Here is a 57,671-nt window from a genome sequence, read left to right on the forward strand (position 1 = left end):
GATGGTGCGGCGCATCTCCGATTACCTGGACGCGGACGGCTTCACCGCGCTGAACACCATTTCGACGATCAGCTCCTTCCTGCTGGGCCTGTCGATCCTGCCGTTCATGTACAACGTCTGGAAGACCGCCAAGTACGGCAAGAAGGTCGGGGTCGACGACCCGTGGGGCTACGGCCGCTCGCTGGAGTGGGCGACCTCCTGCCCGCCGCCGCGGCACAACTTCCTCACGCTGCCGCGCATCCGCTCCGAATCCCCGGCGTTCGACCTCCACCACCCCGGCGTGGACGCGCAGCCGGCCGTGGAGACCGGGGCGCGGAAGGAGGCGCTCGCATGAGGACGACCGCCGAAGCCGTCAACGAGATCGAGGGGTACCTGCTGTGGGAGGAGGAGAAACGAAAGGCCGGGGAAAGGGCCAGGGAATTCACCGCCGGAATCCCGTGGCTGACCGACTCGCAGCGCGCCGACCTCGAACACCGCTACACCGTGGACCGGCTCGCGGCGTCCCGCACGTACCTCCGGCGCATCGCCGCGAGAAGCACTGAACTGCGGGCCGAGTACGAGACGGTGTACCAGGCGCTCAAACGCCGGGCGGCCACGTGGTTCGTCGTGTGCGGGGTGGTCTGGGCGGCCGCTGTGCTGGCGTTGCGCTGAGCCGGCCGGAGTCCGGGTGCCCATCGGACAGCAGCGAACCCCAGGCGGCCTGGGGTTCGCTGCTCTTCATGGCGGTGCGGGGCAGGTCACCAGCCGGACGTGCCGATTTCGACGCGGGGCTTGAAGCCGCTGTTGGAGCCGTCGTTGGGGTAGAGGTAGAGCTTGCCCGTGCGGTGCGGGTCGGAGTCCACGGCCACGAGGTCGATCTGGCCGTCGTGGGTGAATTCGCCGGCCGCGTAGTCGGAGATCCCGTTCCAGCCGCCGGCGCCGAGCTCGATGGAGGAGCCGGCGTCGAAGGTGTGGTTCTTCGCGTCCGGCTGGAAGAGGAGCAGCTTGCCCGTCCTCGTGTCGGTGGCGATGAGCTCGGGCGCTCCGAGCTGGTCGAAGACGCCCGCGGAGATGACCTTGTTCATGCGGTTCCAGTCACCGGTGCCCCACGGGACGCGCTTGCCGAGGGTGTCCAGGCCGGACTTGCCCGTACCGGGGTACAGGTACATCTGCCCGGTGTCGGCCTTCACCGCGATCAGGTCGTCCTTGCCGTCGCCGTTGAAGTCGGCGGCGGCGAGGTGCTTCATGCCGTTCCAGGCGCCGGAGCCGATTTCCACGCGGTCGTCGAAGGCGTCGAGGCCCTTGGCCTTGGTGCCCGGGTAGAGGAAGAGCTCTCCGGTCTCCTTCTTCACGGCGAGGAGGTCGTCCTTGCCGTCGCCGTTCAAGTCTCCGACGGTGAGGTTCCGCATTCCGTTCCAGCCGCCCGAGCCGATCTCGACGCGGCTGCCGAAGGTGTCGAGCCCGCTCTTTCCGGTGCCGGGGTAGAGGAACAGCTTTCCGGTGGAGACCTGGACGGCCAGGAGGTCCTTCTTTGCGTCGCGGTTGAAGTCGCCCGTGACCAGTTCCGTCATGCCGGGGTCGGCCGGCAGGGGCTTGGACGGGAACGGGTCCGCGTGGTCCTTTCCGAGTCCGTTCTTCGGGCCGCAGTTCGGCCAGGCGCGCTCGCCCTGCTTGTCGAGCACCTTCTCGGCTATGCGTATCTGCTCCTCCTTGGTGGCCAGATCGGCGCGCTCGGCGTACTTCTTGCCGCCGAATTCCGTCCAGGTTCCCTGGCTGAACTGCAGGCCGCCGTAGAAGCCGTTGCCGGTGTTGATGCGCCAGTTGCCGCTGCTCTCGCACTGGGCCACCTTGTCCCAGGTGGCGACGGAGGCCGCCTGCGCGGCCGGGCCGGAGGCGAGGAGGGACAGTGCGGTGATCCCGGCGACGCCGGTGGCGGCCAGCAACGCGCGCATACGGGACGAGGATGACGATGACGTGGACATAGGACCTTTTCTTGGAGTGGGAGAAGAGGAAGTGGTGAGAGAGGCGCGCGTCACCAGCCGCCCGTGCCGATTTCCGTGCGCTGGTCCAGGCCCTTGCCGTTGCCCCGGTAGAGATAGAGCTTTCCGGTCTCGCCCGGGTCGGAGTCGACGGCGGCGAGGTCACCGATGCCGTCGCCGGTGAAGTCGGCGGCCGCGTAGTCGGAGATGCCGTTCCAGCCGCCGGAGCCGATCTCGACGCGGCTTCCCAGGGTGTTGAGGCCCGTCTTTCCGGTGCCGGGGTAGAGGAAGAGCTCGCCGGTGCCGGTCTTGGTGGCGACGATGTCGGCCTTTCCGTCGCCGTTGAAGTCTCCGGGGGAGACGACCTTGTTCATGCCGTTCCAGGCGCCGGTGCCGATTTCGACGCGGTCGTCGAGGGCGTCGAGGCCCTTCTTTCCGGTGCCCGGGTAGAGGAAGAGCTGACCGGTCTCGGTCCTGGCGGCGACGAGGTCCGTCCTGCCGTCGCCGTTGAAGTCGCCCGCAGCGAGGTGCTTCATGCCGTTCCAGGCGCCCGAGCCGATCTCGATCCGGTCGTCCAGGGTGCTCAGGCCCTTGGCGTCGGTTCCGGGGTAGAGGAACAGCTGCCCCGTCTCGTTCTTCACGGCGACGATGTCGTCCTTGCCGTCGCCGGTGAAATCGCCGACGGTCAGGTTCTTCATGCCGGTCCAGCCGCCGGAACCGATTTCGACACGGCTGCCGAAGGTGCGGAGGCCCGTCCTTCCGGTGTTCGGGTAGACGAAGAGCTTGCCGGTGGAGACCTGGACGGCGACGAGGTCCTTCTTGCCGTCGTGGGTGAAGTCACCGGCGGTCAGTTCCGTCATTCCGGGGTCCATGACGGCCGGGGCCACGTCCACGTAGTCGCGGTCGATCAGCAGCTTGGTGCCGCCGTACGACTCGTGGACGTTTCCCGTGTACTGGTTGATCCGCCGGCCGTTGCTCCAGTGCCCGGACGGAATGCCGGGGATCTCGGTGTTCGCCCTGCCGTTCCAGGTGGCCGCCCAGATCACGTCCGGGCGTTCGTAGGAACCGGAGTCGTAGACGGCGTCGAGCTGCTCGATGGCGGCGCTGGTCGAGCTGTAGACACCCGAGCGGAAGCCGAGTTCGCGGATGCGCTCCGACCAGCCGGAGAGGTACTGCACGACGCGGGCGTTGTACTCCGCCTTGTAGCCGCCCTCCATGTCCTCGTAGATCACCGTTCCCGGTACGAAGCCCAGCCGCTTCGCGAGGGCCACGGCCTTGTCCGCCGCGGCACGGCCGTCCTTGGCGGCGGTGCGGGGCGAGATGCGGGTCGCCTGCGTCCCCGCGTAGACGGGCAGCATGTGCCACCCGGCCTTCGTCTGCGCCTGCACCCAGGCCGGGGTGAGGTTGGGCTGGCTGGGACAGCCCATCGACGGGCCGCCGATGTAGATCCCGATGCCGCGATAGGGCGACGCGGCCCAGTCGGCCATCGCCGCGCCGGAGGGTGCGGTGCACGTGTCGAACGCCTTGCCGGTGAAGCCCGTGGTGGGCTTGACGGGGGCCGCCGCCTCCGGGGCGGCGAGGGCGGCCGGGGGTTCGAGGACGGTGCCCGGTCGCGCGGACGCATCGGTCCGCGCCGAGGCCAGGATCCTCTGCACGGCGGCGGGGGAGTCCTCGTAGCCGGCGGTCGCGTACAGGCCCGCGGCTTCGAACGCCACCCGCACCTCGTGCTGCTCGTCGGCGGGCAGCGCGTCGGGGACGCGGTCGCCCGCCCGGACGGTCACTCCTGGTACCTCGGGGCGCGGGGCGGCGTCGGCGAAGGGTTCGAGGACCAGGGCGTCGGTCTTGTCGGCGACCAGGTGCGCCGGGCAGTCCTGGTTCGCGCCGGGGTGGCCGAGGTAGAGGGTGTGCCGGTCGAGCCGGACGCAGGTGTCCGGGTGCTCGTCCAGGTTCACCACGTTCCAGCCGGCGGGGATGTCGAGGGTGAGACCACGGTACGTGACCGGGGTGGTGCCGCCCGGCCCGTCGGCGGAGGCGGAGGCGAGGGCGGAAGCCGGGGCCGGGGCGGCAGGGGTGCCTGTGGCGGCGAAGGCCGTGGCGGTGGCGGACTGCAGCGGTACGGACAGCACCGCGGCGGCGGCGACGAACGCGGCCAGGCCGCGCATGCGCTTGGGACTCATGGGATTCTCCGGGGTTCTCCGGGGTTCTCCGGGAGGCGAGGGACGGGGCGGGTCCGCGAGAGGGGTGTCGGACCCGCCCCGGAGGCACGCGTCAGACGGGGCGGACGGGCTCCGTGCGACGGTTTGCCGCGGTGCGGCGGTCGGGCGCGGTGCGGTGGTGGATCACCAGCCGCCGGTGCCGATCTCCACGCGGGTCGCGAAGCCCTTGCCGTTGCCCCGGTAGAGGTAGAGCTTTCCGGTCTTGCGCGGGTCGGAGTCGACGGCGGCGAGGTCGTCGATGCCGTCCTTGTCGAAGTCGGCGGCCGCGTAGTCGGAGATGTCGTTCCAGCCGCCCGTGCCCACCTCGACGCGCTGGCCGAGCGTGTCCAGGCCGGACTTCCCGGTGCCGGGGTAGAGGTACAGCTCGCCGGTCTCGGTCTTGGTGGCGACGATGTCGGCCTTGCCGTCGCCGTTGAAGTCGCCCGAGACGACCTTGTTCATGCCGTTCCAGGCGCCGGTGCCGATCTCGACGCGGTCGTCGAGGGCGTCGAGCCCGGACTTGCGGGTGCCGGGGTAGAGGAAGAGCTGGCCCGTGTCGGTCTTGGCGGCGACGAGGTCCGTCTTTCCGTCGCCGTTGAAGTCGCCGGCGGTGAGGTGCTTCATGCCGTTCCAGGCGCCGCTGCCTATTTCGATCCGGTCGCCCAGGGCCTTGAGGCCCTTGCCGTTGGTGCCGGGGTAGAGGTAGAGCTTGCCGCCCGCCCGCTTGGTGGCGAGGAGGTCGGCCTTGCCGTCGCCGTTGAAGTCTCCGACGGTGAGGTTCCGCATGCCGTTCCAGCCGCCGGTGCCGATCTCGACGCGGTCGTCGAGGGCGTTGAGGCCGTTCTTTCCGGTGCCGGGGTAGAGGAACAGCTTTCCGGTGGAGACCTGGACGGCCACGATGTCCTTCTTGCCGTCGTGGTTGAGGTCGCCGGCCGTCAGCTCCGTCATGCCGGGGTCGATCGGGGGCCGCTCGTCGTCGACGACGGACTTGTTGTGGACCGGGTAGTAGCTGTCGGTGTCGTGGCCGGGGAAGTAGGGGTACGGAATCTCGCGGTGGTGCACGCCGGAGCTGCTGAACTCGTAACCCACGTACTTGGTGTGGTCCGCGTTCGCCCACTTGTCGAAGAGGACGACGTGCCCGTACCGGCCCGGCTTGGGGTTGAGCAGGGCGTCCCCGGACTTGAGGTCGCTCTTCTTGATCTTCTCGGTCACGCCCTGGGGGCCGAAGTTGGGCGTGGCCATGTCCCAGGCGAGGCGCCAGGCCATGGACACGTAGCCGGAACAGTCGGTCCGGTGACCGCGGTACGAGCCGCCCATGTTGTACGGGATGCCCTTGCCGACCCACTCCGCGGCGCGCTTGAGCGTCTCGCTGCGCTTGATTCTCGGGGCGTCCTTGCTGGCCCCCGCGACGTTGAAGAACTCTTCGCCGTCGGGCTCCACGGGGAGCATCGGGCCCTGGCCGTTGCTCCCGAAGTCGCCCGGCTCCTCGTCCGCGGCGACCGCCGCCGGGACCGGTGCCGCCGTGGCCGGTGCCGCCGTGGCCGGTGCCGCCAGGGTGAATCCACCGCCCGTGACGGCGCAGACGAGGGCGATGCCGATGGCGGATTTGCGCAGGTAGGCGTGCTTGGACACAAGGAACTCCCGTGAAGAGGTGGGGTGAAGGGTGGAGAAGCGGCTCAGAAGGCGATGGCTGCGCACAGGCACAGGGGCAGGGGCAGCTGACGATCGCGAGCCGGGGGCCGGGGGCCGGGTGGAGAGGGGGAGGGCCGGTGGCGGCCCGTCCGGGTTACTGCCAGCCCATGGAGTCGGGGACCACCGGGACGGGGCTCTCGTCGGCCGTCGTCAGCGGGGCGTCGGCAGTGGCGGCCTGCGTACCAGCGGTGGTCTGCGCACCAGTGGTGATCTGCGTACCAGCGGTGGTCTGCGCACCAGTGGTGATCTGTGCACCAGCGGTGATCTGTGCACCAGCGGTGGCGTGCGCACCAGTGGCGGCCGGTGTGGCCTGCGCGGCGGCGACGGTCCGGACGGCAGCCGTGTCCTGAGCGACGGCGACGGCGGCCGGAGCGAGGGCGGCGGCTCCGAGGGCGAGGGCGACGACCGCGGTGGCCTCGGCGATGCGGGTACGGAACATCTCAGGTGGTCCTTCCGGGAACGAAGCGTCGAGAGGAGCGGCGGACCGGTGGGCATCCCGCGGTGATGCCCGGCCGGTTCCGGCCGGTTCTGCCTGTCAGCCGTTCGTACCGGCTGACAGGAGAAAGCTTCGTCCTGGGGCGGAAGAGCCGGAAGGGTTTCCCGATGGACCGAAAGGGCCTGGGACGGATCAGTCCAGGGAGCCGGCGGGCGACGTCACGCGCGCGTCGAGCAGGGGCACTTGGGCATCCACCAGCTCCCACCGCGCGAGCTGCGGACTGTGGGCGAGGGCGCGCCGGCAGGCCTGCTCGGCGTGCTCCTCGGCCTCCTCCAGCCGGTCGGCGAGCAGGTACACCCCGAGGACGGGGTGGGGCCTTGCGTACGGGTGGACCGAGATGTGCTCGATGCGCTCCCGCGGCAGGGCGCGCGAGAGCACCAGTTCCCTGATCTCGGCGGGGAGTTCCGTCGTCCGGCGGGGTCGGCGCAGGCCGACGTGCACGAGATACATGGCGGCAACTCTCGCAAGCGCGGGGGCGCACCCACCAGGGATGAAGCGGAACTGTTCCGTCCATGGCCGCAAACGGCCAGGGACTCGCCCCGGGAAGAGCTACACATGATTGTGTGCACCATGTAATGATCATGGGTGATTTCGGTAATTGTCCTTGATCGCCGGGGGGCGCAGATGCTGGACACACTGGGGTTGGACACCGGATCCGAGCAGGTTTACCGGGGGTTGCTGGCCATGCCCGGCGCCGGGGTCGCCGCGCTGGCCGCGTACCTGGGCCTGACCGCCGCCGAAGTGCGCGCCGGGCTCGACGTGTTGAGCGAGCTGTCGCTGGTGCGCCCGTCGGCCGAGCACGAGGGCGGGCTGCGTGCCGTCTCCCCCGACATCGGCCTGGACATCCTGATGTCCCGCCAGCAGGCCCGGCTGGCCGCGCAGCAGCAGCGGTTGGAGGAGTCGCGCGTCGCCGCCGCCCAGCTCATCGCGGAGTACGCCGACCAGCGCTCCGTCGCCGCCAGCCTGGGCGGGGAGCAGCTGGTCGGGCTGGACGAGATCAGGGACCGGCTGGCGCACCTCACCCGCGAGGTGCGCGAGGAGGTCATGGCCTTCAGCCCCGACGGCGCGCAGACCGAGGCCAGCATGGCAGCCTCCCGCCCGCTGGACCGCGAGCTGCTCGGCCGCAGGGTCCGGCTGCGCACCGTCTACCTCGACAGCGTGCGCAACAGCCCCTCGACCACCGCCTACGCCGAGTGGCTCACGCGGCTGGGCGGGCGGATCCGGACGGCGCCCGCGCTTCCCACCCGGATGATCATCATCGACCGGGCCACCGCCGTGATGCCGGTGAACGGCGACGACACGGCGGCCCGCGCCGTCGTCCTGACCGGGCAGGGAATCCTCGCGGCCCTCTGCGCCCTCTTCGAGACCGTCTGGGCGGACGCCCGGCCGCTCGGCGCGAGCCCGGCCCGCGACGACCGCGGCCTCACCGGCCAGGAGGAGGCCACGGTCCGGCTCCTGGCGGAAGGCCGCACCGACGAGTCCATCGCCAAGCGGCTCGGCGTCTCCCAGCGCACCGCCCGCCGCATCGCCACCGGCCTCATGGAACGCCTGGGCGCCCGCAGCCGCTTCGAGGCCGGCGTCCTCGCCGTGCAGGCCGGCTGGCTCCCCGCCCGGGCGGCCCACTGACGGCATCGGCCGTCACTTCTGCCGGATCCGTCGAACTGGTTGCCGGGAAACGGATCCATCCGTGGTGGAATCACCTCCTATGGAGTGGACGATCCACGGCCCGGGGTGCAGTGCCGCGCGGCCGGGCACGCGGCCGCTGCCGAAACCGCTGAGTACTCACACGGGGGGATGACGTGTCACCCGAGCGCACGAACCGATCATCCGGGCCGTCAGGGCCCGACGAGGACACGGGACTTCGGGACGGATTCTCGAAGGTCTTCGCCAGACGCCCGTCCGTGCCCCGGCGCGGCCTGCTGCCCGGCAAGCGGGTGTGGACCGTCCTCGCCTCCGCGGCGGCGGTGACGGGGCTGGCCGTGGGCGCCGTTCCGCTGGTAGGCCAGCTCGAGTTCACCTCCGGCTCCTCGGACGCCTCGAAGAAGGTCACTGCGGCCAAGGAGCCGGGGAAGTCCGGCGCCGGCGGTTCCGCGGCGTCCGGCCGGTCCAAGGACGCGGGGAAGGGGCCCGGGGCCGTGAAGCCCGGCGGCGCCGGGACCGTCGGCGGCGGCGGTGCGTCCGGTGGGAAGGGCGGACCGGGGCAGCCTTCCGCTTCGGCGTCGGGTTCGGGATCGGGGTCGGGATCAGGGGGATCCGGCTCGGGGTCCGGCTCCTCCGGTTCCGGTTCTTCCGGTTCTTCCGACTCTTCCGGGTCCGGCTCGGGGTCGGGTTCCGGTGGTTCCTCCGGTTCCTCCGGTTCCTCCGGCTCGTCGGGATCCGGCAGCTCCGGCGGTTCGAGCTCCGGTTCCGGCGGTGCCGGCGGCTCCGGGCAGGGGTCCTCCGGGTCCTCGTCCTCCGGAGGCGGCGGGAGCAGCAGCGGGGGCGGCGGGGACCGGCCGCAGCCGCAGGAGCCCCCGAAGAGGGGCGTCGTCCAGCCGGCCAAGCCGGAGATCCCGCGCGCCCCGAAGCTCGACGACGGCAAGATCAAGGGCCCGGTGATGGGCTTCGCCGCGAAGCGGTGCGTGGACATCGTCGGCGGCAAGTCGAAGGCGGGCGCGCAGCTCCAGCTCGACGACTGCTCCGGCGACCGGCGCCAGCGGTTCGAGTTCCGGCCGGACGGCGAGGTCTGGTCGCTCTACGACGACCGGCTCTGCCTGGACACGCAGCGGGGCTCGACGGCGAACGGGACCGCCATCCAGATCGCCGACTGCAACGGCAAGCCCACCCAGGCCTTCACGATCCAGAAGGACGGATCGCTGGTCAACCCCAAGTCCGGCAAGTGCGTCGAGCCCGCCGACGGCGGCTCGAAGGGGCTGCGGCTCCAGCTGCAGGCCTGTGACGGCGCCAAGAACCAGAAGTGGCAGATCGGCTGACGGACGCCGGACCGGCGCTACGCCGGTCCCGCCGGAGCCGCTCCCGCCGGAGCCGTCCCCATCGGCGCCGGTCCCGCCGGTCCCGCCGGTCCCGCCGGTCCCGCCGGTCCCGCCGGTCCCGCCGGTCCCGCCGGTCCCGCCGGTCCCGCCGGTCCCGCCGGTCCCGTCGTCCCCTCCGGCTCCGGCACGTCCGGGCCGGTGAGGGTGACGAGGTCCGCTTCCGCCGGCGCCTCGATCTCGGAGACCCGGTACGCCTGCCGCTCCGTCATGGCCTGGAACGTCTGGCGCGCGGAGCGGCCGTTGCCGAACCGGTGGTCGCGCGGGACGCGGGAGAAGTGGACGCCGAGCGCCTCCCGCGCGTCGTCGGTGAGCTCGTACTGGTGGGACGCGGCGTGCTGTTCCACGATCCGCACCAGCTCGGCGTCGTCGTAGTCCTCGAAGAGCAGGGTGCGGTTGAAGCGGGAGGCGAGACCGGGGTTGGAGTCGATGAAGTGCTCCATCTCGTCCGGGTAGCCCGCCACGATCACGACGACGGAGTCGCGGTGGTCCTCCATCAGCTTCACGAGCGTGGCGACGGCCTCCTGCGCGAAGTCGTTGCCGCCGCCGGCACCGGCCGGCGCCAGTGAGTACGCCTCGTCGATGAAGAGCACCCCGCCCATGGCCTCCTGGAAGACCCGCTGGGTCTTCGGGCCGGTGTGCCCGACGTACTCGCCGACGAGCGAGGAGCGGTCGGCCTCGACGAGGTGACCGCGCTCCAGCAGCCCGACCGCGGCGAGGATGCGGCCGTAGAGCCGGGCGACGGTCGTCTTGCCGGTGCCCGGGTTCCCCGCGAAGACCAGGTGCCGGCTGAGCGGCGGGGCGGCGAGCCCGGCCGCCTCCCGGCGGTGGACCATCCGCATGAGCTTCACCAGCGAGGCGACGTCCTGCTTGACGCGGCGGAGCCCGATCAGCCGGTCGAGCTCGCCGAGGAGGTCGTCGAGGCTCTCCTCGGGCTCGTCCGCCTCGCCCTCGTCGCCGTCGGCCGCCGCCGTGCCGGCCGCGGGGCCGCCGCTCCCGGCGGGCAGGGGCCGCTTCCGGTCCGGGGCCCCGGTGACCTGCGGCCACTGCGGTGACGCGACCCGGACGGAGACGCACTCCTCCACCACCGGCGCGGCGTCCGGCTCGCTGCTCAGGTCCTCGTCGGCGTCCTGCACCCGGACGCGGCGCAGGACGGGGGCGGCGGTTCCGGCGAGGTGGACGGCCGGGAAGCCGGGGGCGACGATCTCGCACTCCTCGAAGACGCCGCTGCCGCCGGAGTCGACGATCAGCCCGTTCTTCGCCGGCCGCAGCACGCGCACCCCGCTCAGCCGCGGCTCGGCGCCGCCCGCTACCACCACGCCGGAACCCGCGGCGTCCCGGACCTCCAGGCCGCTGACGCGGGGCGCGGCACCGGGCTCGACGACGAGGCCCGCGGTACCCGCCCGCAGCAGCCTGCCGCCCGTCACCTCCTGGTCGCCCGGGCCGAGGACCGCGGCGGCGCGCTCGCTGTCGGCGATCTCGCAGTCGTGCAGCCGGGTCAGACCGCGCGTCACGGCGGTCACGCCGTTGCGCGTGCGGTGCACGGAGACGCCACGGAGCTCGGCGCGCACGGAGTCGGCGAGGTCCACCCCGGACATGCCGCAGTCGCTGATCCAGGTGCTCTCGATGACGGCCCGCGCGTCGGCCACCAGGTGGGCGCCGTGCTCGGGCGTCCTGGTGATGCGCAGCCCCCGCAGCCGGACGTCGGCGCTGCCGCCCGCGTGGACGAGGCTGTAGGCGCACTCGTCCATGGTGCTGTCGTCGAGGTGCGCGACCGCGTGGTCGGTGGCGACGAGGCCGTTGGCCGCCGACGCGCGGATCGTCGCCTCGCGCGCGGTCAGCCGGGCGGAGCCGTGGACGACGACGGCCGCGGCGCCGGTGCGCACGATCCGGGTGCCGGCGATCCGGACCCGGGCGTCATCCCCGGCGCTGACGCCGGAGCCGCCGCTGTCGCGCAGGGTGCAGAAGGCGAGCTCCACTTCGCCGTGCCCGCTCGCCCGTACGGAGTCCGCGCCGTTGCCCGAGAGCTCGCAGTCGTGCAGCCGGACGCCACCGCCGCCGGCCTCCCGCGAGTCCGACCCCTCCGCACCGGGCCCGGGGGAGCTGCCCAGGACCCGTACGGCGTCCGTGGCACACTCCCTGATCCGGCAGTCGGTGAGCAGGGCGGAACCCTCGTCCTCGACGAGCAGCCCGCTGCGCCCGGCGCCGTCCACCAGGCAGTCGCGCAGGACCACGGCGGCGCTCTCCCGCACCCGGATCGCGGAGCCGCTGGTGTCCCGGACGTCGGTGCGCCGCAGCTCGACCCGGGTCGAGCCGCCCGCGACGATCCCCGTGCCGTCGGTGTCGTGCAGGCGGCAGCCGGTGAGAGTGACGGCCCCGCTGGTACGCAGCAGCATCCCGGCCAGGGCGGCACCGCCCAAGGACGTGCCGGTCATGGCGAGCGAGGCGTCCCCGTGCACCTCCAGCCGCCCGCTGCCGATCCGGCCGCCGGACCACTCCGTGCGTCCGCCGCCGAGCACCACGGCGGGCTGGTCGGTGGCGGCCCCCTCGACGACGAGCCCGTCGACCACCACCCGGGCGCCCGCGGCCACTTCGAGCGCCGGCCGCCCGTCGCCGGGGGCGGTCAGGACCACCGCCCCGGGGTACCCGCCCGCCTTCGCGCCGCCGGCGCGCAGCGTCACGCTGCGCTCGATCCGCACCGCCTCCCGGTACGCGCCGGGGGCGATGCGGATCTCGTCGCCGTCGGCGGCCGCGGCCAGGGCGGTGGCGAGGTCGGGGTGGGCACCGGGACCGGCGGTGTCCACCCGGTGGGTGGCGGCCGGCTGGGCGGGGACTGTCACGGGGGCTCCGTCAGACGTACAGGGGTGGGACCGGGCTGTGCCGGTGGTGACGACGACTTCTCATCAGGCGTTCGCGCCGGGCTGAGGGGGTGGCGCGACGCGGGCGTGCGCCTCGGACGCCATGTGCTTCGCCCAGGCGGCGTTGTGGTACTCGCGCAGGAACGCCAGGAGGTTGTCCATGCGCAGGTCGAACGGCCGGGAGGGCATCCAGGATTCGAGCGGCTTCAGCCTCGCGGACCAGCTGTCGGCGTACTGCCTGATCTCCGTGCCGTCGAACTCCGGTATCCGCGTCCTGATGGAATCGGCCAGGTCGGCGAGTCCGGCGAAGTCCTCCTGAGCGAGCAGCTGCGTCCGGAACTCCTCCATGTACCGCTTGGAGGGGCCGATGAGGCTCTCTTCAAGGAGCCTGTACTGCTCCTTGCTCCAGATCGCCTTGTCGTCGATCTTCGCCAGCGCCACGTCGACCTTCTGCCGGTGCGCCGCCGCCAGTCCCTCGTAGATCTTCTTCGTGTAGGCGAGTTCGCCGCCGGGGGTCAGCCGGAGCTCACGGCTGAGTTCGTGCGTCTTGGAGAGTCCGAGCCATTCCCCTCGCGGGCCGAAGAGCATGTCGCTCTCCTGGCTGATGATCTTCCATTGCCCGCTCGCCTCGTGGTGCCACAGGATGTTGGCGGCCTGGTACTGCCCCCGCTTCACCGGCGTCTCGTACTCCGCGTCACCGAACCAGTCGGTCACCCGCCGGTCGGGGTCGAGGCGGAAGCGCACGTCGGCGCCCTTGCTGCTGCCGGGCGACTGGAAGTGCCAGGCCGTGAATCCGCTCTCGTCGACATTCGTGATGGCCAGGGCACAGCCGTTCATGGTGGGGGTCACGACGAGCCCCGACCCGAGCCCGTCGTCGGGCACCAGGGGAACGCGCACGTTCCCGATCCCGACGAGGTCGACGTTTCCGCTCAGGTACGGGAGGAACACGGGGGAGAGGTACTCGCCGGCGTCCGCCACGGCGGGAAGACGGCTGTCGCCGCGGTACAGGGCCAGTCCGGCCGCCTCCGCGTCCACCTGGATGTACTTCTCGACGGCCGGGGTGAGCATGACGGTGCTGCCCAGGTCGGACTGGCCCTCGGCCCGGTGGATCACGAACCAGTGCCGGCCCTCCCAGCCGTTCATCCTGTCCAGGAACGTGTTGATGGTGCCCCTGTCCATCCAGGGCGTCCGCGCCGCGACGTTCTCGTCGAAGCGCACGGAGACCAGATGTGAGGTGAAGAAGTCCTCGGGCTTGTCGGCGAAGGCGCGCGTGAGCAGTTCCTCCTGCAGCGGAAGCGTGGTCCGCGGCGCCGGCGCCGCCCCTTCGGGGGCCTGGTGGGGGAGACCGGCCGGCCCGGTGGCCGAGCTGCCCTCGCCGGGGTCGGTCCCGTGCATGCCGCCGGGCAGGCCCTTGCTCTCCTTGCCGCTGCGCGTGATGGTCTCCTCGATCTCCGCCTGTACCGCCCGGGGGTCGACGCCGAGCGCCTCCAGTTCCTCCGCGGCCCGGTTCAGCTGTTCCTCGGCGGCCGCGAGCCGGGTCTCCGGCAGCGACGGTCCCGGTGACGAGGTCGACGGCCCCGCTCCGCCGGCGAACCGCTGGTTCCACTCGTTGAGTTCGAACTGGGCGCGGGAGCGGTCGGCGTACGCCTCGGCGTAGGCGTCCCGTGCCCGGATCACCGGCAGGTCGGCCTCGTCGGGTACGGCCGTGGGCTCGGAGATCCGCAGCGTTCCGATCTCGGGAGCAGGAGCAGGAGCAGGAGCAGGCGTGGGGGCGGGGGCCGGGGCGGGCTCGGGGGCTTGGGCGCCGAGCCGGGCCGCGGCCTCGTGTTCCAGCTCGCGGGCCCAGCGCGGGTCCCCGAAGCGCTGGAGGATGCCGTCGAGCCGGTTCCTCACCGGGGCGTCCAGCGCAGCGCCGTTCAGGATCTGCCGGAGGTCGTTCGCGGTGTCGAGGCGGCCTCGGCCGAGGGTCCGGGCGGTCTCCACGAGCGTCTCGAAGTCGCCGGCCGCGGCGAGCTCGCGCTCTTCGGTCAGCCGCACGCCGAAGATCCTGTCGAGGACGTCCCTCTGCAGGGACCCCGCCAGTTCGGGGTTGCCGCGGCTGAGCGCCGCCAGGGCGGAGACGAGCTCCCCCTCGATCTGCAGGGCCTCGTCGGCGCGCATGCCGTCGTAGATCCGCCGGGTGTACACGGGCGTGCTGCCGCCGGTGAGGTCGAGCGGGAAGACCCTGGTGTTCCGGCGCAGGGTGATGTCTTCGAGGCCCTTCCCGGCGGCGGTCGCCCGGTACTCCTGGCTCACGACGTGCCACGTGCCGTCCTCGCGGCGCCAGAGGATGTTCGTGGCCCCCTTCCACTGCCGGGAGCCGTGCTCCGGCGTCAAGTACATCTCGTCACCGAACCAGTCGCGCACCGAGCGTTCCGGCGTGGCGGGCCCGTTGAAGTCCGCGCCGCCGCGCCCCGCGCGGAACCTCGTGGCGTACCCGTTGGCGACCTCGCCCCCGGGGGACTGGTAGTGCCAGGCCCTGAAGGTGTCGTCGGTGACGTCGGTGACGGCGATCGCGCAGCCGTTCATCTCCGGAGTGAAGACGAACGCGGAGCCCGTGCCGCTCTCGGGGTTGCGGGGGATGAGGGCGTTCCCGATGTCACCGTCCTTCTTGGCGATGCCCGTCTTGTACGGGATGTAGTGCGAGGCGAGGTAGTGGTTGTCGGGCATGGGCCGGAAGAGCCCGGGGTGCGCGGCCAGGCCCTCGAAGAGTTCCCGGGTCTCCCGGGGCACGAGGGTGCCCGGGGGGAACAGCGTCCCGTCGGTGAACGCCTGGACGTACCGCTCCACGGCGGGCGTGAGCACCAGGGCGGAGTGGCTGCTGAGCGGGAGGCGGTCGTTCCGCTGCAGGACGAACCAGTGCCTGCTCCAGCCGCTCATCCGGTCCACGAAGGTGTTGCTCTGCGCGAGGCTCAGTCCCGGCATCCGCTCCCGGATGCCCCGGGAGAGCTCGGTGGAGACGGGGTACGCGTCGAGGAAGCGCACGGGATCGGCGGCGAACGTCCCCGACCGGGCGCCCTCCAGCGCGGCGAACGGGTTGTCGACGTGTCCCACGGGCCGTACGGGCTGCGGGGCGGGGGCGGCGACCGGCTCCGGCGTGTGACCGGGGCCGGCGCCGGGGCCGGGCACGGTCTCGTCGAGGGCGCCGGGCAGAGCCCCGTCGGGCACCGCTTCGTCCGGCGGGGTTCCGTCCGGAAACGGCTCGTCCGGCCCGCCCGCGGGCGCGCCGGAGTCCGCCGCCTCGTCGGTGAGGTGCGCCGGTCCGCCCTGCGGCAAGTCGGTCCGCGGGAGCTGTGCGCGCCGCGCGCCGCCGAGCAGGCTCCCCTCCTTCGTCTGGATCTTCGCTACGGCCACGTCGATCCGCTCGCTCGTGAGCCACGGGTCGATGCCCAGTTCGAAGAGACGTTCCTCCGCGCGGTGCAGTTCGACCACGGCCGTGTCCAGCTGGGACTGCAGGAACCGCTGGCTGCTCGTGGGCCCCCTGGAGGAGCCGGCGAACAGTTCCCGTCCGGCGCGCTCGTTCAGCTCCCCCAGGTTGCTGCGGGCGATCTCGTACGCGTGCCAGGCGTCGAGCCGGTCCTGGGCCTGACGGCCGGTCGTGCCGCCCGTGATGATGTCCTGCCGGACCCGGGCCCGCTCGCGCATGGCGAGTGCCGCGTCCCGGGCGCCGGGGCGCCCGTCGGGCGACGGGAGGGGAAGCGGCTCCTGCGCGTCGGCCCGCCCCTTGCCCTTGTCGCGGGGCGCGGGCGGGGCCGGTGCGGGGGCGTCCGGCTCGGCGAGGTGGCCGGCCGGCGGGACGGGGCCGGTTTCCGCAGGGTGAAGGGCCGGGGGGACCAGGCCGGTCCCCCCGGGGCCGGTGACCGCTGCCGGAACGGTGCTCGCCGGCGGCCGGGCCGCGGCCGGGGCGCGCTTTCCGGCCTCCTCGCCGGAGCTGGTGAGCCACCAGGGCTCCCTGAAGTCGTCGACGAGACCGGTGAGCCTGTGTCTGAGGTTGTCGTCCAGGCTGTCGACGGCCCGCTGGGCGGCCCCGGCCGTGGTCCTGCGCTCCTTCAGGAGGGCGTTCGCCTTCGCGGCGAGACCCTCGAACGTCGTGACGTCCGCGAAGGCCCCGTCCTGGCCGTGGAGGGTGCCGGTGATCGGTGCGAGCACCTCCCTCTGCAGCTTGTTCATCGTGGAGTTGTCGACGCCGGACCGGGTCAGGGTCCTCACCAGGTCGTTCTGGAGGCGCAGGTCGGCCTCCTGCCGGGCCACCTCGTATATCTCCTTCGTGTAGGTGACCTCGTTGCCCGGTGTGAGGCTCAGCGGGACGTCGAGGGGTGTGCGGGGCAGGGTGAAGGCGCCGAGTTCCAGCGTGAACGGTGCCCGGTACTCCTGGCTGAGGATCCGCCAGGAGCCGTCCGTCTGGCGCCAGAGGATGTTCGTGGCCCCGGGGCGGTGGGTCGCCGACGCCGGCGACGGGCTGAGGTAGCGCGCGTCGCCGAACCATTCGGTGGGGTTCCGGGTCTCCCGGAACGAGGCGGCGAAGCCGCGCTGCGCGTACCCGTTGGGGGACTGGTAGTGCCAGGCCCGGAAGGTGTCGTCCGTGACATCGGTCACGACGAGGGCGCAGCCCGTCATGTCCGGCGTGAACACGAACTGCGAACCGACATGGCCTCCCGGGTTCCGCCGGATCACGGCGTTCCCGATGTTGGCGGTCTGCTGGGCACTGCCCGGCTTGTACGGGACGAACTGCGAGGCGAGGTAGTGCTCGTCCGCCATCGGGCGGAAGAGTTCGTCGCGCCGTTCGAAGAGTTCCCGGAACAGCTTCCGGGCCTCGTGGGACTCCCGGGTCGTGCCGGGCCGCAGCAGCGACGGGTTCTCGGCGAACGCCTGGACGTACTTCTCCACGGCGGGGGTGAGCACCAGGGTGCCCTTGCTGCCGGCGAGGTCGCCCGGCCGCACCAGGACGAACCAGTGCTCGCGGGCCTCGCCCATCGCTTTGACGAACCCGTTGACGAGCCGGTCGCCCAGGTGCGGCATGCGTGCCGCGATGCCGAGCTCGAAGCCGGTGTAGACGGGCTGTGCCCCGAGGAATCGCACCGGGTCGCCGGCGAAGTCCCGGGTCCGGCCGCCCTCCACCACCGCGAACGGGTTCTCGACGCGCCCCACGGTGACGACGGGCCGGGCCGGGGGCTCCGGGGTGAGGCCGGGGGCCGCCGCGCCCGGAGCGGGTCCGCCGTGCGGGCCCGTCAGGTCGTCCACGTGCTGGTCCGCCAGGTCGTCGGCCGTGTGCCCGGCCGAGGAGGACGCGGCCGTGTTCGCCTCGTCCGCCTCGTCGGCGAGCACCTTGGACAGGTCGGGCCGTTCCGAGCCGCCGGGCACGCCGCCGTTGTCGAGAACCGCGCGGACGTTCAGGGTCCGCACCTCGGTCAGGATCGTGTCCGGGTCGACGCCGGCCTCCCGCAGGCCCTTGCGGGCGTCCTTGACCTCGGTGACGGCCGCGTTCAGCCGGTCCTGCGCGGCGAGCTGTGCCCGGGTCGGGCCGCCGGAGGAACCGGCGCCGGAGGGGTTCGGGGCGCCGGCGCCGGCGTCGCGCTGCGCGTTGCGCAGGCTGACGAGGGAGTTCTCGTACGCCAGGTAGCGCTGCATGCGGAGGTCGGCCGTGACGCTGTCGGCGGCGCCGCCGGTGATGACGTGCCCGATGGAGAGCCGGAGCTGGTTCCTGACGGCGGCCGCGGCGTGTCCTTCGATGCCGGTCGGCATGGGAGTGGCCGGGCCGAGGGGCGATGTCTGCCCGGGCTTGGGCGTCGGGCGCAAGTCCCCCTGCACCTCTGGGGAGTTCGTCCGTCCGGCCCCGCTGCCGCGGGGTGCGGCGCCGTCGCCCGTGGGCGCGGCATGCACGGGCTGCGGCGCGGCGTGCGGGGGCGGGGCGTGCGGGGGCGGGGCGGCTTCCGCGAGCAGGGGAGCCCCGGTCGTGCCGGCGGTGTCGGCCGAGCGGCCCGGCCGGGCGACCAGGTCCAGGGCCAGGGTGTCCACGCGGGTGGGGGAGACCCCGGCGGTGTCCAGGACGGCGCGGGAGGAGACGCCGCCCGCGGGCGGGTGCGCCGAGGCGCTCAGGCCCGCGGCACCGGGACGGGCGTCTCCGCCGCCCTTGAGGAGGGCGAGAGCCTGCTCACGGCTGTTCAGGGCGGACACCGGTGCGGCTGAAGGTGCGTCAATACTCTTGATCACAGGCGAAGTTGATGTGGCCGCTTCGTTGAGCGGGGCGGCGTGGGCCGTCGTGCCGGGCGTCGGCGGGGCGACGCGCGTGGTCGCGAGCGGGACGGGCTTCGCGGGCAGCGCGCCCGGCACCCCGCCGTGCGGCGCGGCCGCGTGCGACGCCGCGTTCGTCACGGCGCCGTCCGGCACCCCCGCCGTGCCGGGGAGGCCGCCGGCCTGCGGCACTGCCGCGTTCGATGCCGCCGCGTTCGGCGCCGCGTGCGGGACGCCGCCGTGGGAGCCGGCGGCGAGCGACGACAGGCTCTGGGCGTTGACCGTCACGTCGGTGTCCCGGCCGATGCGGAAGGAGATGCCGTCCGAGGAGATGCCGCGCAGCGTGATCTCGCCCTGCTGGAGGGCCAGGAGCTCGGGGAACTTCAGGTCGGCGAGGTCCTCGACGTGGCCGAGGGCGCCGCGCGCCAGGCCGGTGCTGTCGGCCACGGCGTCCCCGGCCTTGGCGAGTCCGCCCGGCACCTCCACGCCGTGCCCCGTGGCGGGGGCGTCCGCCAGGAGGGAGAGCCCGGAGGGGTGGCGGGCTCCCTCGACGACGCCGAGGGCGGTGTCCGCGGGGAGCAGCAGGTTGCTGTCGAGCCGGAGCTGGCCGAGGGAGGCGTCGAGGTGGGTCAGGGGCGTGACCGCGGAGTCGGTGGCCGCCGCGGGCACGGCCAGGCCGCCCCTGCCGAGCGTGAAGTTCTCGGGCAGGGGCGGGGTGACGAGCCCTTGGACGGCGTGCAGGCCGGGGGCGGCGCCCGTGCCGGTGTGCACGGCCGCGCCGGTGCGGGGCAGCAGCACGTCGCCGAGCTTGGCGAAGCCCAGCTGGGTGAAGTCCAGGGACGGGGTGCGGGTCAGCGAGAGGTGGAACAGGTCGGTCGAGACCGATCCCAGGCCCGGGCCGGGGCGGAGCCCGCCGAACGGGCCGGTCCCGAGGTGCGCGCCCGCCCGGCCGGGGAAGCCGGGGCCGTGCCCCGCTCCGGCCGTCCCGTGATGGACGCCCTTCATGAGGTACTCGAGGTCGCCCGCCCTGGCCATCATCTGGCGGAGCGAGTGCTGCGGGATGCCGAGGACGCGGTCGGCGAAGGCCAGGGCCGCCGCGCCCCGGAAGCCGACGACGCCGATCTCGGCGAAGTTGAGGGGCAGCAGGGCCGCCACCCCGAACCGGCCGAGCCGGCGCAGGGTGACCATGCCGTAGGCGCCGGCCTTGGACCAGGCGCCGTTGAGGTTTCCGGTGACCTTCGCCCAGTCGTCGAGGCCGGCGCGGCCGAGGGACTTCATGCCGGTCCACACCAGGGGCAGGAAGCCGCGCAGCCCGGCGCCCAGCTTGGTGCCGAGGAGCAGGGGCGCGACCACGAGGCGGCTCGTCCCGGTGAGGCGGGCGATGCGGGCGACGTCGTCCAGGAAGCCGGCGCCCCCCGCCTTGATGCCCTTGCCGAGGGCCTTGAGGGTGCCGCCGATGCCCTTGGTGGACGGGAAGAGGATGCCGAGGAAGGCGAGCCCGAGCTGCAGGCCGTTCGCCTTGCCCTGGCTGAAGTCGACGGCGACCTTGATGAAATTGACCGCGTTCATCGCCCAGGCGAGGATGCCGAGGAGGCCGCCGGTGAAGATGGCCAGGATCGAGACGATGATGGTGAGGATCTCGAAGGCTTCCCAGAACAGCTCGCAGTTGCTCACCGGCATCTGCATCCGCTGGCCCGCCTCCGTGAGCTGGCGGCTCAGCTGGGTGACGGCGGCGTTCAGGTCGCCGCGGGCGTTCGAGACGCGGTCGGTGAGCCCCTGGCGCCGGGGGTCGTCCTGGGCCATCCCCTGGGCGGCGTTCAGCGCCTGGTCGGCCGCCGACTGGGCGTTGGTGACGGCGGTGGCATAGGCCCGCATCGCCGCCTCGGCCAGGAGGAACGACTCGCGCACCGACCCGGCGAACTTGTTCAGGTGCTCGTCGACCTTGCCGCGCAGCGCGTCCGCGGTCTTGCCGATGAAGCGCTGCCCCTGGGCGGAGGTGTTCTGGAGCGCGTTCAGGCCGTCGTGGATCGTTCCGGCGGTCTCGGCGAGCCGGCGCATGGCGTCGGCCAGGCCGTTGATGACGGCGGGGTCGCCGGGGACCGGGTCCCCGCCCAGCCCCACGGCGCTCCAGTCACCGGGACGTGTGGCCACGTCTGACGCCCTCCCCCTCGCGCACCGCGCCGCCCTCCCCGGACGGCACACACGGTCATCCTGTCCGATGGGATCGGAGTCACTTCGGTTCACTCTGTGGAGAAAGTCACTACTGAGACGGAAGTCTCCTCCCGTTCCAAGTGAACGGATTGCGCACGACGGCCATCTGTCGGTGTGACAGGTTCGTGCGACCGCGAGGAGGCGACCGTGCCGGACATAGCCGTGGACTACGAGCTGCTCTACGACGTGGCGAAGAAGGCCCGCTCGTTGAAGGAGCAGGTGGCCGAGGCGCGCACGCACGCGCCCGACCCCTCCGTCGAGCAGATCGGCCCGGCGGGGGCCAGGACGGCCGTGCGCCAGTACTACGTCCGGTGGGGCGGGGCCTTCAAACGCTCCGAGGAGAAGCTGGAGAAGCTCGGGGAGCTGTACGAGAAGGTGGGCAAGGAGTGGGCCGCCTGGGACTTCAGGCTGGCGGCCGACGCGAACCGGCAGGGCGCCGCCATCGCCGCGGACCTGTGGACCGGGCAGAAGGCCGCCTACGACGAGTGGCAGAAGCTGGTGGCCGAGGGGAAGGTGGATCCCAACGACCCGGACGCCCCCAAGGACCCGGGGCAGCGGCCGGCCACCTGGACCACCACCGACCCCAGCGGCAACTCCACCACCACGACGTACACCTACGGGCCGGACGGCAAGCCGCAGACGGTCACCACGACCATCACCACCAAGAGCGGCCTGACCAGCACCGAGACGACGACGTACCGCCCCGACGGCACCTACGAGTCGCGGGCCACCGACGTGCACGGCAATGTCACGGTGACCAACGGCAACTCCACCACCACGGAGACCGCGCCGAACACCAAGACCACGACGACCAAGTTCGACAGCACCACCACGGCTCCGGACGGCAAGAAGACCGTCACCACCGGCGACACCTCCTCGGTCTTCAACCCGCAGACCGGGCAGCGCACCTCGCACACCACCTACACGACCACCGGGCCCGACAAGGACGGCAAGGAACGCACCGTCACGGGCACCATCGACACCACCGTGGACGACAAGGGCGGGGAGACGACCACGACCGTCGAGGTCAAGAAGGACGGCAGCGGGACGAAGACGGTCGAGACCCCCGACGGCCGCTCGCAGAAGTGGGTCAGCACCAGCGCGGACAAGGACACCGGCTGGCGCCTCGAACCCTGAGCCGGCCCCCGGCCGGAGCAGTAACAGCACCTCACCCGGATCACATCAAGGAGACACCATGCCCCAGGGCAACGTCAGCATCGACTACGCCGAGATCGACAAGGTCGCCAAGACGATGAACGACGCCGTCACGAACATCGTGCCCATGCTGCAGAGCACCAAGACGACCGTCGAGGGCCTGCTGGACAACGGCCTGTTCATGCAGCAGAGCAGCCCGGCGATGAAGGCGTCGTACGAGAAGCTGACGCTCTCCCTGAGCGAGGCCATGAAGGGCATCACCGCCTTCGCCGGCCAGTTCCAGAAGATCAAGACCGCCGTGGCGCAGATGGACGCGGACATCGCCAAGGGCACCAACGGCTGACCGCCCCCCCGCACAGCACGAGGCGCCCCCGGCCCGCCGGCCGGGGGCGCCTCGTGCGTCCTCACCCCTCCTGCAGCACGGTCTCCGGCACGAGGAGGGAGACCAGGTCCCCCGTCACCGGATCCACCGTCAGCCCGCGCCCGGGCACGGGCCGCGAGCGCAGCAGGTCGTACGGGAGCCGCACCCCGAGCATGTCCCCCTCGCTCGGGGACTGCGGCGCCAGCAGCAGCCCCTTGCGGAGCCTGCGCGCCTGCCCCAGCCAGCCGAACCCGGCCGAGGTCAGCGCCTCCGGGGTGCCCGCGGCCGCCAGGCCGATGCCCCGGTCGCGACCGGTGGCCGCGATGTCGCGCAGCACCTCGTCGGCCGCGGGCATCGAGGACAGCAGGTCCGCGTCGTCGACCAGCACCACGGCCGGGCCGGTGCCCGCGTCGAGGGCGGCCCGCACGTCCTCCTCGGACGGATCGGCCTGCGCCACAACGGTCGCCAGCGGGTGCCGGGCCAGCCCGCGCAGCGGCGATTCGCGCGGGGTGAGGGCGACCACCCTCGTGCCCCCGGCCAGCAGGGAGACCGCCAGGGACGCCAGCGTCGTCGAGCGCCCCGTTCCGGGCGGGCCGCTGATCAGGAACGACGGGGCGTCCGCCGCGAAGTCCACGCCGAGCGGCGCCAGGTCGTCGCCGCTGATGCCCAGCAGGCCCCACAGCGGCCGCCGCTGCGCCTCGGGCACCTTGTCGTACGCGTCGGCGAAGGAGATCTTCGCGGGCAGCGTGAGCACCTTCGCGGGACGCCGCGCGGCCGGCACGGCACGGTCGCGCCGCTCCGCCCGCGCACCGATCTCCCGCAGCGCCTCCGCCTGGTCGCGCCCGCCGACCGGGGCGGCCGCGCCCTCCGCCGGGCGGCCCAGCAGGGCCACCTGGACCTCGGTGCCGCTGCCGCCGCGCCAGCCCCGGCCCGGCGGCACCAGCTCGGGGATCCGCCGGGCCGCCACGCCCGCCAGGGTGTACTCGGTGCGGTCGGTCAGCCGGAGCAGCAGCCGGTCGTCGTTGAGCGCGGCGGCCTTGCCGGTGAGCAGGGCCCGCTCCGAGGTGGCGACCACGTGGATGCCCAGGGGCGCGCCCTCGCGGATGAGGGCGGTGAGCTCGTGGACGTAACGGCCGCCGTCGTGGTCGCCGAGGAGGGCGACCAGCGAGTCCCAGCCGTCGACGAGGACCATGACGTGCGCCGGGCGGTCCTCCGGCCGCAGCAGCGACCGCAGTTCGGCGAGCCCGGAGGCGCCGTGCGCGGCCAGCAGCTCCTGACGGCGGGCCGTCTCGGCCATGAGCCGGGCCAGCAGGCGGCCGATGCGCTCCAGGTCGGCGCGCGGCACCACGGCCCCGCAGTGCGGCAGCGGGTTCAGGGCGGCGAGCGCGCCGCCCCCCGCGTCGATGCCGTACAGGTGCACGTCCGCCGTGGAGTGGCGGCGGGCCAGCGCCCCGGCGAGGGTGCGCAGCACCTGAGTCCGGCCCGAGCGGGGCGTTCCGACGACGTAGAAGTGGCCGAAGGTGTTGAGGTCCAGCTCCAGGGCCTCCTGGCACTGGGCGCCCGGAAGGTCGGCCAGCGCCCACGGGACCGGGGCGAGGTACCCGTCGGGAAGCCCCGCGGGAAGGGCCCGCTCCGGCAGGTCGTCCAGAGTGAGCCGGTGCGGCAGCGGTGGCAGCCACGGGCTCGGCTGCTGCGGGATGCCGAGGGCAGTGGCGGCCTCCTGGACGGCCTCGACGAGCGCGGTCAGGTCGGTCGGGGCCGAGGGGTCGTCCAGGAGACCCGGGTCGTCCTCCGCGGCGAGCTCCGGCCCCGGTGCGGGCGCCGGGCGCCCGAGCTGCGCCCACGTCACGTCCGTCGCCCGGATGTCGGCGGCGGTGACGGGACGTTCCGCCCGCACCGGGACCGGACCCGCCTCCGCCGCCGGCCCGGCCTCGCGCGGCGTGCCCGCGTACGCGGTCTGGAACGGCAGGACCGACCGGTGCCCGATCCGGGCCAGCGCCCGGCCGGGCGTGCCCGCGGAGATGCCGACGGCGTCGTTGACCTCCAGGACGTCCTGGCTGTCCGCGGCGTCGGTGACGCGCAGCGAGATCCGCAGGTTGGTGTTGGCCCGGATGTCGGCGGTGACCACTCCCGCCGGCCGCTGCGTCGCCAGCACCAGGTGGATGCCCAGGGAACGGCCCCGCTGGGCGATGGAGACCAGCCCCGGGATGAACTCCTGCACGTCCCGGGCGAGCGTGGCGAACTCGTCGATGACCAGGACCAGCCGGGGCAGCGCGGCGAGGGACGGGTTCCGGCGCCGCATCGCCCGGTACTCGGCGTGGTCCTTGGCGCCGACCGCCGCGAGGACGTGCTCGCGCCGGAGCAGTTCGGCGCCCAGCGAGGTGAGGGCGCGCTCGACGAGGTGGCTGTCCAGGTCGGTGACCATGCCGAGGGTGTGCGGCAGCCGCACGCAGTCCTTGAAGGCGCTCCCGCCCTTGTAGTCGACCAGCACGAAGGTCATCTCGTCGGGCCGGTTGGCCGCGGCGAGGGTGGCCACCAGCGTCTGGAGCAGCTCGGACTTGCCCGCGCCCGTGGTCCCCGCGATCAGGGCGTGCGGGCCGTCCTTGACGAGGTCGAAGGCGACGGGCCCGGAATAGCCGGAGCCCAGCAGCATGTTCGTGGACGCGGGCTGCTGCCCCCACCTGCGGACGAACTCGTCCCCGTGGGGCGGTTCGAGGTCGAGCAGCCGGAGCAGCCCGACCTCGCCGGGGAGGCCGTCCGAGCCGTCCGGGGTCACGTCGCGCACGGGCGCCAGGGCCCGGGCGATCCGCTCGCACCACTCGGCGTCGACCAGGTCCGGGCGGGCCGTGGTCACATCGGTCCTGCCCGTGCGGCGCAGCGTGAGCTCGCGGGCGCCGACCGAGCAGACCGACACGCACTCCTCCGGGAGCATCCGCTCCTCGCGGTCGACGCAGATCAGGAAGACCCGCACCGCGGGCCCCTCCTTGAGGACCTGGATCATGCCGGGGACGTCGCGCAGCAGGCGCGCCCCGTCGAGGACGACGAGCAGGTCGGGTTCGGCGATCAGCGTCCCGCCCAGCCCGGACTCCCGGGCGCGGCTGCGGGAGCGGACGGCCGAGACGAGCTCGGTGACCCGGGCGGCGACGGTCTCGGGGTCGTTGCCGAGGGTCACCGCCGGACCGCCCGCGGCCGGGGCGGCCACGCCGCCCTGACCCGGGCGTGCGTGCGGCAGCCAGCGCACCCACTCCCAGCCGGCCGCGCCCGCCGCGTCGGTCAGCACCGTGATCCGCACGTCGCGCGGGCTGTGCAGGATCGCCGCCTGGGCGACGGTCCAGCGCGCCAGGGCCGCCGTGGCCTCGCGCTCACCGGCGATGCCGAGCACCCCGTCGCCCACCAGGTCCACCCCGACCGGCATGTCGGGGATGTCCCAGTGGACGGAGCGGTGGTTGTCCTCGCGCGCGGAGTCGTCGATGGTCAGCAGGGACGGCTGCCGGACGGTGCCGACGCGCAGGTGGAGATGGTCGGCGTGCACACGCTGGCGCTCCCAGAGCCGGGCGCCCGGGCCGACGGCCCACAGGCCCGCGGTCGCGGGGTCCGGGGCCGCCTCGGTCCGCAGCGCGCGCTCGCGGTCCACCTTGGCCTTGACGTCCTCCTCCAGCGAGGCCCGGCGCGTCCGGTAACTGGCGGCCGCGGCCACGTAGTCGCGCCAGCCGCTCCGCTTGCCGCTCCAGTGGTTCGCCAGCGCCAGCACCGGGCTGAACAGCCCGAACACCAGGTAGTAGTACGACTTGAGGAAGACGACCATGCCGATGCCCATGACCAGGGGCGACAGCACCATCAGCAGCGGGATCGCCCGGTGGGCGGGCGGGACGGGCGGACCCGGCAGGACGAAGCGCTCCGGCTGCAGGGGCGGGACGATGCGCGGCGGCCGGTTGAAGTCCAGGTGGGCGCCGTCCGCGGACACCGCGAGGGCGGCGTCCGCCTCGGTCGGCTCGGCCACCCGCAGCAGGAACTCCCCGAAGGCGAGCTCGCCGCCCAGCGGCCACACGCACCAGCCCGGCGGGAGCGGCTCGGCCGTGTCGGCGTCCGGATCGGGGAGGTCGCCCGGCGGCGCCGGCGGCAGCGGGGTCGCGTCGGCGCGCGGCCGGTCGGGCGGCGGCACCGGCAGGGAGAGCGCGACGTGCGCGTCCTGCTCACCGGTGTGGAGGAGGACCGTGCCGTCGGGCCGCACGGTGACCCGCACCCCCGAGGACGGCACGTCCCGCCCCTCCAGGCGGACGGAACTGCCCGGCTGCGGGCCGACGCCGTGCGTGCCCGGCGCCAGCGCCCAGACACGGCCGGCGCCGCGGCCGCCGACGAGCTGCAGCTCCACGCCCGCGCCCCGCGGCAGGCGCTCGCCGTCGGGCGTGCGGGACGGCGGCGGGAGTTCACCGCGGGGCGCGCCGTAGCCGGCGGGCTCCGGGACGGCGGGCCGGCCGAGCCCCAGCCGGACACCGTCGCGGAGCCCCGCGGCGGTGAGCGTGGCGTCGGCCGGCAGCGGGCGGCTGCCGAGATGGAGGACGGGCGGCTCGGCGCCGTCCTCCGCGACGCCGCCGAGCCGGGCGGCGAGGGCCCCGACGGTGGCCGCGCCGGGGGCGTCCAGGACGACTTCCCGGTCGGAACCGGAACCGGAACCGGAATCGGAGCCGGGAGAGGACGTGGCGAGGCTGACGAAGAGTCTCATGGGTGTTCGGGGGTCCGATCCGGGTGAGTACGGGGAACGGCGGAGACGCCGGAAGCAGGCCGTGAACCCTTCCCGGCCCCGCCCCCCGGCCCGCCTTCAGGCTCGGGCTCCGGCTCAAGCCAGGCGCCGGGAAGGCCCGAAGGCGCCGCCGGCTCGGCGAAGTCGCCCGCGGGCGGGCGGGGGGTGGCAGGGACCGCGGATCCGGCACCGGTGCCGGACGGGAGGCCGGCTGCGGTGGCCGGCCCGCCGGAGGCGACGTCGGCTCGGCGCGGACCGGGGGCGGCAGGGGCCGGGGCTCCGGTGCCAGCACCGGACGGGGTCGCGGCTGCGGTGACCGGCCGGCCTGCGGCGGGGTCGCCCCGGCGAGGGCCGGGCGCGTCGGGTGCCGGACGCGGTACCGCGGCGTCGGCTTCCGGCTCGGCGAAGTCGTCGCGGAGCGGGCCCGGGGTCGGGGCCGCGGATCCGGTACCGGCAGACACGGGGGCGGCTCCGGCCCCCGTCGCGGACGGGCCCGGAGAACCGGCTCCGGAAGCCGCACCCGGATCCGGTGCGGCCGAGGCGGAGACGCCCGGCCCGGACGCCGGGACGGCCTCCGGCTCGCGGGCCGGGGAGGGGCCCGCCGCACCGGGCGGCGGTCCGGCCGGCATGACGGGCAGCGGGGGCGCGGCAGGCGCCGGCACGGGCAGGTGCCCGGCCCCGGCTACGGCGGCGGCACCAGCAGGAGTCCGGGCACCGGACCCCGCCCCGGCCGAAGGCTCGGCACCGGCTTCGGTACCGGCACTGCCGCCGGTTCCGGCCGTGGCACAAGTGCCGCCGGCGGCAGAAGCCCCGGCAGCAGTCCCGGCTCCGGCCGCAGCCCGGGCCCCGGCGCCGGCAGCAGCCCCGGTCACGGGACCAGCACTGGTCCCGGAGCCGGCCGCGGCTTCGGCGCCGGTGCGGGCAACTGTCTCCGCCCCGGCGCCGGTCTCGGCCCCGGCCCGGGCGCCGGGATCCGTCTCAGGCGGCTCCTGTGCCGGCGGTACCGGGCCGGCGCCGCCGTCACCGCCCCCCGGACCGGCCGGAGGGCCCGTCGGCACGTCGCGGGCGGCCCACCAGCCCGTGCCGCGGCGGCGGTACTTCTTGATGGCGGTGCCCACCGCCCTGCTCAGCGCCGCGGACTCCACGTCGATGCCGGTGCCCGGGCCGAGGAGGCGGCCGCCCGGTTCGGCGTGGAGGGTCCAGCAGTGGCCCGGCAGGCGGCCGCCGATCAGGGCGCGGACCCGGCCCGAGGCGCAGAGGCCGGCCAGGCGTTCCCGCTGGGCGGGGGTCGGGGTCCAGCACACGAGGACCACCGGTTCCGCGTCCTCCGCGCTTGCGGAGGATTCCAGCTCGTCGAGGATGCGGTCGAGCTCCCGGCCGGGGTAGCGCGGGTGCACGCCCCGGGCGACCTGTACCGCCGGGCCGTCGGCGAGCAGGTCGAGCTGCGCGGCCAGGGACTGGAGGACGCTGCGGACGACCCGGGCGTCGCCCTCCAGGCTCAGGGCGGGCGGTCCGCTCGTCCAGTCGGCGACGACCGTCGCGCCCGAGAGCCGGTCGGCGCCGACGACCAGCGGCAGCGTCCGCCGCGCGGGCGGCGCCTCCGCGCCGGGGGTGATCGCCGCGGCCTCGGCCGACCAGGTCCAGTCGCCCGGCTCGCCGCCGGCCTCCCGCCAGGGCGCCGCGGCCGCGCGCGGGCTGTGCCCGGCGAGGACGACCGCGACGCGCCGCCGGTCGGCGCTCACCGCGGCCGCCGCGGCGCGGCAGCCCTCCCCGGCCGCCCGCTCCGCGCCGGTGAGGGCGTGGTCGACGAGGGCGGGGACGGCCGGGTCGGCGAGGAACGACGTCAGCGTGCGGATCCGGCGCCGGTGCAGGCCGCGCGCGCGGAAGGGCTGGGCGAAGGCCCGCCGGGTCATCCGCAGCTCCCAGGCCGCCCGGCGGCAGGCCGGGCGGAAACCGCCCTGCCGTGCCACCGCCCGGATCAGCCACCAGAGGAGCGCCACCAGGACGAGGGCCATACCGGCGAGGATGACGGACGATTTCTGGTCAGGCAGGGGCAGAGCGACCGTCCAGGGGCCGCCGGCCGGTCTCCCGGTGGTCACGGGCACCGCCGGCGGTCCGCGGGAGCGGCGGGATCCGGGGAGCCTTGACGGGGCGTCACGGCCGGGCGGCCGCGAGAGCCGAGCGAGTGGGTGTGCACGGGAACCTCGGGTGGACGGAGCGGGCGGGGAAGGCGCGCCGGGGGCGCGCCGTGGACGTCCGTCGGCCGACCGCACCCACGGTGAGCAGCGCATTCGTGCCGACACCGAGATACATGGCAAATGCAGCCGCCAGGTTGCATGCCACCGCGCCGGTCCGGCGAACCTGGCCGGATCTCATCGCTCGCCGTCCGGGGGAGGGACGCGGCCGCCGGGCGCGCAAGCCCCGGGGCCGTGGGGCCGCCGGAGCGGGTAATATGGTACGAAGCGTCCCCTCCAGGGGGGCGTTTCCGCAGGTCAGGGGCCTGTCGGGAGCGCCCGGTGAGGGGGTCGGACCACACATCCTTGGACACCCTTGAAACCCCAGCCGGGCTGGGGTTTTTCCGTGTGCCCTGAACTATCAGAGATCCACGAGGCATGAACCCTTCCACCACCGAGCGCGCCGGGCGCGCCACCGGTGACCGGTCCGCCGATGTGACGGGCCGCCGTCCCGTCCGGGTGGGCGTGCTGGTCGCCGCGCTGCTCACGGCCTGCGTCGCCTTCCAGCTCAACGCCAGCATGCTCAGCCCCGCGCTGAAGAGCATCGAGGACAGCCTCGGCGCCAGCTCCGCCGAGATCGGCCTCACCCAGACCGCGTTCTTCACGTCGGCCGCCCTGTTCTCGCTCTTCCTGCCGCGCCTGGGCGACGTCGTCGGACGCCGCAAGGTCCTGGCGGGCATGCTGGCCCTGATGGCCGTCGGGTGCGTGGTCGCGGCGCTGGCGGAGAGCGTGCCGATGCTGTTCGCCGGGCGGATCCTGCAGGGCGCGTCCGGGCCCACCGTGCCCCTGTGCCTGATCATGCTGCGGGTCGAGGTGACCGAGCCCAAGCGCTACGGCACCCTGCTCGGCGTGATCACGGCCGTCAACGGCGGCGTCGCCGGTGTGGACTCCCTCGCGGGCGGCTTCCTCGCGGACAACCACGGCTTCCAGGCCGTCTTCTGGGCGATGGCCGTCGTGGCCGTCGTCGCCACCGTCCTGGTCGCCACCCTGACGCCCGAGAGCAAGGTCGCGGCCGCCGACCGGATGGACTGGCCGGGCGTGGCCCTGCTCGTGGTCTCCGTCGGCTCGCTGCTCATCGCGCTGAACGAGGCCGGCAAGCTGGGCGATGCCCGCTGGCCGATGGTCGCCGGGCTGGCGGCCGTCTCCGCGGTCGCCTTCGCCCTGTTCTGGCGCACCGAGGACCGCAGCGGCCACCCGCTGGTCGCCACCCGGCACCTCAAGCAGCGCGGCACCTGGGCCACCCTGCTGACCACCACGCTCACCATGACCGGCGTCTTCGCCGTCATGAACGGCCTCATCCCCTCCCTCGCCCAGGACGCCGAGGCGGGCCTGGGGATGTCGGCCGAGGCCTCCGCGTGGTGGACGCTCACCCCGTACGCCCTCGCGGGCCTCGCCATGGGCCCGGTCGCGGGCCGTCTCGCGGCCACCTTCGGCTACGGGCGCGTCCTGCGCCTGGGGCTCGTGGGGTCGGCGGCGTCCGTCGTCCTGATGATCCTCACCATCCCGGCGCACTCGCGCGTCCTGCTGCTGGTGGCCTCGCTGCTGGTCGGCATCACCTACGCGGGTGTGGCGAACATCGTGCTCAACGGCCTGGGCATCGTGCTGTCGCCCAAGGAGAACCCGGGCTTCCTGCCCGGTCTCAACGCGGGCGCGTTCAACCTCGGCGCGGGCCTGAGCTTCGCCCTGCTGTACGCGGTGAAGACCGCCGTGCAGCCGTCCGACCCGGCCTCGTCCACCGGCTACACCGCCGGCATGATCGCGGGCGTTGTGATCATGGCCGCGGCCCTCGCGACGTCCTTCCTCATCCCGAAGCCGGTCACGGCGGAGGCGCACGGCTGACGTCCACGGTCGGCGCACGGCTGACGCCGGTCGCGCCACGGCAGCAGAACCCCGGTTCCCGAGCCGGGGTTCTGCTGCGTTTCCGGGCGGTACAGGACGGGGGCCGCCCGGAATCGCGCCGGTTCAGCGCGCCCGGCTCGCCGGTACCGTCGCCGCCGTGCCGCTTCCGTTCCCGCTTCCGCTTCCGTTCCCGCCCCCGCTTCCGTTGCCGTTCGCGGCGGCCCCGGCCGCCTTGCGGCCGTTCGCCGGCGCCGGGCGCCCGGCGGGGGGCCCGGCTGCCTCCGCGGTCTCCCCGGCCGGCGGAGCCTTCGCCGCCGCCTCCTGGATCAGCCGCGAGCGGATCGCCAGGTACTTGGCGTTCAGCTCGTCGACGGGGATGAACTTGCTGACGCCGCCCTCGCTGATCTTCGGCTCCTGGCGCTCCATGATGCGGACGTCCTGGACGTCCTGGATCCACTTCTCCATGTAGAGGGAGGCCCAGGGCAGGACGCGCCGCAGCTTCTCCGCGCGGAGGAGCGGCTTGAACGCCGGGTACTCGTACCAGCGCAGGATGTGCTCGGTGTGCCCGTCGTCGACGGGCACCAGCCACGACGTCGCCTCGAACTGCTCGGTCTGGACGTGGACCTGGCAGGGGAAGGTGAACGTGATGACGTAGTGCGTGGTGTTCCTCGGGTCCGCCTCCTCCTGGTGGTCGAAGGAGTAGCGCAGCGTCTGGCCCTCGGTCTCCAGCTTGTGGTTGACGATCTTCGTCGCCGCGAGGTAGCGCTCCTTGCCGTCCAGGCCCAGCTTGCGCGCGGTCCCGTAGAGGAACAGGTAGTCGATGTAGTTGAACCAGTGATCACGGTGGACGTACGTGATGTGGTAGAACTCGAGCAGGCTTTCGATGTAGCGGGTGTAGTGGACCGGACGGGTCCAGTGCGTCGTCGCGTGGGCCTTGGGGTTGTCCGCGACGACCGGCGCGATCTGAAGGTCCGGCAGGTCGGCCTCCGCCCGCTCCTCGCCCCACCACAGCCACACCAGCCCGTGCGCTTCCCGCACCGGGTGCGTGGGCACCCGCAGCGAGCCGGGGATGCGCGCCCCCGAGCCCAGCGCGGGGACGGCCTTGCACGCGCCGTCGGGGCCGTAGCGGAAGCCGTGGTAGGGGCACTCGACGGTGTTGCCCTTCATCCGGCCGTCGGCGAGGTTCGCGCCCTTGTGCGGGCAGCGCGCGCCCTGGCAGACCAGGTTGCCGTCGAGGTCGCGCCACAGCACCAGCTCCTCGCCCATGCGGCGGACGCCGGTGGGTTTGCCGTTGCCGACCTCCTTGGCCTCGAGTATCGGATACCACTGGTTGGGGATCATCTCGTTCTCTCCTCGGGCAGTTGCTCGAACGCGGCGTGGGGCGCTCAGCCTTCGACGACCTCGACCGTCCCGGTGTCGCCGTCGACCATGACCATGTCCCCGGTGTTGATGCGCTGCGTCGCGTACTTGGTGTTCACGACCGACGGCACGTGGAACTCGCGGGAGACGATCGAGCTGTGCGACAGCATCGAGCCGACGTCGGTGACGACACCGCCGGCGATGGCGAACAGCGGCGTCCACGACGCGTCGGTGTAGCGGGTCACGAGGATCTCGCCGGCCTCGAACTCGTCGGCCTGCCAGGCGAGGTCCTCCACGATGCGGGCGCGCCCGACGACCCGCCCGGGGCTCGCCCCCAGCCCGCTCAGCCGGGCCCCGTCGGGGGCGGGCCGCACGGCCTGGGTGATGTCGTGCTCGCCGATGAAGGTCAGCGGCGGCTCCGGCAGCCGCTTGCGGTACTCGTGGACGCGCCGCGCCTCGTCGATCCGCTCCCGGGAGAAGGCCTCCGGCTCGCCGGCCTCCCCGGCCAGATAGGCCCGCACGTCCTCGAAGTCGAGGTGGGCGACCTCGTCGAGGGAGTGCAGGACGCCCTTGTCCACCAGGCGCCGGCCCACCTCGTACACCACGTTGCGCACCAGCCAGATCGAGGTGATCATCGACATCCGGGTGGTCTCGCGCAGCTCGCTGCACAGCGCGTACAGCGAGATGACCGTCTCGATCACCTTGCGCTGCGGCAGCGAGAGCTTCTTGAGGATCTCCCGCGAGCCGTCCCGGTAGCCGCTGCTGCGCCTGAGGATGTCGTCGGCGGAGAAGCCGTCGGAGGCGTAGCGCCGGATCATCTGGAAGATGTACGACGGGTCGTCGATCCACCGCGGGTGGGTGATCTCCATCTCCTGGTGGCCGCGGGTGCCGTTGGCGCGCAGGAACGGCTCCATGTGCCGCTCCCAGAAGACGGCGCCCTCGTCGTCCGCGCGCAGCGTCTCCTCCACGGACCCCAGCGGCTGCTCGTTGATGATGCGCAGCACCCGGGGCCGGTCCTTGGCGGCCTGGGCGACGGCCCAGATCTCCTTCGCGGACTCCACCGTCCGCAGGCTCGACATGTCCGTCTTGATGCGGTTCTGCAGGTTCTCGCCCTCCTCGCCGAGCCACATCCGGCACAGCTCGGTGAGGATCCCGTAGAACCCGAAGGCGTTGATGTAGTACGGCATGTAGCCGATGTGCATGTCGTGGAAGTAGCCGAGGTCGCGGGTGAGTTCGGCGTGCAGCTCGCGGCGGCTCATGCGCGAGAGGTCCAGCCGCCGGGCCCGGTCGAACTCGTAGAGCCGCGACGCGACCATCTCGCCCGACCGGGACTTCATCCGCACCGCCTCGGCGGCGGTGAAGCGCAGCCAGTGCGCGGTGGAGCGCAGGCCCTCCGTGCCGCCCGGGAACGTCCCGAAGGGGTTCTCGTAGTCGGCGAGCGCCCCTCCTTCGACCTCCTCGCCGACGAACCGCTTGGTGAAGTGGCGCTGGTTGCGCGTCGGCAGGGCCTGGCCGAGCAGGTAGGCGCTGTAGGAGATGTTGAGGTAGACGTGCCCCTGGTAGTAGCCCATGTGCAGGTCGGCCTCGCCGGTGTCGCGGACGCCGAGGGCCGCGGCGCAGTCCAGGTGGACGTTCTTCTGGTAGTAGCGCGCGAAGCTCAGGCCCAGCGGCGTCATCAGGCCGACGAAGATCTCGCCGATGTCCATGCGGGACCACAGGGTGCCGCGTTGGACGGCCTCCGGCTGCTCCGTGACGTACGGGCTGAGCGTCCCGGCGCGCGACGCGGCGTCGCCGGGGGCGGGCCGGGTGGTGATCGGGCGGGTCTGGAAGAGGTGGAACACGCCGTCGCGCAGGCCCCATTCGACGTCCTGCTCGCTGCCGTAGTGCTCGCGCACCCGCAGCCCGAGCCGCGCGAGCTCGGCGAGCTGCGCGTGGTCCAGGCAGGGGACGTTGCGGTCGGCGGCGTCGACCTTCGTCATCCCGATCTTCCCCGGTGCCAGCGGCGCCCACTTGGCCACCTTGTAGCGCACCCGCTCCTCGACGACCTCCAGGCTGCCGTCGTCGACGACGAACAGGTCGCTGGAGACCCGCCCGGACACCAGCCCCTCGCCCAGCCCCTGGCAGGCCTCGACCACCACGCGGTGCGGCCGGGCGCTGACGGGGTCGACCGTGAACAGCACGCCGCTGACGTCGCAGTGGATCATCTCCTGGACGACGACGGCCATCGCCCCGGCCGTGGCGCCGTCGCGGTAGGCGGTGGCCCGGGCGGACCACAGCGACGCCCAGCACTGCCGCACGGCGTCCAGCAGCGCCGCGTCCCCCGCGACGTCCAGCACCGTGTCGTGCTGGCCGGCGAAGGAGCGCGCCGCCGAGTCCTCCTTGAGCGCCGAGGAGCGCACGGCCACGCGCGGCCGGCCGAGCTTCTCGTAGGCGGCGAGGACCTCGTCGGCGATCGGGGCGGGGATGCGGGTCGCGAGGATCAGCTCGCGGACCGTCCCGCCCTCGGTGCCCTCGATCTTGCCGGCCAGGCCGGTGTCGGCGAGGTAGCGGGTGAAGAGAGCGGTGGTCAGGCAGAAGGCGGGCGGGACCGGCAGCCCCGCCGCGATCATGTCGGCGAGCCGGGCCGCCTTGCCGCCGAGGACGGCGGGGTCGGCCCGCCCGGGACCGCCGAGGTCGACGACGTCGCCGGTCGGCGCTGCGAGGGTGGCGGTGTCTTGGGGACGGGTTGCCATGTCGGGCTCTCCTGGACGCTCGGGCCTGCGCGGGGGACTACTTGCTGGTGGCCGTGAAGGCGCGGAACTGCTCGCCCGGGACGATCCGGGCCGCCTCGACGCCGGTGAACCCGGCGCGCTCCAGCTGCGCGACGAGCTCCTCCTCGCGGGGCAGGGGGCCGCCGAAGTCGGCGTAGGCGAACCAGAGACTGAGCACGTCCAGGCCGATGCTGCCGCCCCGGCAGGACGTGGTGAGCAGGATCCGCCCGCCGGGCGCCAGCAGCGAGCGCACCCGCTCCAGCGCCGCCACGCGCTCGTCCTCGGCGAAGTAGTAGATGTTGTTGTGCATCGTCACGAGGTCGAACTGCGGCTGCAGGTCGAGGGTGCGCAGGTCGCCCTGCCGGGTCTCGACGCGGTCGGAGAGCCCCCACTCGGCCATGTTCTTGGCGGCGCTCTCCGCGACCTCCTGCTGCATGTCGACGGCGAGGGCCGACAGCCGCGGGTTGAGCCGCGCCGCGTGCCGCACGTGGACGCCGCTGCCGCAGCCGACCTCCAGCAGCCGCACGGGGCCCTCCCGGTCGAGGGTGCGCGCGATCGCCGCCTCCACGAACGGCTCGATCACCCGCGTAGAGCGGGCGATGACGAGCCCGTCCTGATCGCCCAGGGAGAAGCGCTCGCCGGTCGCCGCCATGCGCGGTCCTCCCAGCAGCACCGGTACGTGGAAGCGCAGCACCTCCTCCAGGGCGGCGGCCAGGGCGTCGTTGCCGGCCCGCGCGAGCGTGCGGGCGGCCAGGCTCCTGAGCCGGTAGCAGCCCTCGCGCTTGTCCAGTTCGCCGAGGCGCACCCCGATCTCCAGCCAGGCGCGCAGCCGTTCCTTGTCCTGCGTCGCGCCCAGCGTGTCGGCCAGCGACTCCAGGTCGCAGGGGCGCACGGCCAGGCGGCCGAGTACGCCGGAGCCCGCCGCGGAGGCGAGGAAGGCGGCCCGGTAGACCGGTGTGATGACCCCCTTGGACACCGCGAGCAGCAGGGGCATCCGCCAGTTGCCGGCGATCCGCACCGCGGCCAGGGCGTCGCCGAGCGGCACCCCGACGCGGTTCCCGACGCTCTTGACCAGGCTCAGTACGTCCATGAGGGTTCCTTCTGCTCGGAGGGGGGCGTGGCGGCCCCGTCGGTGGTCGTGCGGGCCGCGGCGCGGGGCAGCCGGGCGAGCTCGCCGCGCAGCTCCCGCAGCAGCCGCTCCCGCGACGGGCCGCCGGCGGTCAGGAAGAAGTGGTCGCCGGGCACGTGGTGGCGCAGGAACGAGCTCGTCGTGTACGCGCGCCACGCCTCCACCTCCGCGGCCCCCGCGACGGGGTCGTCGCTCGCGGAGAACGCCGTCATCGGGCAGTCCAGCGGACGGCGCGGCCGCCAGCGGTAGTCGTTGCAGACCCGCAGGTCCGCCCGGAGGACCGGCAGCCTCCGCGCGAGATAGGCGTCGTTGACCGGCGCCCGGTCGCCGTCGCCGAGCGCGCCGATGCCGGCCGCGAACCGGTGCAGCCCGGCGTCGGGCAGCAAGTGTTCGGTGCGGTCCCCGTACAAGTGCGGCGCCCTGCTGCCGGAGACGAACAGGTGCCGCGGCCCGGGCTCGCCGCGCTCCCGCAGCGCGCAGCCGGTCTCGTAGGCCAGCAGCGCGCCCATGCTGTGCCCGAAGAACGCGTAGTCGCCGGTCAGGCCCCGGCGCACCAGCTCGTCGGCCACGTCGGCCACGAGCGGCCCCGCGGACGTGTACGGCTCCTCGCGCATCCGCAGGCCGCGGCCCGGCAGCTGCAGGCCCATGACCTCGGCGCCGAGGCGCTCGCGCCAGTCGCGGTAGACGGAGGCCGTGCCGCCCGCGTACGGGAAGCAGATCAGCACGGTCCCCGCGCCGGCGGCGGGTGGCGGCGCCCCGAAGCGCGGGAACCACAGGGCGTCCCGGGGGAGGGCGGCGACGAGCGGCTCAGCGGGCGACATGCCGGCGCCCCTCCGCCGAGTCCAGCCATGCGATCGTCCGCCGCATGCCCTCCTCGAAGCCCACCGGGCTCTTGAAGCCGAACTCCTCCTGCGCGCGCTCGGTTCCGTAGGACTGGTCGCGGTCGAAGAGGTGCACCGCGTGGCGGGTGAGGACCGGCCGCGCCTTGATACCGAAGGCGCCGTAGAGCTTCTCCGAGACGGTCGCCACGAGCGTGGCCACCGGTGTGGGCAGGCTGAGCCGCGGCGGCGGCGCGCCCAGGCCGCGGGCGAGCGCCTCGATGTACTCGCGCCACGTCGTCAGCCCGGGGTCGCGCAGGTTGTACGCGCGTCCCGCCGTCGCGTCGGACGCACACGCGTCGATCATGGCGTCGACGGCGTTGCCCACGTACAGCAGCCCGGCCGGGACGCGGCCCTGGCGGATGTAGACCATCTGCTTGCGCAGCAGCAGACCGGCGATCTCGATGACGAAGTCCTTGCTGCCCGGCCCGTAGACCGAGACCGGGCGGACCACCGTCACCGGCACCCCCGTGCGCTCGGAGGCCTCGCGCACCGCCCGCTCGCCGAGCAGCTTGCTGCGGTTGTAGGGCAGGCCGGTGTCCCGCGGCTCGGCGCGCTCGTCGCAGGGCCGCACGGGGTAGCCGTAGACGTCGGTGGTGCTGACGTGCAGCACCCGCCGCACCGTGCCCGCGTGGGCCGCGGCCTCGACGACGTTGGCCGCGCCGGTGACGTTGATGCGCCGGAAGTCCTCCCAGGCGCCCCAGTCCGCCGACATGCCCGCGCAGTTGTACACCTGCCGCACCCCGGCCGCGGCCCGGTGCAGGCTCGCGAGGTCGTTCAGGTCGCCGGTGACGGCGCCGGCCTCGGACCCGGCGAAACCCGACCGGTCGCTGCCCTCCCGCACGAGCACGCGCACCCGGTGGCCGCGCTCGGCCAGGCGGCGGACGAGGTGGCCGCCGATGAACCCGCTCGCCCCGGTGACCAGGACGTCCGGCTGTTCGCCGGGGCCGGGGGCGGGGGAGCCGGAGGTGTCCTTGTTCAGCGTCGACATGGGATCACACCAGAAGGTCGAGGGAGGTTTCGAGGTCGACCTCGGTGTGGTCGACGTTGACGAAGAAGCGCAGCCGGCACTTGTCGCGCTCGACGGCCGGATAGCCGATCGGCATGACGTTGACGCCCCGCTCCAGCAGGGAGTTGGACAGGGCCATCGTCTTCTCCCAGTCGCCGGTGATGACCGGGATGACGGCGGACGCCCGGGAGACCCCGATGTCCAGGCCGCGCTCCCGGGCCCCCGCGCGGAAGAAGTCCGACAGCTCGCGCAGCCGGGTCACGCGCTGCGGCTCCTTGCGGACGACCCGGATCGCCTCCAGGGCCGCCGCCGCGTTCGCCGGCGAGATGCCGGTGCTGAAGATGTGCAGGGGAGCGGTGAAGCGGAGGTACTCCACGATCGGCTCGCGGGCCGCGATGTAGCCGCCGAGGCTGCCGATCGCCTTGCTGAGGGTGCCCATCCACAGGTCCACATCGGCCCGGTCGACGGCGAAGTGCTCGCCGATGCCGCGCCCGGTCTCCCCGAGCACGCCCACCGAGTGCGCCTCGTCGATCATCAGCATGGCGCCGTGGCGCTGCTTGACCTCGATGAACCGGGGCAGGTCCGGGATGTCGCCGTCCTGGCTGTAGGCGCCCTCGATCACCACGAGCGCCCGCCGGTGCCGGCCGCGCAGCGCGGTCAGGATCCGGTCCAGGGCCTCCCAGTCGTTGTGCGGGAAGGGCCGCCGCCGCGCGCCGGACAGGACGCAGCCGCGCACGGTGCTGTCGTGGCTCCACTCGTCGTGGACGATGAGGTCCTCCGGCCCGAAGAGGTGCCCCACCGTGGCCACGTTGGTGGCGTGGCCGCCCGCGAAGACGATCGCCGCCTCGGTGCCCAGGAACGAGGCGATCTCGGCGTCGAGCTCGTGGTGCAGCGGCGTCTCGCCGAAGAGCAGCGGGGTCGCCGAAGCCGACGTGCCGTACTGGTCGATGGCCTCCTTCGCGGCCTGGCGCACCTGCGGATGGCCCGACAGCGCCAGGTAGTTGAAGGCGGCGAAGTTGACGACCTTGCGGCCGCCGATCGTGGCCTCGGCGGAGTTGAAGCCCTCGTGCGAGCGGCCGTACGGGTTCGAGCCGCCGGACCGGGCCTGCCGCAGCCGCCCCTGCAGCTCCGCGTACTCGGCCCACTCCTCGAACGCGTACTCCTGCTTCACCGCCGGCCGCGCGGGCCGCGGAACCAGGGGCGGAACGGCCTGCGCCGGGGCGGGGGCGGGGGCGGGGGCGGCAGGCGCCTGCGGAACGGGTCCGCCGCCGTCGCCCAGCCGGTCCACCAGGTCCCGTACCGTCGGATCCTCGGGAAGGTCACGGTGCAATGCGTCCATCCGATCGGGGAATTGGGCGGCGATGCTGCGCTGCAGATCGGTCCGCATCAGCGAGTCGAACCCCAGGTCCACGCCGAGGCGGGCGTACGGGGGGATCTGCTCGGCGGGGAAGCCGCAGATCCGCGCGATGTGGCCGAGGACGCTGCCCTCGGCGACCGCGCCGCCGGCTGCCGGGGCGTACGGCTCCTGCCGTACGGGGCGGGGAGCGGAGGAGGGTTCGGGGCCGGTCACGGCGGACCGCCGGGCGCGCTCCGCGGGGGCCGTGAACCAGTACGACTCCCGTTCGAGGACGGCGTGCGGCACGGGGACGTGCCGCGGCGGGTCCTGGCCGTCGAGCGCGGCCCAGTCCACGGCGCCGCCCGCGCAGTGCAGCCGGCCCAGCGACTGCAGCAGCGACTCCCACGCGTCGCCGCCGCGCCGCAGCGTCGGCAGCCACAGCGGCGCCGGGACGTCCGCCGCCCCGGGCTCGGCCGCGGTCATCGACCGGCCCAGGTTGAGGAGCGTCGGATGCGGGCCGACCTCCACGAACGCGTCGCAGCCGAGCCGGCGCAGCGTCGCGAAGCCGTCGGCGAAGCGCACCGTGCCGAGCATGTGCGCCCGCCAGTAGCCCGCGTCGGGGCGGCCGGTGAGTTCGCCGGTGGCGTCGGAGACCCAGGGGACGGCCGGTTCCGCGAAGGCGATCCGCCCGGCCGCCTCCCGCAGCGGCTCCGCCGCGCCCGCCATCAGCGGGGAGTGGAAGGCGTGTGAGACGACCAGCGGCCGTACGGTCACGCCGCGCCCGCGCAGGGCCTCGCCCGCCGCCGCGATCTCCGCGGCCCCGCCCGACAGCACCAGGTGGTCCCCGGTGTTGACCGCCGCGACCGCGACCGAGGCGAAGTCCCCGGCCACCGCGCGGACCGCGCCGGGGTCGCCGACGCACGCGATCATCGCGCCGTCGCCCGGCTGCGCGTCCATCAGCCGCCCGCGCTCCGCCGCCAGGGCCAGCGCGTCCTCCAGGGACACCGCCCCGGCGACGGCCGCCGCGGCGATCGCGCCCGCGCTGTGCCCGAGCACGGCCGCCGGGCGCACGCCCAGCGACGTCCACACCCCGGCCAGCGCGGCCTCCAGGGCGACCAGGGCCGCCTGGCAGTACCGCGTGCTGCGCAGCTGCGCGGCGCCGTCCTCGTCGAAGAGCAGCCGGGTCAGCGGGGTGCCGAGCAGCGGCCGCAGCACGGCGTCGGCGCGGTCGAGCGTGCGCGTGAACCCCTCGTGCGTGCCGTACAGCTCCTTCGCCATGCCCGGGTACTGGGTGCCCTGCCCGCTGAAGAGGAACGCCACCTTCGGCTCCGGCCGGCCCGGCACGTGGCCGCGGACCGCCGCCGTCGAGGGCCGCTCGCGCACCAGGTCCTCCAGCGCGGCGTCCAGGTCGGCGGCCGACGCGCCGGTGAGCACCGCGCGGTGCGCCAGGTGCGCGCGCCCGGTGTTCGCCGAGCGGCACACCGCCCGCAGGTCCGCGTCGGGGTGCGCCGCGAGGTGCGTGCGGTAGTGGCGCGCCAGCGCGGCCAGGGCGGTGGACGTGTGCCCGGACAGGCACAGCGCGTGCCGCGGGCGCACGGGCCCCGCGGCCGGGGCGGCGGCCGTCACCTCGGGCGCCGCTTCGAGGACGACGTGCGCGTTGGCGCCGCCGAACCCGAACGAGCTCACCCCGGCCCGCGCCGCGTCCCGCACCGGCAGCGCACGCCGGTCCGTGGCCACCTCCAGACCCGCGCCCTCCCGCTCCAGGCCCCGGTTGGGCCTGGTCAGGTGCAGCGACGGAGGCACCTGGCGGTACTTGGTCACCAGGGCCGCCTTGATCAGCCCGGCGATCCCCGCGGCCGCCTCCAGGTGGCCGATGTTCGTCTTCACCGAGCCGACCAGGCACGGCTCCTCCGCGGCCCGCCCCTGCCCGTACACGCCCGCCAGCGCCCCCCACTCGACGGGGTCGCCGAGCGCCGTGCCCGTGCCGTGCGCCTCGACGTAGCCGACCGCGGAGGCCTCCAGGCCGGCCCGGGCCAGGGCCCGTGCCATCACCGTGCGCTGCGCCGAACCCTTCGGCGCCGTCAGGCCGTTGCTGCGCCCGCCGTGGCCCAGGGCGGAGCCCCGGATCACCGCGTGGACGCGGTCGCCGTCGGCCAGGGCCGCGGACAGCGGCTTGAGGAGGACGAGGCCGACGCCCTCGCCGCGCACGTAGCCGTCGGCCGCGTCGTCGAAGGTCCGGCAGCGCCCGTCCGCGGAGAGCATCCCGCCCTGCGCGAACGCCACCGACAGGCCCGGCGTGATCAGGAGGTTCACCCCGCCGGCGAGCGCGGTGCGGCACTCGCCCGCCCGCAGGCTCTGGCACGCCATGTGGACGGCGGCCAGCGACGACGAGCACGCGGTGTCCACGGCCAGGCTTGGGCCCGCGAGGTCGAAGTGGTACGAGAGCCGGTTCGCCGCCACCGACTGGGCGTTGCCCGTCGCGGAGTAGACGTCGACCGACTCCAGGTGCGGCATCTGCAGCTCGGCGTAGTCGTGGCTGCTGATGCCGACGAAGACGCCTGTCTCGCTGCCCGCCAGGTGCGCGGGCGTGACGTGCGCGTCCTCGAAGGCCTGCCAGGCCACCTCCAGCAGCAGCCGCTGCTGCGGGTCCATGCGCTCGGCCTCGCGCGCCGAGATCCCGAAGAAGCGGGCGTCGAAGGCGTCGACGCGGTCCAGGAACCCGCCGTGGCGGGGGGCGTCGACGAGACCGGGGTCCCAGCGGTCGCGCGGCACCTCGCCGACGGCGTCGCGGCCGTCCAGCAGGAGCCGCCAGTAGCTGTCCACGTCGGGGGCGCCCGGGAAGCGGCAGCCCATGCCGACGATCGCGACCGGCTCGCCGGGGGCCGGTGCGGCGGGAGCGGCGGGGACGGCCGTGGGCCGGGGCCGCTCCTGCGCGCCGAGGCGGGCCGCCAGCGCGCGGACGGACGGGTGCTCGAAGACCAGGCCCGCGGGCAGCTCGCGGCCCAGCCAGGCGCCCAGTTCACCGGTGACGGCCACGGCCTGCCGGGAGTCCAGCCCGAGGGAGGTGAAGGGCAGGTCCCGGTCGATCGCGGAGGCCCGCAGCCCGAGCCGGCCCGCGATCCGCGCGGCCAGCCACGCCTCGACGGCGGCGGCGCGGGGCGCGCTTGCGGGCGCGCCCGCGTGGGGCCCTTCGCCGCCGGGCGCGCCCGCGCGGAGCCCTTCGCCCGTCGTGACCGCGCCGGGTGCTTTTGCGAAGGCGCCCTCGCCGGCCTCGTCCGCGGTCGGGGTCACGCCGTTCGGATCCGCGCCCTCGCCGGCCCCGTCCGTGACAAGCAGCTCGACGAGCGTCGCTGCGTGCGGGCGCACCAGCAGCTCGCCCACCGGGACCGTTACGCCGAACTCCCGTTCCAGCGCGCCCACGGCGTCCAGGAGGCCCGCATAGTCCAGGCCCAGTTCGGCGAAGCCGCGGTCGGCGGCGGCGTCGTCATCGCCGCCGTCCGGGCCGGCCGCCCGGCCCAGCACGCGCGCGACCGCCTCCACCGCCTGCTCGCGGCCCGGGCGGGCCGCGGGGGACGGCGGCCCCGCGTCGTCGCGGAGCACGCTCGCCGCCACCACGGACAGCTCCAGGCCCGTCAGGGCCGCCCGGCACGCCTGCCGCTGGATCTTGCCGCTGGTCGTCTTGGGCACCGTCGACCGCTTGAGCAGGACGACGGTGTGCGGGGCGACCTGGTGCTCCTCGGCGACGGCGGTGCGCAGCGCGGCGAGGGCCGCCGCGGGGTCGCCGCCGCCGAACTCGTAGGCCAGGGCGAGTTGTTCGCCCTGCTCGGTGGGGATGCCGAAGGCGGCGCCGCAGCCGGGGCGGACGGCGTCCGTGGCCTTCTCGGCGGTCAGTTCGACGTCGTGCGGGTAGTGGTTGCGGCCCTGCACGATGACGACGTCCTTGGTGCGGCCCACCACGTAGAGCTGGCCGTCGCGCAGGAAGCCCAGGTCGCCGGTGCGCAGATGGGCCGGGGCCGTCTCCTCCTCACCGGCTATGCGGGCGCCGAACGACTCCTCCGTGGCTTCCGGCCGGCCCCAGTAGCCCTCGGCGACGTTCGGCCCGGCCACCCAGATCTCGCCGACGCGGCCGTCGGGCGCCCGGCGGCGGGTGTCCGGGTCGACCACGGCGACCTCGACGTCCGGGACGGGCGTGCCGCAGCCGACGACCCGGGTCGTCCGCTCCGCGCCCTGCGCTGCGGGCTCCGCCGCGCCGCGGGCCAGGGCGCCGGTGTCGAACGCGCCGAGGACGGGCGGCTGCGCGGCGCCGATCCCGGTGACCATCAGGGTGCCCTCGGCCAGCCCGTAGCAGGGCAGCAGGGCCCGGCGGTCGAAGCCGCAGGGGGCGAAGCGGTCGGCGAAGCGCTCCAGGGTTTCGGCCCGTACGGGCTCGGCGCCGTTGAGGGCGAGCCGCCAGGTGCTCAGGTCGAGGGCGTCGCGCTGCTCGTCGGTGATCCGGCGCAGGCACTGCTCGAAGCCGAAGTTGGGCGCGACGCTGGTCGACGCCCCCGTCCGGGAGAGGGTCTCCAGCCACAGCAGCGGCCGCCGGACGAAGGTGGCCGGCGCCATCAGGTGGGCGGGGAAGCCTCCGTAGAGCGGGGTGAGGATGCCGCCGATGAGCCCCATGTCGTGGTACGGCGGCAGCCAGGAGACCATGCCGGAGTCCTCGTCGTGCTCCAGGCGCAGATGGATGGAGCGCAGGTTGCGGACGAGGTTGGTGTGGGTGACCATGACGCCCTTGGGGTCGGACGTCGACCCCGAGGTGTACTGCAGGAAGGCGAGGGAGCCGCCGCCCGTGCCCGGCTCGTGCCAGGCCTCGGCGTCCGCGGGCCCGAGGTCGTCGGCCGTCAGCCACGTCAGCCCCGTCAGGCCGAGCGCGGAGATCTCCTCCGGCCTGGCGCGCGCGGCCTCGCGGACGTCGGCGGTGGTGTAGGCGTGCGTGGCCCCGGAGTCCCGGGCGATGGCCGCGAGCCGGGGCATGGTCTGGCCGAAGCGCGCGCTGTCCGGCGGATAGGCGGGGACGGCGATCGCCCCGGCGTAGAGGCAGCCGAAGAAGGCCGCGATGTAGTCCAGGCCCGGCGGGTGGAGCAGCAGGACGGGCCGGCCGGCGAGGTTCTCGCGCAGCAGCCGCCCCGCCACGGTGCGGGCGCGCAGGTCCAGTTCCCCGTAGCTCCACGACTCGCTCGCGTCGTCGGCACCGGGGAGAAAGCGGTAGGCGAGCGCGTCCGGCGTCCGGTCCGCGCGGTGCCGGAGCAGCGCCGCCACGGTCTCCGGTTCGCCGCCGGGCCAGGGCTTCCCGATCGGTCCTCGACTCAAGATGGTCTCCGTCATTTGCTGGCAGTGCCGGCAGGCTCTGCGGTGGGCTGGGCCGCCTCGTGGTCAAGGCGCCGGTAGTCGGTCTTGCCGTTGGCGTTGTGCGGGAGCCGGTCGAGGCAGGTCGCCGCCTGCGGCAGCATGTAGCGGGGCAGGACGCGGGCGCAGTGCTGCTTGAGCTGCACCAGACCGGGCCGCGCGGCGCCGGGGCGCAGCGTGTAGTAGAGGGCGATGCGGGGCTGGGCGTCCTCCCCCTGCCCGGTGCGCAGCACGACCGCGGCCTCGGCGACGGCGGGGTGGGAGAGCGCCGCGGCCTCGATCTCGCCGAGTTCGACGCGGTAGCCGTGCAGCTTGACCATGCGGTCCTTGCGGCCGCGGTAGACCAGTTGCCCGTCCTCGTAGCTGACGAGGTCGCCGGTGGGATGGCGGCCCTGGCAGTGGAGGGCTGCGGCGGGCTCGTCGGGGCGGCGCCAGTAGCCGGGGGTCACGCAGTCGCCCTCGACGACGAGTTCGCCGATCGCGCCGGGCACGTCGACGGGCCGGCCGTCGGCGACGACGCTCACGCGCGCGCCGGTGATCGGCCCCCCGATGGGCACGGGCGTGTCACGCAGGAGGTCCTCGGGCCGCACCCGGTGATAGGTGCAGACGTTGGTCTCGGTGGGCCCGTAGAGGTTGTACAGGGCGGTGCCGGCGGGCAGCCGGTCCGCGAGGGCGCGCAGCTGCGGGATCGGGAAGACCTCGCCCGCGAAGAGCACGTAGCGCAGGCTCCGGGTGACGTCGGGGGTGAGCACGCCCGACGCGGTGAGCAGGTGCAGGACGGAGGGGACCGAGTACCAGACGGTGACGCCGTGCTGGCGGACGCCCGCGGCCAGCGCCGGGACGTCCCGGGCGGCCGCGTCGGCCACGATCCACACCGCGGCGCCGACGGACAGCGCGACGAACAGGTCGAAGGTGCTCAGGTCGAAGTTGAACGAGGCGTGGTTGGCGAACACGTCGTCCGGCCCCACGTCGAGTTCGGCGCGCGCCCAGCCGGTGAAGTTGGCCAGGTTCCGGTGGGAGATCCGCACGCCCTTGGGCACCCCGGTCGATCCCGAGGTGTAGAGGATCGCCGCCAGGTCGGAGGGCTGGAGCGCGGGCAGGATCGTCACCCGCCCGGCCCTGACCCGCGCGAAGTCCTCCCACGCGTGGACGGGCACACCGCAGACGTGGCCTTCCGCGGGAGGCTCGCCGGTGGTGACCACGGCCTCCAGGGAGGGCGGCAGCTCCTGGTCCGCGAGCAGGGCGAGGTGGCGGCGGTCGGTGAAGAGCACGACCGGCTCCGCGTCCATCAGGATGGTCCCGGCCCGGCCCGCCGGCTGCCCGCCGTCCAGGGGGACGTACGCGCAGCCCGCCTGCACCGTGGCCAGGATCGCCTCGGCGTAGTGCGGGTGCTTGTCCATCCAGACGGCCGCCCGGTCGCCGGTGCGGACCCCGAGGTCGAGCAGCCGGCAGGTGAGCGCGTCGACGGCGGAGGTGAGCTCGCCGTAGGTCAGGGGGTGTTCGCCGACGAAGGCCGGACGACCGGCCTGCCCGGCGGGGAAGTCCCGCCGTAGCCGGATCACGCTGGTGTTGAAGGCGCCCATGGTCGTGTGCACTTCCTCGCTCACTCGGATCGCGGCAGGACGCCGGTCTCCGTCGCGGACTCGATGAAGATCTCCGTCGCGAGCTCCAGGTCCTGCGGCGTGTGCTCGCAGGTGACGCTGACCCGCAGGCGGGCGTCGCCGAGCGGTACGCCCGGGTAGACCACGGTCTGGCAGAACAGGCCGCGCGCCCGCACGGCGCGTCCCATCTCCATGGCCTTGCGCTCGTCCCCGATGACGATGGGGAGGATGGCGCTCCCGGTCCGCTCCAGGTCGAAGCCGGCCTTGCGCAGCCGGTCGCGGAGCGCGTGGATGTTGGCCCAGAGCCGTTTGACGCGCCCGGGCTCGGCCTCGATGACGTCCAGCGAGGCGATCAGCCCGGCCGCGACGCCGGCGGGGATGTTGGCGGCGAACACGTAGGAGTTGGAGTAGTAGCGCAGGTACTCGACGACCTCCTCCTCGCCGACGACGAAGCCGCCCATGCCGGCGAGGGCCTTGCTCATGGTGCCCAGTTCGAGGTCGACCTCGCCCTTGAGCCCGAAGTGCTCGGCCGTGCCCGAGCCGCGCGCGCCCAGCACACCGGTCGCGTGCGCGTCGTCGATCATCACGCGGGCGCCGTAGGTCTTCGCCAGCCGGACGATCTCGGGCAGGTCGCAGACGTCGCCGTGCATGCTGAAGACGCCGTCGGCGACGATCAGCGTGCCGCCGCCCGTGGCCTGCCCGGCCCCGCGGCGCAGCACCTGCTCCAGGTCCTGCATGTCGTTGTGCCGGTAGATCCTGCGCACGCCGCCCGACAGCCTGCTGCCGTCGACGATGCTCATGTGGTTGAGCTTGTCGACGACGAGCGTGTCGTAGCTCTTGACCAGGCCCGAGATGGCGCCGAGGTTCGCCGCGTAGCCGCCGGGGTAGACGATGGCGGCCGGGCGCTGCTTGAAGGCGGCCAGGCGCCGCTCCAGCTCCTTGTGCAGCATGTTGGTGCCGCCGATGAAGCGGGAGCCGGTGTGGGTGGCGCCGTAGGCGCGGGTGGCCTCGCACACCGCCTCGACGACCTTGGGGTGATTGGCCAGCCCCAGGTAGTTGTTGGAGGCGAACATGAGGAACTCGCGCTCGCGGCCCTCCAGTTCGTCGTAGATGACGGCCCGGTTCTCGCAGCGCGAGAGCAGCGGCATGCCGTACCAGTACAGCCGCTCCTCCTCGCGCCGGCGCCGGTAGGCGCCGAAGCCGCGGGCCTTGGCGAAGAGGTCGGGGTCGCGCTGCTCGACGAAGTCCTTCATCGAGCGGCCGTCCCAGGAGCCGTCCCCGGCGCGCCCGGCCGCTGCGGCCTGCGTCGTCAGGGCGGCGAGCTCGGCGGCCAGGCCGCGCAGGGTCTGCGCGGTGACCGCGCCCACCGCGCTCTCCGGCAGGCCCAGCTCCTGCGCGGCCTCGGCGACCAGCGAGGTGAGGATGACCGAGTCGATGCCGAGCTCGCTCTCGAAGTCGGCGTCGAGGGCCAGCTGGCTGCGCTGGTACTGCGTCTGCCGCACGGCGGCGGCCAGCACCGCCTCCAGGACGGCGTCCGCGCCCTCCGCCTGCGCCGGGGCCCCGGCCTCCGCCGTCCCGGGGGGCGCGCCCAGCGCGCCCTCCACCCGGGCGACGAGCTCGCGGATGGTGGTGATGTCGCCGGGCAGCCGCTTCTCGATGCCGAACTGCTCGCCGACCGACACCAGGATCGACTCCAGGATGACGGAGTCGATGCCCAGGTCGCCCTCGAAGTGGCTGTCGGGCAGCAGCTGGGACTCGTCGTAGAGCGTCCGCTCGGCGACGATCCCCACGACCTTGCGGTGGATGCGCACGGTCTCCTGCGGGCCGTCCATGAGGTGTGTCATGCGGTGGTCGCTCCTTCCCCTGCCTGCAGCCGGCCGACCAGGGCCGAGATCGCGTTGACGGAGCGGAAGTTCGCCGGCGATATCTGCCGCAGCGGAACGCTGACGCGGAACTCCTGCTGCAGGTAATGCACCAGGTCGAAGACGCCCGCCGAGTCGATGATGTTCAGCTCGTCGATGGGCGTGTCCGGCTCCAGCCCGCCGGCGTCGCCGTCCATCCAGACCTCGACGATGTAATCGGTGATCAGTTTCTGAGGGGTCATCGCTTTCCTTGCCGTCAGTCGCGGTCGAGGGCGGGCCAGGTGAGCACCGTCGCCCCCCAGGTGAGGCCGCCGCCGAAGGCGGTGAGCAGCACCCGGGCCCCGGGCCGGAGCGTCCCTCCGGCGTGGGCGTGGTCGAGGGCCAGGGGGATGGAGGCCGCGGCCGTGTTGCCGACCTCGGCGATGTTCCCGGCGCAGCGCTCCTGCGGGATGCCCAGCTCGTCGGCCAGGCGGGCGGTGATTCTGTGGTTGGCCTGGTGGCTGACGAGGTGGTCGACGTCGCTCACCCGCCACCCGGCGCGGTCCAGGACGGCGCGCGCCGAGTGCCCCATGCGCTGCACGGCGAGCCGGAAGACCTGCTTGCCCTGCATCGTGAAGTAGTGGTCCTCCTCGCGCGGCGCGTGCGGGCGCCGCTCGGAGCCGCCCGCCGGCACCGTGATCAGCTCCAGGCCCTCGCCGTCGCTGCCGAGGTCGAAGGGGCCCAGCGCGCCGGTCTCGCCCTCCGCGCCGGGCCGCAGGACCAGGGCCCCGGCCCCGTCCCCGAAGATCACCGCGGTGGAGCGGTCGGCCGGGTTGAGGATCCGGGAGAACGTCTCCGCGCCGATGACCAGCACCCCGTCGGAGGCGCCGCACGCGATGAGGCCCGCCGCGGTCGCCAGGGCGTAGACGAAGCCGGAGCACACCGCGGCGACGTCGTAGGCCGCGATGTGGCCGAGGCCCAGCTTGCCCGCCACGGTGGGCGCGGTCGCCGGGCACGGCCGGTCCGGCGTGGTGGTCGCCACGACCACGGTGTCGACCGGCCGGCCGCCCGCGGACTTCAGCGCCTTGGCGCCGGCCCCCGCGGCCAGGTCGGAGGTCGTCATGGAGTCCGGGGCGAAGTAGCGCTGCCGGATGCCGGTCCGGGAGCGGATCCACTCGTCGGAGGTGTCGAGCGCCGCCACCAGCTCGTCGTTGGTGACGGGCACCGGTGGCAGCGCGCTGCCCACTCCGGCCACGACGGCCGCCCGCGTCACCGGGCACCGCCGCGGCGCCGGGGCCCGGGCTCGGCCCTGCGGAAAGATGTGCGGCTGGGACGGAAGCAAACCACGCGAGCGCTCCTCCGGTGCGGACAGCCGGACGGCTCCGGCGTGCCGAGTCTGCTCACCCGGGCTGACCGGACGCTGACGGATGGCTGACCCGGTCCGGGGTCAGCCATCCGTCAGCCCCCCGTCAGCGCGGCCGTCCAGACTTGCCGCACACCGGGCCGGACGGCGTGCCGCAAAAGACGCCGGTGACGCACCCGGCCCCACGGGAAAGGCGGACCGCACCATGAGCCCTGTCTACGACAAGCTGGTGGATGTGCTTGTCGACCGCTTCGCGGTGGACCGCGCGGCCATCGGCCCGGACGTGACCTTCGAGGAACTGGAGATGGACTCGCTGTTCCTCGTCGAGCTGCTGCTCGTCATCGAGTCCGAGTTCCAGGTGAAGATCGGCGAGGAGGCCGCCGCGCCGACCGACACCATCGCCACGGTGGTGAAGGTGATCGCGAACGAGATCGCGGCCACGGCGCCGTGAGCGCCGCGGCACCGGTCGCCGTCACCGGCCTCGGCCTGGTCACCGCGGCCGGCATCGGCACCGAGGCGACCTGGGACGGCGTGTGCGCGGGCGTCTCCGCGGCCGCCCGCAACCCCGCCCTGGAAGGGCTGCCGGTGGACATCTCGTGCACCGTCCCCGGGCTGGACCCCGCCCGGCACGTCGGCCGCCGCAGCGCCCTGATGCACGACCGCTTCACACAGCTGGCGATCGTCGCCGCGCGCGAGGCGGTGGCCGACGCCGGGCTCGACCCCGCGCAGTGGGACGGCGCGCGCGTCGGCGTGGTCGTGGGCTGCGGGCTCGGGGGCGTGAGCACCTGGGAGGAACAGCACCGCCGGATGCTGGAGCACGGCCCGGCGAAGGTCTCCGCGCTCCTCGTCCCCATGCTGGTCCCCAACATGGCCGCCGGGAACCTCGCCATCGACCTCGGCGCCACCGGCCCCAACTTCGTGACCGCCACGGCCTGTTCGTCCGGGGCCACCGCCATCGGCGCCGCGGCCCGGCTGCTGCGCGAGGGCGCCTGCGACGTCGTCGTCACCGGCGGCGCGGAAGCCGGCGTCAGCCCGCTGATGGTCACCGGCTTCGCGCAGATGGGCGCGCTCTCGCGCAGGCTGGACGAACCGGCCGCCGCCTCGCGGCCCTTCGACGCCGGCCGCGACGGCTTCGTCATCGGCGAGGGCAGCGGCATCCTCGTACTGGAGCGGGAGGCCGACGCGCGCGCCCGCGGCGCCCGGATCCGCTCGCTCCTCGCGGGCTACGGGGCCTCCGCCGACGCCCACCACCTCACCGCGCCCGAACCGGAGGGCCGGGCCGTCCTCGCGGCCGTCCGCACGGCCCTGGAACAGGCCGGCACCGCCCCCGGCGACATCGGCCACGTCAACGCCCACGGCACCTCGACCCGCCTCAACGACGCCGTCGAGGCCGCCACCTTGCGCACGGCGCTCGGCGACGGCGCCGCGGTCACCTCCACCAAGGGCGTGCTCGGGCACACCCTCGGCGCCGCGGGCGCCATCGAGGCCGCGCTCACCGTCCTCGCCGTCGAACGCTCGCTCGTCCCGCCGACCGCCAACCTCGAACAGCTGGACCCGGCCGTCGACCTGGACGTCGTCGCGGGCGGCCCCCGCAAGACCACCGTCGACGCTGCGCTGTCCACTTCGTTCGGATTCGGGGGGCAGAACGCGGCGCTCGTCTTCGTCGCGGCGTGATGCCCTTCCGGCGGATGCCGGACACGCGGCGGTGGCGGCCGGTGCGCATTCCGCCGGACCCTCGCCGTCGTGGCAGGCCGCCGTCGCGGCGGGAGAGAAGTCCGCAGCCTCGGAGGAGGAGAAGCGCCCGCCGCCACGGCGGGAAGCCCCGCGGCGAGGGCCCGGCGGAATCCGCAGCCACCGCAACCGACACACCCCGAAACGGAAGGCAGGCGCGTCCATGACGTTCACCGTCCCGGAGGACGACCTCCGGGAACTCGAACAGCAGGTCCGGCACGCGCTCGCCGCAGGCGACCCCCGCGGGCTGACCGTCCTCGGCTACGGCGAGGTCACCCTCGTCCTCGCCCTGGAGACCGAACGCGGCGCCTTCGCCTGCAAGCGGCTGCCCGTCTTCGACGGCCGCAAGCGCTTCGAGGCCTACGGGCGCACCCTCGACCGGTACCTCGACCGCCTGCGCGCGGCCGGGATCCACGTCGCCGAGACCCGGCTGTGGCACACCGAGCTGCCCTCGGGCCGGATCGCCGGCTACTGCGTCCAGCAGACCCTGCCCGTCAAACGGCTCGTACCCGGCCTCCTGCACAGCGAGGGCGACGCCTGGGCCGAGGACTTCTTCGCCCGCTTCCTCGACCGCGTGCACGGCTGCGTCTCCCCGATCCTCGGCCTGGACGCCCAGGCGTCCAACTGGATCGACCTCGACGGCGAACTCGTCTACCTCGACGTCACCTCGCCCCTCATGCGCGACGCCCGCGGCCGCGAACTCCTCGACGTCCGGCTCTTCTTCACCTCACTGCCCCGGATCCTGCGCGACCCCGTCCGCCTCGCGATGTCCAAGTCCATCTTCGACAAGTTCTACACACCGCGCGGCGTCGTCCTCGACTTCCTCGGCAACCTCCACAAGGAGAAGCTCGCCGGCCTGATCCCGGGCTTCCTCGAACAGGCCAACGCCCGCATCACGCCCGCCCTCACCGCCGAGGAGGTCGCCAAGTACTACAAGGGCGACGCCTCGATGTGGGAGCTCATCCAGCGGCTGCGCAAGGCCGACCGCGCCTGGCACCTGAAGGTGCGCCACCGCCCCTACCCCTTCCTGCTGCCGCCCGATGTCGACCGCTGACACCCTCGCCGCGCCCCCGCGGCCCCGCCCGGGCCGTCTCGCCGGGGAGACGCTGGCCCTCGACCCCGCGCGGCCGCTGCACCTGGCCCGGCCCGCCGAGCACCTCACCGCCGCCGTCGTGTCCATCGCCTGGCTGCGCGCCCAGGGCGACGCCGTGCGCGCCGCGCTGGAGGCCCGCCACCTGACCGACGACGAGGCCGCCCACGCGGCGGGCCTGCGCCTGCCCGAGCGGCGCTACGAGTGGCTCGCCGGCCGCCTCGCCGTCAAGCACGGCGTCCTCGCCCACGGCAGGCGGCACTGGGGCCGCACCGGACGCACCCGCGACATCCGGGTCGGCGCCGTCGCCCACGGGCTGCGGGCCGGCAAACCCGTCGTCAACGCCCCCGTCGACGTGGGCCTGTCGCACTCCGGCGACTTCGCCATCGCCGTGTGCGGGCCGCGCCCCGTCGGCGTCGACCTGGAGCACGAGCGCGCTATGCCGCCGATGCTCACCTCGCTCCTGACCGCCGGCGACGACCGGGCCGCGGCCTGCGCCGACCCCGACCGCCGCCGCCTCGCCGGCATGCCCCTGCCGCTGCGCTGGGCCTGCAAGGAGGCCGTCCTCAAGCACTTCGGCTTCGGCCTGCGCATCGACCCCCGCGAGGTCGCCCTGCACGCCTGGCGCGACGACCACACCTTCACGTGGCGGCCCGGGCCCGACCTCCTGCGCCACGCACCCTCGGCGGGCGACGGCCGCCCGCACGGCTGGGCCCGGCGGATCGACGGCTACTTCCTCGCCCTGGTATGGACGTGATGAACGAACCCATGACACCGGCCACTTCCTTCGCCCCCGGCCTCGGCGCACCCTTCCCCGAGGCCCTGCGGCACGCCACCGGCATCGCCGCCCTCAGCCCCTCCTCGCACAACTGCCAGCCCTGGGCGCTCGCCCGCCTGGAGAGCAGGCCGGCGCGCCGCGCCGCGGCCGACCTGCTCGGCTGCCCGGACGACGGCACCCACGTCTACCTCGCCCTGGCCGTCGACCGCCGGCGCAGCCTCACGGCCCTGCCCGCCCACCTGCTGGAGATGCGGCTGAGCTGCGCCGCCTACTGGCGGATGCTCTCCCGGGCGCTGGCCGCCCAGGGCTGGGCGCTGGTGCGGGAGCGGGCCCACGACGGCGGGGGCGACGGGGCGGGCGGGCCGGCCGCCGACTCCCGGCTGCCCGGCGGCCCGTGGCCCCGGGACTGGTCGCTGCTGTGGACGGCGGCGCTGCGCCGGACCGGGGAGGCCGCCGAGAGCCTCGCCGCCCTGTCGGACGCGGCCCGCGCCCGGCACACCAACCGCGGTCCGTACGACGAGCGGCCCCTGGCCCCGGAGCTCCTCGGCGACCTCGCGCGCCACGCCCCCACCGGGGGCCCCGCGACGGAACTCCGCCACCTGACGGAGTGTCATGATCGCGAGGTCTTCGCGGCCTTCCTCGCCCGCCACGGAGGAATCGATTTCAGCCACCCGGCGGCGTGGCGGGAAACCCACTCGTACATCCGCTGGACCCCGGCGGCGGTGCGCGCCCACGGCGACGGCTTCCCCGTGACCCAGCTTTTCGGGCCAATGTCGGCCCGGCAGCGGCTCGCGAAGCGGATCGCCCTGTCCCCGCCGGTGATGAAGTTCCTGTGTCGCTTCGGCTACGACCGGTCGCTCGCCGGAGGGCTGGCCGCCGGGATCCGCCGTACCCCCGCCGTCGTGCTGATGAGCTTCGCGGAGGAAGCCCCCGGAGTGGCCGACGCCTTCAGGGGCGGCGCGCGCATCGCCGACTACTGGCTGCACGCGGCCACCGCGGGGCTGGCCCTGCACCCCCTGAGCGTCGTCATGCAGCACGACCCCTTGCGGGCGATGCTCCAGGAGCAACTGGGCCTTTCCGGCAGGCTCTTCTTCGTCAGCCGTGTCGGCCGGCCCCGTACGGCCTTCCCTCCGGCGCCCCGGAGCGCCGGAGCGGCGGATCACCGCACGGTCTGAAAGGGCCCGCCACACACTCCGGACCACGCGGCGCAGGAGGGGGCAATCCGGGCCGGCCGGCCCGTCCGCGGGCCTGCCGGAAAAACAGCGGAACATTCCGGCCAGGCCGGGAACCCGTACGTCGCGCGGTCGGGGATACTGCTCCTTCCCGCCGCCTTTACCGTGACATATTTCCCGCCAAAACCTGGCGGGACGCCCGGCCGTCAGTTGCCGCTGGCGTACAGTCGGGTGAGACGTTCAGGGGGATGCCGTGGCCACGGAGATGACGTCATTGAGCCATCGGACCGCCGGCGGGGGGACTTGGGTGGTCTTCACCCCCACTACCCCGTCGGCCACAATAGCGCCTGCTCCCCGAAGCGACTCCGTTCGGAACCGTTCCGTTAACTGGAAGCAGGCTCGATGAGTATGCGCATACTGCTGTGCTGCGACAAGCTCATCCTGGGCGCGGGTATGCAGGCACTACTGGGCCAGCACGGCCTGGAAGCACACACGAAAACGTCCGTGCGGAGCACGGTGGCGGCGGCCAAGGAGATGGCTCCGGATGCCATTGTCGTGGTGGCCCCGGCACTCAGCATCGACGACACCAGCGAACTCGCCGAACTCTCCCGGATGGCCAAGGTCATCCTTCTCGCCCGGCCGGACACGACCCCCAGGGCCTTCGAGGCCCTGCGCATCGGCGTGCGGGCCGTGCTCTCCCTGGAGGATCCGCCCGAGGAGCTGATCCGCATGATAAAGACGGTCATCGAGGTCGACGCCATGGTCGCCCCGCTGACCGCCCGCAAGGCCCTCGACCAGCTCCGCACCGAGCAGCCCCCGGCCCCCGCACCGCCGCCGGCCGGCTCCCTGACCCCGCGCGAGGCCGAGGTGATGCTGCTGCTCGCGCAGGGCCGGTCGAATGCGGAGATCGCCGAGAAGCTCTCCATCTCCAACACGACGGTCCGCTCCCACGTCCACCACGTCCTGCGCAAGCTGGACGCGGGGACGCGTGCCCGCGCGGTGGCCATCGCCTACGAGACGGGGCTGATCGACGCCATGGAACGGCAGGCGCAGGGCCGCCTCTGAAGGCCCGCCGCGCGGGGCCCGTCAGCCCGCCGCGACCCGGTATCCGGGCTCCAGACGAACTCCGCACATTTCGTCCACGACCTCGGCCATTCCCTCGAAATCGGCGACCAGCCGGCCGAAGGCATCGCTTGTCGTGTCCCGTTCGAAATCGGCCCGGCTGCTCACCCCGATGACTTCGAAGAAGTGAACGGGAGCCGCCGGGTCCGCGGATACCCGCTGCACGCTGAATGACAACACGCTCGGGAGTTCCGGGCAGGTGGCGTAGTCGGTCTCCTTGACCCATGTTTCGAAACGGGCGGGAGTGACGTTCGGGCGGAGCCGAATTCGGTGCACAATCATGTCCACGACGCCGGAAATCCCCTCTGGATTCTCTTGCGGTTCAGTACGGGAGGCCGGTCCGGTATCGGCGGCCGGTGCGGCATCAGCGGCGCTTCCGGAATCGGCGACCGCCCAGGCCCAGCGCCCGGGCCGCATTGTTCTTCTGGATCTCGTTCGTGCCGGAGAAGATCCGGGAGGGCAGAGCGTCCCGCAGAAACGTCTCGGCCTCGCCGCCGAGGATCCCCAGGGCGCCGCGCAACTGCACGGCGTCCAGCCCGAGCCGCACCGCCGCCTCGCTCACCGCGACCTTGGCCAGGGCGGGCGCGACCTCGTCGTCGCTGCCCGCGGCCAGCCCGCACGCGGCCTTGTACAGCAGCAGCCGGGCCGACTCCAGGCGGATCGTCATATCGACGAGGCGGTGGCTGACGGCCTGGAAGCCGCCGATGGCCGAGCCGAACTGCTCCCGCTCCCGGGCGTAGTCCACCGTCGACTCCAGCACGCGCTGCATCGCCCCGACGTAGGTGGCGAACAGGCAGGTGCGCTCCCACTTCATCGAGGACGAGAAGATGCTCGCCCCGGCGCCCTCCTCGCCGAGCACGTTCGCCGCCGGCACCACGCAGTCCGCGAGGTGCACGTCGGCCATCGGCGAGCCCCGCAGGCCGACCTTGTCGTAGCGCGGGCCCACGGTCAGGCCGGGCGTGCCGGCCTCCACGAGGAAGGTGGTGAGGCCGAAGAAGCCGCCGCCGGGCGACGTCGCCGCCTGCAGGACGAACACGTCGGCGACGGGGGAGTTGGTGGTGAAGCACTTGCTGCCGTTGATCACGTACGCGTCGCCCTGCCGCACGGCGCGCGTCTGCAGGTTCAGGGCGTCGGACCCGGCGTGCGGCTCGGTGATGGCGTGCGCCGCGATCGCCTCGCCCGAGGCGAGCGGCGGCAGCCAGCGCTGCTTCTGCTCCTCGGTGCCGAACTCGGTGACCGGCATGACGGCGGCGAACAGGTGCGCGGCCACGGAGAAGGCGAAGCCCTGGTCGGCGCAGCCGTAGCCGAGGGCCTCCATCAGGGCCGCGGTGGTGACGGCGTCGAGGCCGCTGCCGCCGTACGCGGCGGGCACGCTCGCGCCCACGATGCCCTGCTTCCCCGCGAGCTGCCAGCGGCGCCGGAACTCCTCCGGGTCGTGCGCCGCCGTGCCGTCGCCGAGGTCGCGCCTGGCGAAGCGCACGACCATGTCGCGCATCTCCGCGGTCTCGGTGTCGAAGTCGAAGTTCATCGTGGCCCGTCCAGGTGTTCCTCGATCAGCACGTGATAGTTGATGCCGCCGGTGCCGAAGGAGCTCACGCCCGCCCGGCGCGGCCGGCCGGGGGCGGACTCCCAGGGCGTCGTCGCGGTGGAGACGCGCGCGGGGATGCGCTCCAGGTCCAGCTCCGGGCTGACGGCGGTCAGGCCCGCGTTGGCCGGCAGCACCCCGGTCCGCAGGGCGTAGAGCGCCCGCAGCAGCCCGGCGCCGCCCGCCGCCGCGAAGGTGTGGCCGAAGAACGACTTGGCGGAGCCGATCTCCAGCGGGCGCCGCCGGTGCGGGCTCGCGTACACCCGCGCCGCCGCGGCGATCTCGACCCGGTCGCCGACGCGGGTGCCGGTGCCGTGCGCCTCCAGGTAGCCGACGTCCGCCGGGTCGAAGCCCGCCTGCCCGAAGGCCTGGCGCATGGCCCGCACCTGCCCGTCCACGTCCGGCGCGATCAGGGACTTCGCGTCGTTCGACGCCCCGATCCCGCGCAGCAGCCCGTGGATCGCGTCCCCGTCGCGCCGCGCGTCCGCGTACCGCTTGAG

Annotated in this window: 34 protein-coding genes and 1 pseudogene (1 of these 35 running past the window's edge); 13 read left to right on the plus strand and 22 right to left on the minus strand. The window is 73.9% G+C overall.

Going from position 1 to position 57,671, the window contains the following annotated elements:
• A pseudogene (locus tag NQU55_RS06260) lies at window positions 1–334 on the plus strand (aa3-type cytochrome oxidase subunit I); the annotation flags it as partial.
• Complete coding sequence (locus NQU55_RS06265) at window positions 331–651, plus strand: hypothetical protein (RefSeq protein WP_168097035.1); 321 nt, start codon at window positions 331–333, stop codon at window positions 649–651. The pseudogene NQU55_RS06260 and the gene NQU55_RS06265, both read left to right, overlap by 4 nt.
• An 86-nt stretch (window positions 652–737) precedes the next feature.
• On the opposite strand, the gene NQU55_RS06270 is transcribed toward NQU55_RS06265, so the two are convergent.
• From NQU55_RS06270 to NQU55_RS06295, 5 genes are all read right to left on the minus strand, one after another.
• Window positions 738–1,931: a transglycosylase family protein gene (locus NQU55_RS06270; RefSeq protein WP_284702469.1), complete on the minus strand. Its 1,194-nt coding sequence runs from the start codon at window positions 1,929–1,931 to the stop codon at window positions 738–740.
• 80 nt (window positions 1,932–2,011) lie between these two features.
• Entirely contained in the window at window positions 2,012–4,135 is a 2,124-nt protein-coding gene (locus tag NQU55_RS06280) for a glycoside hydrolase domain-containing protein (protein WP_256789980.1), read from the minus strand.
• Window positions 4,136–4,297: 162 nt separating this feature from the next.
• Entirely contained in the window at window positions 4,298–5,785 is a 1,488-nt protein-coding gene (locus NQU55_RS36760) for a C40 family peptidase (RefSeq protein ID WP_168095213.1), read from the minus strand.
• 154 nt (window positions 5,786–5,939) lie between these two features.
• Window positions 5,940–6,284 carry a hypothetical protein gene (locus NQU55_RS06290; protein ID WP_168095212.1) on the minus strand — a complete coding sequence of 115 codons (345 nt, stop codon included), beginning with the start codon at window positions 6,282–6,284 and terminating at the stop codon, window positions 5,940–5,942.
• A 189-nt stretch (window positions 6,285–6,473) separates the two neighbouring features.
• On the minus strand, window positions 6,474–6,791 hold the full coding sequence (locus NQU55_RS06295) for a hypothetical protein (protein WP_168095211.1): 318 nt from the start codon (window positions 6,789–6,791) through the stop codon (window positions 6,474–6,476).
• A gap of 174 nt (window positions 6,792–6,965) precedes the next feature.
• Here NQU55_RS06295 and NQU55_RS06300 point away from each other — a divergent pair, with 174 nt between their 5' ends.
• Window positions 6,966–7,967, plus strand: coding sequence for a helix-turn-helix domain-containing protein (locus NQU55_RS06300; protein WP_168095210.1), 1,002 nt, complete (start codon window positions 6,966–6,968; stop codon window positions 7,965–7,967).
• 275 nt (window positions 7,968–8,242) lie between these two features.
• Entirely contained in the window at window positions 8,243–9,313 is a 1,071-nt protein-coding gene (locus tag NQU55_RS36765; RefSeq protein WP_168095209.1) for a ricin-type beta-trefoil lectin domain protein, read from the plus strand.
• Window positions 9,314–9,330: 17 nt separating this feature from the next.
• On the opposite strand, the gene NQU55_RS06310 is transcribed toward NQU55_RS36765, so the two are convergent.
• Window positions 9,331–12,210 (minus strand): right-handed parallel beta-helix repeat-containing protein, encoded by a 2,880-nt coding sequence (locus NQU55_RS06310; RefSeq protein ID WP_256789982.1) that lies wholly within the window; start codon window positions 12,208–12,210, stop codon window positions 9,331–9,333.
• A 63-nt stretch (window positions 12,211–12,273) separates the two neighbouring features.
• The gene (locus tag NQU55_RS06315; protein ID WP_168092564.1) at window positions 12,274–20,649 is read right to left on the minus strand and encodes a putative T7SS-secreted protein; all 8,376 of its coding nucleotides are present in this window, start codon (window positions 20,647–20,649) and stop codon (window positions 12,274–12,276) included.
• A gap of 207 nt (window positions 20,650–20,856) precedes the next feature.
• Between NQU55_RS06315 and NQU55_RS06320 the strand changes: the two genes are divergently transcribed.
• Both NQU55_RS06320 and NQU55_RS06325 read left to right on the plus strand, forming a co-directional pair.
• Complete coding sequence (locus NQU55_RS06320) at window positions 20,857–21,846, plus strand: hypothetical protein (protein ID WP_168092565.1); 990 nt, start codon at window positions 20,857–20,859, stop codon at window positions 21,844–21,846.
• A gap of 58 nt (window positions 21,847–21,904) precedes the next feature.
• Window positions 21,905–22,207 carry a hypothetical protein gene (locus tag NQU55_RS06325; RefSeq protein ID WP_120758512.1) on the plus strand — a complete coding sequence of 101 codons (303 nt, stop codon included), beginning with the start codon at window positions 21,905–21,907 and terminating at the stop codon, window positions 22,205–22,207.
• Window positions 22,208–22,268: 61 nt separating this feature from the next.
• Here NQU55_RS06325 and NQU55_RS06330 read toward each other — a convergent pair whose 3' ends face one another.
• Both NQU55_RS06330 and NQU55_RS36420 read right to left on the minus strand, forming a co-directional pair.
• Window positions 22,269–26,948, minus strand: a complete 4,680-nt coding sequence (locus tag NQU55_RS06330; RefSeq protein ID WP_168092566.1) for an FtsK/SpoIIIE domain-containing protein — start codon at window positions 26,946–26,948, stop codon at window positions 22,269–22,271.
• The gene (locus tag NQU55_RS36420) at window positions 26,945–28,981 is read right to left on the minus strand and encodes a hypothetical protein (RefSeq protein WP_168092567.1); all 2,037 of its coding nucleotides are present in this window, start codon (window positions 28,979–28,981) and stop codon (window positions 26,945–26,947) included. The genes NQU55_RS06330 and NQU55_RS36420 overlap by 4 nt, the downstream gene beginning before the upstream one ends.
• A 597-nt stretch (window positions 28,982–29,578) precedes the next feature.
• On the opposite strand from NQU55_RS36420, the gene uriT reads away from it, so the two are divergent.
• Window positions 29,579–31,039 (plus strand): uridine transporter UriT, encoded by a 1,461-nt coding sequence (uriT, locus tag NQU55_RS06340; protein WP_256789986.1) that lies wholly within the window; start codon window positions 29,579–29,581, stop codon window positions 31,037–31,039.
• Window positions 31,040–31,162: 123 nt separating this feature from the next.
• On the opposite strand, the gene NQU55_RS06345 is transcribed toward uriT, so the two are convergent.
• The 10 genes from NQU55_RS06345 to NQU55_RS06390 are packed head-to-tail and all read right to left on the minus strand — an operon-like array spanning window position 31,163 to window position 49,603.
• Window positions 31,163–32,380: a Rieske 2Fe-2S domain-containing protein gene (locus NQU55_RS06345; RefSeq protein ID WP_168092726.1), complete on the minus strand. Its 1,218-nt coding sequence runs from the start codon at window positions 32,378–32,380 to the stop codon at window positions 31,163–31,165.
• Between the two features lie 44 nt (window positions 32,381–32,424).
• Window positions 32,425–35,130, minus strand: coding sequence for an undecylprodigiosin ligase RedH (redH, locus tag NQU55_RS06350; protein WP_168092725.1), 2,706 nt, complete (start codon window positions 35,128–35,130; stop codon window positions 32,425–32,427).
• 37 nt (window positions 35,131–35,167) lie between these two features.
• The gene (locus NQU55_RS06355; protein ID WP_168092724.1) at window positions 35,168–36,238 is read right to left on the minus strand and encodes an SAM-dependent methyltransferase; all 1,071 of its coding nucleotides are present in this window, start codon (window positions 36,236–36,238) and stop codon (window positions 35,168–35,170) included.
• A complete protein-coding gene (locus NQU55_RS06360) occupies window positions 36,226–37,098 on the minus strand; it encodes a thioesterase II family protein (RefSeq protein ID WP_168092723.1) in 873 nt (290 codons plus the stop codon). Before NQU55_RS06360 ends, NQU55_RS06355 begins: the two co-directional genes overlap by 13 nt.
• A complete protein-coding gene (locus tag NQU55_RS06365) occupies window positions 37,085–38,146 on the minus strand; it encodes an NAD-dependent epimerase/dehydratase family protein (RefSeq protein ID WP_168092722.1) in 1,062 nt (353 codons plus the stop codon). The genes NQU55_RS06360 and NQU55_RS06365 overlap by 14 nt, the downstream gene beginning before the upstream one ends.
• A gap of 4 nt (window positions 38,147–38,150) precedes the next feature.
• Window positions 38,151–44,852 carry a type I polyketide synthase gene (locus tag NQU55_RS06370; RefSeq protein WP_240976337.1) on the minus strand — a complete coding sequence of 2,234 codons (6,702 nt, stop codon included), beginning with the start codon at window positions 44,850–44,852 and terminating at the stop codon, window positions 38,151–38,153.
• A gap of 11 nt (window positions 44,853–44,863) precedes the next feature.
• Complete coding sequence (locus NQU55_RS06375; protein ID WP_256789988.1) at window positions 44,864–46,495, minus strand: D-alanine--poly(phosphoribitol) ligase; 1,632 nt, start codon at window positions 46,493–46,495, stop codon at window positions 44,864–44,866.
• A complete protein-coding gene (locus NQU55_RS06380) occupies window positions 46,492–48,333 on the minus strand; it encodes an aminotransferase class I/II-fold pyridoxal phosphate-dependent enzyme (protein ID WP_168092720.1) in 1,842 nt (613 codons plus the stop codon). The genes NQU55_RS06375 and NQU55_RS06380 overlap by 4 nt, the downstream gene beginning before the upstream one ends.
• Entirely contained in the window at window positions 48,330–48,593 is a 264-nt protein-coding gene (locus tag NQU55_RS06385) for an acyl carrier protein (RefSeq protein ID WP_168092719.1), read from the minus strand. The genes NQU55_RS06380 and NQU55_RS06385 overlap by 4 nt, the downstream gene beginning before the upstream one ends.
• Before the next feature lie 14 nt (window positions 48,594–48,607).
• Window positions 48,608–49,603: a beta-ketoacyl-ACP synthase III gene (locus NQU55_RS06390; protein WP_256789990.1), complete on the minus strand. Its 996-nt coding sequence runs from the start codon at window positions 49,601–49,603 to the stop codon at window positions 48,608–48,610.
• 295 nt (window positions 49,604–49,898) lie between these two features.
• Between NQU55_RS06390 and NQU55_RS06395 the strand changes: the two genes are divergently transcribed.
• From NQU55_RS06395 to NQU55_RS06420, 6 genes are all read left to right on the plus strand, one after another.
• Window positions 49,899–50,144, plus strand: coding sequence for an acyl carrier protein (locus NQU55_RS06395; protein ID WP_168094807.1), 246 nt, complete (start codon window positions 49,899–49,901; stop codon window positions 50,142–50,144).
• Window positions 50,141–51,367 (plus strand): beta-ketoacyl-[acyl-carrier-protein] synthase family protein, encoded by a 1,227-nt coding sequence (locus tag NQU55_RS06400; RefSeq protein ID WP_168094806.1) that lies wholly within the window; start codon window positions 50,141–50,143, stop codon window positions 51,365–51,367. The genes NQU55_RS06395 and NQU55_RS06400 overlap by 4 nt, the downstream gene beginning before the upstream one ends.
• Before the next feature lie 220 nt (window positions 51,368–51,587).
• Window positions 51,588–52,478: a DUF6206 family protein gene (locus tag NQU55_RS06405; RefSeq protein ID WP_168094805.1), complete on the plus strand. Its 891-nt coding sequence runs from the start codon at window positions 51,588–51,590 to the stop codon at window positions 52,476–52,478.
• Window positions 52,465–53,271: a 4'-phosphopantetheinyl transferase family protein gene (locus NQU55_RS06410; protein ID WP_168094804.1), complete on the plus strand. Its 807-nt coding sequence runs from the start codon at window positions 52,465–52,467 to the stop codon at window positions 53,269–53,271. Before NQU55_RS06405 ends, NQU55_RS06410 begins: the two co-directional genes overlap by 14 nt.
• A gap of 11 nt (window positions 53,272–53,282) precedes the next feature.
• Window positions 53,283–54,467: a nitroreductase family protein gene (locus NQU55_RS06415; RefSeq protein ID WP_168094803.1), complete on the plus strand. Its 1,185-nt coding sequence runs from the start codon at window positions 53,283–53,285 to the stop codon at window positions 54,465–54,467.
• A 399-nt stretch (window positions 54,468–54,866) separates the two neighbouring features.
• The gene (locus NQU55_RS06420) at window positions 54,867–55,529 is read left to right on the plus strand and encodes a response regulator transcription factor (RefSeq protein WP_168094802.1); all 663 of its coding nucleotides are present in this window, start codon (window positions 54,867–54,869) and stop codon (window positions 55,527–55,529) included.
• Between the two features lie 21 nt (window positions 55,530–55,550).
• On the opposite strand, the gene NQU55_RS06425 is transcribed toward NQU55_RS06420, so the two are convergent.
• From NQU55_RS06425 to NQU55_RS06435, 3 genes are all read right to left on the minus strand, one after another.
• Window positions 55,551–55,868: a RedY/HapK family protein gene (locus NQU55_RS06425; protein WP_206329757.1), complete on the minus strand. Its 318-nt coding sequence runs from the start codon at window positions 55,866–55,868 to the stop codon at window positions 55,551–55,553.
• A gap of 82 nt (window positions 55,869–55,950) precedes the next feature.
• A complete protein-coding gene (gene redW, locus NQU55_RS06430) occupies window positions 55,951–57,114 on the minus strand; it encodes an L-prolyl-[peptidyl-carrier protein] dehydrogenase (RefSeq protein ID WP_168094800.1) in 1,164 nt (387 codons plus the stop codon).
• Window positions 57,111–57,671: the end of a beta-ketoacyl [acyl carrier protein] synthase domain-containing protein gene (locus NQU55_RS06435; protein ID WP_256789991.1), read on the minus strand. It continues 2,283 nt past the right edge of the window; 561 of the gene's 2,844 nt are visible here — the last part of the coding sequence; its start codon lies beyond the right edge, outside the window — the gene reads right to left on this strand; the stop codon is at window positions 57,111–57,113. Before NQU55_RS06435 ends, redW begins: the two co-directional genes overlap by 4 nt.

The organism is Streptomyces telluris, assembly GCF_024519335.1.
Lineage (GTDB): Bacteria > Actinomycetota > Actinomycetes > Streptomycetales > Streptomycetaceae > Streptomyces > Streptomyces telluris.

Bases quoted from the DNA above. Each gene is read 5' to 3' on its own strand.
- NQU55_RS06385 (WP_168092719.1), bottom strand. From the start codon at position 48,593: ATGACCCCTCAGAAACTGATCACCGATTACATCGTCGAGGTCTGGATG.
- NQU55_RS06265 (WP_168097035.1), top strand. From the start codon at position 331: ATGAGGACGACCGCCGAAGCCGTCAACGAGATCGAGGGGTACCTGCTG.
- NQU55_RS06325 (WP_120758512.1), top strand. From the start codon at position 21,905: ATGCCCCAGGGCAACGTCAGCATCGACTACGCCGAGATCGACAAGGTC.
- NQU55_RS06360 (WP_168092723.1), bottom strand. From the start codon at position 37,098: ATGTCGCCCGCTGAGCCGCTCGTCGCCGCCCTCCCCCGGGACGCCCTG.
- NQU55_RS06365 (WP_168092722.1), bottom strand. From the start codon at position 38,146: ATGTCGACGCTGAACAAGGACACCTCCGGCTCCCCCGCCCCCGGCCCC.
- NQU55_RS06330 (WP_168092566.1), bottom strand. From the start codon at position 26,948: ATGAGACTCTTCGTCAGCCTCGCCACGTCCTCTCCCGGCTCCGATTCC.
- NQU55_RS06395 (WP_168094807.1), top strand. From the start codon at position 49,899: ATGAGCCCTGTCTACGACAAGCTGGTGGATGTGCTTGTCGACCGCTTC.
- NQU55_RS06410 (WP_168094804.1), top strand. From the start codon at position 52,465: ATGTCGACCGCTGACACCCTCGCCGCGCCCCCGCGGCCCCGCCCGGGC.
- NQU55_RS06405 (WP_168094805.1), top strand. From the start codon at position 51,588: ATGACGTTCACCGTCCCGGAGGACGACCTCCGGGAACTCGAACAGCAG.
- NQU55_RS06290 (WP_168095212.1), bottom strand. From the start codon at position 6,284: ATGTTCCGTACCCGCATCGCCGAGGCCACCGCGGTCGTCGCCCTCGCC.
- uriT (WP_256789986.1), top strand. From the start codon at position 29,579: ATGAACCCTTCCACCACCGAGCGCGCCGGGCGCGCCACCGGTGACCGG.
- redH (WP_168092725.1), bottom strand. From the start codon at position 35,130: ATGGCAACCCGTCCCCAAGACACCGCCACCCTCGCAGCGCCGACCGGC.
- NQU55_RS36420 (WP_168092567.1), bottom strand. From the start codon at position 28,981: ATGGCCCTCGTCCTGGTGGCGCTCCTCTGGTGGCTGATCCGGGCGGTG.
- NQU55_RS06280 (WP_256789980.1), bottom strand. From the start codon at position 4,135: ATGAGTCCCAAGCGCATGCGCGGCCTGGCCGCGTTCGTCGCCGCCGCC.
- NQU55_RS06355 (WP_168092724.1), bottom strand. From the start codon at position 36,238: ATGGACGTACTGAGCCTGGTCAAGAGCGTCGGGAACCGCGTCGGGGTG.
- redW (WP_168094800.1), bottom strand. From the start codon at position 57,114: ATGAACTTCGACTTCGACACCGAGACCGCGGAGATGCGCGACATGGTC.
- NQU55_RS06415 (WP_168094803.1), top strand. From the start codon at position 53,283: ATGACACCGGCCACTTCCTTCGCCCCCGGCCTCGGCGCACCCTTCCCC.
- NQU55_RS06270 (WP_284702469.1), bottom strand. From the start codon at position 1,931: ATGCGCGCGTTGCTGGCCGCCACCGGCGTCGCCGGGATCACCGCACTG.
- NQU55_RS06380 (WP_168092720.1), bottom strand. From the start codon at position 48,333: ATGACACACCTCATGGACGGCCCGCAGGAGACCGTGCGCATCCACCGC.
- NQU55_RS06425 (WP_206329757.1), bottom strand. From the start codon at position 55,868: ATGATTGTGCACCGAATTCGGCTCCGCCCGAACGTCACTCCCGCCCGT.
- NQU55_RS06300 (WP_168095210.1), top strand. From the start codon at position 6,966: ATGCTGGACACACTGGGGTTGGACACCGGATCCGAGCAGGTTTACCGG.
- NQU55_RS06345 (WP_168092726.1), bottom strand. From the start codon at position 32,380: ATGATCCCCAACCAGTGGTATCCGATACTCGAGGCCAAGGAGGTCGGC.
- NQU55_RS06295 (WP_168095211.1), bottom strand. From the start codon at position 6,791: ATGTATCTCGTGCACGTCGGCCTGCGCCGACCCCGCCGGACGACGGAA.
- NQU55_RS06420 (WP_168094802.1), top strand. From the start codon at position 54,867: ATGAGTATGCGCATACTGCTGTGCTGCGACAAGCTCATCCTGGGCGCG.